Consider the following 56,216-nt stretch of genomic DNA (forward strand, 5'->3'; position numbering starts at 1 on the left):
TCACCAACCACACGAAACGAGAACCCACCACCATGCGCACCTTCCTCATTATTCTCTGGGGCGTTGATGCGTTTGGTGCTCCCGTAGTGACGGTTGAGTCTTATGACCGTTTGGGTCGTCTGGTTCGTCAGCGCCGTGAGTTTGGTGCTCAGATTCCGGAGTCTTTCCGCACCGCGTACATGGACGAGACTGGCGGCTATGAGCTGTCCTACGATTACGATGCTGATGGTCTGCGTACTGAGTTTGTGCACCCTCTGGGTTCGAGCGCTTATGTGTATGATGCTGCTGGCCGCATGGTCAAGCAGACTGACATTACCGCGTACCGTCTGGATGGAACCGCCGTTACCTCTGAGTCTCGCGTGGAGTCTTCTTTCGAGTACAACGCGGTAGATGCGCTGGTGCGTGCGCAGGTGTCTGATTTGGCGGGTACTTGGGTTCGTGAGTTTGGTTACCGTGGTGCGCACATGACCTCTGTGACCGAGCAGCCCGCTGAGGCAGACTCTTCTGAGGCTCTGCACACTGAGATTATTCGTGATGATTTGGGTCGTATTAGCGGTGTGGATTCGCCTGCTGGTCTGGTCATGTACACCTACACTGACGCGCAGATGCTCTCTTCTGCCGTTCGCGGTACTGAGACTCTGCGTTGGACCTATGATGCTGCTGGCGCGCTGGTGTGTGTTGAGTACTTTGATAGCGCCCAGCCGCAGAATGCTTGGGTGAAGGTGCTGGTCACTGATGAGGGTGCCCGCGTTCGCGCAGTATGCCTCTACGGTGTGCAGGATGAGGCGAAGGCCGACTCCCAGTCGGCTGAGTTTGCCTCTGCTGTTGAGGATGCTCAGGCGTGGCTTCCGCAGTGCCCGGATTCCGTGGAGGTTGAGGGCGTTACCCTGGTGCCGGTTTCGACGAGTGTGTTCTCGTATGACGGTAATGATTCGCGTCTTCTGCAGGTTTCTTCGGATGGTTCTGGTTCGTCGTTGACCTATGGTGCGGCTGGGTTTGTGAGCTCGGTGGCGTCGTGGGGTTCTGCTGAGGATTCGGCTGTGTCCTTCTCCCTGTTGTGTGCTTCTACTGATGGTCGTGTGCTTGCTGCCGGTGGTGCGTCTGCTGGTGTACCCGAGTTTGGTGTACCCTCAACCGGTACTGGTGCCGGTGCTGGTGTTGGTTCTGTGGCTGGTTTTGCTGCTTCGGTGATGCACCCGCTGGTGTGGGATGAGAATTCGTTTGTTCCGCGTGTGCTGGGTGTGGGCGGCTCGTCGTTGCCTTCTGTGGGTTCGTTGGTGCCTGGTGCTGGTTCTGGTGCCGGTCTGTTGGATCCGTATGGTTGGGCTTCTTTGGGTGTTGCTGCGCCTGCTGTGCCTTCTGCTCAGGGTGCTTCTGCTGGTGCTACGCCGGTGTTGCCGGATTCGCTGGTTGGTGTTTCTACCGCTTCGGGTGTGGTACTGGGCTCTACCGGTTTTGAGGTGTTGGGTGCCCGCGTGGTGGATTCGCGTGTGGCTCGCTTTACTGCGCCTGATCCTTTGGCTGCGCCGGTGGGTGCTGGTTGGGGTGCTGACCCGTTCTCGCTGGTGGGTGGTAACCCGGTTTCTTTGGTGGATCCGTGGGGTTTGTCGCCGGTATCAATTGAGGAGTTTGAGAAGCAAGCGAGACCTTCTGGTATCGCTGGTTGGGTTAGGAACAACTGGGAGTACGTGGCTGGCGGTGCGATGGTTATTGCCGGTGTTGTAGTTGGTGCTATTGGTACTGGCTTGGGACCTCTGGGTGGTGCCGCATTCGGTGCGGCATCAGGTGCATTGATGGGTGCTGGCATGTCAGTAATCGAGCAGAAAGCTTCCGGCGGAAAGGTTGACTGGTCGAAGGCTGTTAATGAAGCTTGGAAGGGAGCTGTTGCTGGCGCCATAACAGGTTTGGTAACCGGCGGTTTGGGCAATTTAAAGAGACTAGCCGATGGGGTGACGAAGGTCACTCAAGCAGTTGAGAAGGTATCAAAGGCAAAACAGGCCATCTCTGCAATGGCCGGAAAGGTAACCGCCCCAATTGCGGAGGTTACTGCTCCGATTAGGTCTACACTTACCCCTTATGCTCGCAAGTTTGGACAGGAGCTGACCGAAGATAAAATTCTAGAAGATATGGTGAAAGATGGTGTCTCTGGTGGTATAAACAACACAGTTTCATATTATCTGGATGATAATGTGAAGGATAAAAATCCAATGACCGCTTTAGGGATGTTCACCTCTGGCACTTTTGCGTCTACTTTAGGTGCCATGACTGGTGGATTAGTAAAAGCTGGATTTGGAGTCCCCGGATACTATGATTCGAAACGCAGTCCCTTTAAGAATTTGGCGCTGCCAGTTGAAACAGCACCATCGCCATACCAGGTTTCTCTGAATCTGAATTCCTTGAATAAGTCTGATAGTATCCTTGATAATATTGTTCGCGGGTCTACTAATATCCTGCGTGAACCTGTAAATATCATGCGTGATACTCTTATTGATGCTGGCGCTGGAATGGTTAAAAATACATATCAGTATTACTATGATGCAAGCGTGCAGGGTAAGTTAACATCAGGAGAAGAACTTCAAGAAAAGCTTAAAAAAGGATTCGTCAATGACCTATATAAGGGCGCATTGAAGGGAAGTTTAAAGATGAGTCCAGAAGAAGCAAAAAGCGCTCGATTCGATATAATTAACACGGCAAAAAAGACGGGATCTCATGCAAAATCTGGCATTTCAAACGCTTTTGAAAAATCCGGAGAGTTCTTCGATAAGATTGATTTAAATAAATGGGATATTTAATAATTTTCTCTTTTGTTAAAGAATTATGGTAAGGGTATTCAATGGGTGCTAATTATGGCCTTCGTCAAAAAATAATGATGCTCATTCTGCTAATGATTGCTGTATATATGCTTGTCATTCTCCCTCAACAATCACGCGATGACAGTGATGGCATTACTGCCACCTGTACCGTGACCAAGGCCTATTGGGTGCCGCGTGGAGGAATTGTAAGTGGCATGACTGACAACACGCCAAAAGGTCTTTTTGAGACGGAAGAATGCGGCACTCTCACAATGTATGTACCGCCGGAAGGTCGCAAGATTCCCGAGTATGTTGAGACCGTCAAGCCTGGCAAAAAATACCTGTTCCACGTATTAAATTCATCCGACAAAAAGGATCGGGATTTTACTACGACCCGCTTTGAAGAAATCAAGGAATAAGGAATACAAAACCAATAAATAGTCCTATATAATAAAAGCCCTTGGGCTGAGAGATGATCTCTCAGCCCAAGGGCTTTCTTCGTACCAGCGGCTGCTGGCCTAGAGTGCTACCGTTAGCGGGTGATAATCGCGAAATCGCTACTGGACAAGTTCGTGAAATTACCAATCTGCGCGTTCAGGCGGCACTTAGACGTCACCGACAGCGCCGTCACCACCCGCTGATCCTCAGACACCAACACATGCCCCGAACAACCATCCGAAAAACTAATCAACTGAGCATCCGGAGAAATCGCCTGAACCAGCGTCGAAAACTCACCCGTACGCGGCAAAACCATCAACGGATTCAACTCATCCGCACCACTCGGCCACACCGGAACCACAGTCACCGGCAAAACACTCTGATTCACCACACGAGAAGGAACCCGCAACTCAATCGAACGCAAACGCTGAATCGGGTACGCCGTCGAACGAACCTCCCGATCAGAAATAGCCTTCGACGTCTCAGAATCAATACGGTTCAGCCATTCCTCAAAAGCACGCGAATCCTTAAACTCAGCAGACACATTCGCCCGAACCTGCACCACGCCATTAGCCGGGATACTCACCCCAGACAGATTCCACGAACACGGAACATCCACCGCAGTCACACTCGACTGATTCTTCGCCACGCCAGAAGACGCCTGACCGGCATCCCACGTCACCGAAGCACACGAACCACCCTCAACACCGGGAAGCACCTGCAAAATATCGCCCCGAAGAGCCGACTTCTGCGAGGAAAACTCAAACGTCAGGCGGGCACTCTTATCCCGCGGGTTATACGTACCCTCAATACGGGTACCCAAACCACTCGGCAAAGACGCCGAACTACGGCTCGACGCAGACCATGACTCGGCCGTCTTAGGTGAACCCTTACCGCCGTTCAAACCCACAAAGACGAGCACACCCACAAGGATCAGAGAACCCAGGATAGCGCCCCACACCAGCGGGCGGCGCAAGGGCGAACGGGCAGGCTCCTCTTCCTCAACGACCTCATCAGGCACATATGCCGGTTGCTCCACCACAAAAGGAGCCCGGATAACCGTCTCATTCTGCGCCTGACCCAGCGACGGCATGCCCGCACCATACAGCTCCGTGACATTTTGCCCAGGCACCGCAGAAACAGCAGGCTCAGCGCCATGAACCACCGTAGGCGTATAGCCCACAGCACCCGAAGACACCTCAACCCATCGAGGAAGCACCACATCAGTAGCGAAACCCTCAGCCAAAAGACGCAACTTAGCGGCAGCCTCAGCCGCCCCAGGACGCTGAGCCGGGTTCTCCGCCAACATCCCGTGAAGCACCTCAGCCACCTCAGCCGGAATCTGCGGCGACAACTGCACCGCACCACCACGCACCGGAAGAGGACGCGCCGCCACCACCCGCCGGTGAATGGTCGCCCAGTCTTCACCCGGGCCTTGCGTCGAGTTAACTTTTTAGCCACCTAACCCATAGACCATCAAAGTACTCGACAATTCAACTTGTCAGAGCTTTCAAGCACATAGAGTATCCTTGGGAAAGGTACGCCACCTGCAGGTGGTGCGCTTCCGGATATTCACCAACCACATACGAAATGAGGACTTTCATGTCTGAAAACACCCCGCAGCCGGCTGCACCGCAGCAGCCGCAGTTCACCCAGCAGGCACCCGCCGTACAGCCTGCATACGGCGCACCCGTCGAGGCACCGAAAAAGAAGTGGGTGGCAGTAACCGCGTTGGTTCTGGGCATTATTTCCGCTCTGACCGGCATCTTTGTTATTGGTTCGTTCCTGACCATCCCGACCATTGTTTTCGCGGTGATTGCTCTGGTCATGGTCAAGAATGGCACCGGCAAGGGTAAGGGCATGGCGATTGCCGCTCTCGTGCTGGTTTTGGTGGCGTACATTGCTACGTTTGCTTTCTTCCAGATTCGTGCGGCGAACCTTGAGAAGTCTAACCGAGAGGCTCGTGAGGTTATCCAGAAGTGTGAAAACAACGAACCTGGCTACTACATCATCGAGAAGGACGGCAAGCGTTACTGCAACGCTGGCGGCTGGGTCTACGAGATGGATAAGTAAACCGGTTCGTCTGGTCTAGTAACCGATGATGCGATGGGTGGGGCGTTCGTGCGTGCGGCGATGACCGTGCCTGCGAGCGCCCCTCAGCCATATCTTCTGGAGGCACCGCCGCCTAGTTTGGGTGGGGTGCGTGCTCTTCCTATTCACCAACCACACGAAACGAGAACCCACCATGCGCACTTTCCTGATTATCTTCTGGGGTATCTTCGCTGCGTTCACGACAGTGGCGACTTTTTACGTCCTCATCAATTACGAGGTGCAGCGTTGGAAAGATAAACAACGGCAACGTGAGGGTATTTATATTCGACGAGTTACTCGGCTCGAAGCTTTATGCCTGATATTTGTTCCCGTCCCGTCCGCACTAATGGCTTTCTTTCATATTTATATTGAAGAAGAATTCGGCACAGGCAATGAAATACTCTACCTATGCTTGTCACTTGCACTCCTTCCGCTGTTGCGGTACGTGCATGTTGCCTACGTGAAGACCTCCGCCGACGGCATCGAGCAGCGCATCTGGTTCTCCAACCCGACCCGCTACCCTTTCACCGCGATCAACCGTGTCGTGTTCTACAAAGCAGCAAAATATGAAGACGAGGACATGGTGGGGTTCTACGCTAAGTCAGGCACCCAGATTGCGCTGTTTAGCCCGTTGCCTCATAAAAATTACCGGCTTCTGGCGATTGTGCGTTTCAGGATTGAGAACGAGCGTTGGCCTGAGATGGACAACCCAGATGATGTGGCTCAGGTGGACCGTTTGGATTGTGCTGGGAAGACGATGCGCTACTTTGAGAATTTGGGGAAGGTTACTGGCCTTGCCGACGTCTACATGTAACCAACCACCACACTAGGACATTTCATGCTCAGAAAATTTCTTGCCGAAACCGTCACTAATGGCTCTATCGGACTCGACCGCCCCAAAGGCTATATTCCTCTGGGGCAGCGGCAGAAAAAGCCGCTGCTGGCTGTTGTTTGTCTGGATTTTTTCACGCTTTTTGTGTGTTTTTTGGTTCCCCTCTGGATTTCAAAGACGCTTGAAGATTTTATATTTTTCCTCATCTTTGGAAGTATCGTAGGGTCCTGTTTTTGGCTTATGTCCATCCATGTCCACTCTTTCTATATCCAGCAGAATGAGACTTCCGTGAAATGGCGGAACTGGCGATTCAAAACCCGCGAGTTCGACTACAGCAGCATCACCAAAATACACATGCAGGTCAACGGCAAGGGCGGGCACCTACTCATCAGCAGTAGCCAGATGGGGCGCTACCGTCTGGGTTTCAGCCCCGTCTTCTTTGACGCCACCTACATTTACCACATGATTCTCTTCCGCGAGCGCTACGGAATCTGGCCGCCCAAGTACATCCCTGAGCTCTTCGTAGAGTTCGGTGATTACGAGGACATGGACGCCCTGATTAAGGTCCTCTGTTACGCCCGCACGTACGAGATTGGTTCCCCGGAGGCTGGGGAGTACCGACAGATCCCGGAGCACCTGCAGCGCATCCTCGACCGCGCCGCGGCAGAGTCCAAATAGTTGAAAGGGAAATAGCATGAACGCTATCTCTGAAACCTTCAGAATCCTATGGCTAATCTTCCTGTGGTTCTGCTTTAGCTTCATAGCTCTTGCATCTCTAGTGATGGCCGTTATTGGGGTATGGCCTTGGGGTGCGCTGTTCTTCGTTTTAAGCCCTCTGAATCTTGCTTACATAGATATGATTAACGCTGAAAATATTGGCTATAAAGCGACCGGAGGCCTCTTCCACCGCTTCTTTATTTTCGTTTACTCCATCAACGCGGTGGGCTTGATTGTTCTGACGGTTCTGACGGCTTTCGGTGTACTCCAGGGGGACCCGGCTCCGTGGACCCCTGAGACGAACTTTGCTTCCTGGTACATGGTTGGCGGGCTAATCATCGTCGCCTTCCTCATCTACCGCATCGAGCCTAATGATGAGATTCCTGACCTGCTGCGCATGGAGCAGATGAATAGGCGCTCAACCCGTGTGGGCGTTGTGTCGGCGGCTATTTTCACGGTTCTGTGCCTCGTGGTTCCTCTGACTAGTTTCATGACTGCAGGCTATGATCCGGTGGCTCTGGCGGTTGCGCTTTTCCTGGCCCCTGGGTTCCTGCGTGTTGTGCGTGAGGGCCTCTTCTACCTGCAGGGCACCCGCTTTGAGGAGGGATCTGAGGGGTACCGTACCCTGCGTGCCGTGTGTATTGGCGTGGCTGGTTTGGCTGGGTGTATTGCGCTCGGGTATGTGGGCTATTCGCTGGTTCGTCTGGAGTTGCTGCCTGCGCTGTTCTTTGCTGCCTCGGTAGCGATGAATGGGTGGTCGGTGAAGAAGTACATCACCGTGGGTATCACCATTCCCGAGGAGGAAGACGAGGATTCCTCTTCCAATGCCGCTGTTCAGGAGGCGGAGTAAAACATGCTAGATACCATCTTTAGTATCTTCTGGGGAATTATTTTGGTGCTGTCCTTTGCTTCTATCCCCTACATTATTATTAGGTACGAGATTAATCGACGCCAAGATAAGAAAAAGGAAGCACAGGGAATTTTTAATAAGATTGATTTAAAGAAGTGGGACATTTAATGAGATTACCTTTTTCCACTAAGTTATAAATAGGGGAGCCGATGGAAATTAATTATGCTCGCCGCCAAATAATAGGGTTGACCCTTTTGATAATGCTTGCTGTATACATGTTTTTGTTGTTCCTCAACATTTACGTGATGACAGTGATGGCATTACCGCAACCTGTACCGTGACTAAGGCATATTCGGTACCGCGCGGAGGAACAGTAAGCGGCATGAACGATATTAGGCCAACAGGAATTTTCGAGACAGAAGAATGCGGCACTCTCAAAATGATTACTCCTCCGGAAGGTCGCAAGATTCCCGAGTATGTTGAGACCGTCAAGCCTGGCAAAAAATATCTATTCCATGTCGCAAACTCATCACCTAAAAAAGAACGGGATTTTGATATAACCCGCTTTGAAGAAATCAAAGAATAACAACCTCATAAATTAAAAATAAAGCCCCCGCAGCCGAGAGTCATCCTCTCAGCCGCGGGGGCTTCACCGTATCAGCGTGTCCTCACGCGGCGAGCGTTAGGAGGCGCGGCGGCGAGAACGCAACACCATCGCAGTGCCGGCACCAAGCACCAGTGCGCCACCCACAGCCACAGACACCGCACCGAAACCAGTACGCGCCAGGCCGCCCTGCTGGGAGCTGCCAGAAGAAGCAGACACACCGGACTGGCCCAGGGAGCCGCTACCGGTACCACCGCCGGAAACACCACCCGGGTACACGCCGCCAGCAGAACCATCAGCAGAATCAGAGCCCTGTGCATTCACACCACCGGTAGCAGCAGAAGCACCAGCCTGACCGGACTGACCAGACTGCGCGGCACCGGACTGGCCAGCCTGACCGGAACCAGCATTACCGCCAGCACCACCCGGGGTTGCCGAATCAACACGGCGCACACCGCTAAAGTCATCCGACGCAGCGTTCGGGTCCTTCGGCACGGCAGTCTCAAACGAGCACGCATCCGACGCCTTCTTACCCACAGCAACCGCAAGCTGCTGCACCGGGCTATTCACCTCAGTACCATCAGCCAGGGTCGCAGAATAGTGCACGTCAAACATGTACTGGCCGGGCTCAGAGAACACCCAGTTCGCGTGTGCGTGCGTCGCGTAATCAATGTCGATCGTGGTCTTGCCGGTCGTCGAGTCCAGCAGCACATCCGCACCATTCAGCGACTCAGTGAACATGCCGAAGCGTGCACCCTCAGGCATGACCTTCGGCACCACGTGCAGGCGCACGGGGCCGCGCAGCTGCGAGTAGTCAATGTCCTGCGTGTTGTAGCCGGGCCAGGGCAGGCCGCTCTGCTGGGTCTGCGGCAGGCCGTAGAAGGCGGTGCCGACCGGGCCCATGAAGTTCAGCTTCTCGTCAGCCATACGTTCGGTGCGAACACGGCGGGCGTTCTCGCTGACAGTCCACACGACCGAATCGAGCGGGCGCACGGTCGAATCAGCGTCAATGATGCCGCTGTCGTCACGCAGACCCACGGACAGCTGGCGGTCCTTCAGGGTCGCCTGAATGTCCAGGTGGCCGTGCGAAATCTTGGTGCGGCCGTCAATCTGACCGGGCACGCACTGGTGACCCGGGGTTCCGGGGGTGGACGGCTGCGCAGACGGTGCCGGGCTAGTCGGAGCAGGGGCGCTCGGGGTCGGGTTCGCGGGCGCGGGGCTAGACGGTGCCGGAGTGGAGGGCGCCGGAGCAGGTACGCTCGGTTCTGCGGAGGCGGTCGGCACCGCAGGCACGGTCGGAACCTCGCTGGGGGACACCGACGGAACGGTGCTGGGCTCAGCGGTCGGAGCCTCGCTGGGTGCCTCGGAGGGAGCCTCGCTCGGCTCAGCAGAAGGCTCGGCAGAGGGCGCGACGGTAGGCTCAGCGCTCGGCGACGGATTCACCGGAGCAGGCTTCGGCGCATCGCTAATGGGTGCGCTATCGGGAGCCAACGCACCGTGCGCGGTGTACTTGGTGCCCGGCTCGTAGTTCGCCGCAACCTCAGTGGTGGAGGCGGAAGCGTTCATATCCGGGTGGGTCAGCATCTTCACGCGCAGAGCCGTGCCCTTGTAGAACGACTCGTCACGGAAGGTAAAACGCGCCACGCCATCCTCAACGGAGCCTTCCAGGTCGAGGTACGGGTAGACCGGGTCATCCTGGGCGTAGAAGCCGCCACGCATGAAGCCGCGCACCTTCGGGTCCTTGAAGCGGACCTCAACGGTGCTGAAACCGTTGCCGTTCGGGGTGACGGTCACGTCGTAGTCCATGCTGGTCGGCGTGTACTGCTGGGTGCTGAGTACGGTGTTCGCCTGATCCGGGATTTCTTCGGGCCAGGAGCCGTTACCGTCGTCGCTGTACACGCTCTCAGCCTTACCGGGCTCGTAGGTGAGCTTGTGCGAGATCCAGCGGGACGCCTCCGCGCTGTTCGCGTCGGAGGTGTCGGGGGTGAAGACCGCCTGCAGCTGGGAGCCCTCGCTACCGAGCATTTCAGACCAGGTGGCGGTACCATTCACGACCGGCAGGTCGGTCAGGAAGTAGCCGTTGTTGTACAGGGTCAGGGTGCCCTTGAGGTTCTTGTTCGCGGCGGTGAAGATGATGTCGCTGAGCTTGTCGTCGGCGTCCTTGTTCTTAGCCGGGTCAGCGTCCAGGCGGTGCGGTGCCACGGACAGCACGTACTTTGCGGCGTCCAGGTCACCAACGGGCGCCGCATTGTAGCGGTCGACCGTGGGCACGGCGGTGGGGGTGCCGTCACCGAGCACGGGCTGCATGCCGCCAACCTGCCAGACCAGCTTCGACGGCTTGGAGCTGATGATGCGGCCGTCGGTGGAGCGCGCCACGGTGCGGTAGGTGACCACGTAGCGGCCGGGGCGGGTGAAGGTCGTGGTGTTGTGGGTGTGGCTACCCTTGTCGAGCAGCCAGGAGTGCCAGCCGGTGGAGCTGCTGGAGAGCATGCGGTACACGTCGGCGGGGGCGTCGTCCGGGTTGTAGCGGAAGAGCTCCATACGGCCGGGGCCCTCAACGGAGAGAATGTCGGTAGCGAACACGCCGTCACGGAAACGCTCGGTGGGCACCTTCGTGGATGCGCCCAGGCCAGCCCAGATGGGGTCCTGGTTACCGTAGGTCAGGTGCGGTGCCATGTAGAGGGTCTGGCCGGGTTCGCCGAGGAACGCCAGGGAGGGCGAGTCGCCCAGGGTCATGGTGTACTGCGACTTGCCGTCCCTGGTGCTGTAGCCCTTGCCGACCCAGTTGACGGTCTTGTCCAGTTCGTAGGTGTCTGCGCCGGTCTTGTAGGGGTTCGCCTCGTTCATGAGGACGAAGGTGCCGTTCTGCTCGTCCCAGTATGCCTTGGGGGCGTCAACGTGGCCCTTGGTGGTGACGATTTTGCCGTCGTCGGGGCCTGCTGCGGCGGGCAGGGAGGGGGCAGCGCCGGCGAGCGCGAGCAGCGCTGCGGCGGAGAGGAATGCGGCTGCGCGGCGGAGGGCGGGCTTGCCGCCGGGGATGAAGAGTGCGGGGGTGTGTGTGGTGACCCGTCGTTGGGTCTGCTTCTGAGAGCTCATGACAACCTTTCTCATTTTTCTATTTCCTAGGGTAGCTCTTTTGCAAATAATTGTCATTTAGAACCTAAGTGAGTATAGTGATTCTCAGAAACACGTGTGCGCCGAGGCGCGCCCAAAAACGCACACCACGTACATCCACAAAGAGAAAAACACGGCAGAGCGCACCCCGGACGCAGGGGAGAAACCGGCAACAGGCCGCCGGACCCAGCACCGGGCAAGCCCCGAAAGCATCGGGCAACGCGCCAGCCAACGAGCAGTCATCCAAGGAGCCACCATGCAAGGACGCACCAAACCCCTGAGCCTACTCAGCGCAACCACCCTCGGATGCACCCTCGCACTCGGGGCGCCCCTCGCCCTCCCCCAGGTCGGCACCTTCACCGCCGCACAGGCGCAGGAAAACCAGACCGGCGCCCAGGCAGGCACCGAGTCGCGCGGTTACGTCAACTACGAAGGCGACTACGTCATCGCGGGCGTACACACCGAAATACTCAACGCCTTCCTCGACGGCAGCCAGTTCACCCTCGGCACCCTTGCAGACACCGGCCCCGGCCAGCAGGGACGATTCAACCCCGCCCGCACCGTCTTCCACCTGCCCGACGTCGAGGATGCACACACCAAGGTCGTAGCAGGCTACGACTACATTGCCCCCGAAGGCACCGACATCTTCTACATTCCCTCCACCCGCACCCGCGGCCTGCTCTACCCCGGCCTCGGTGCGGAAGGAATCCGCCCCGGCGCGCTCAAGGACAACACCATCAACCTTGAACTCGTGCGCAGCAGCGTACCCGAAGGCGGCCGCGCCGAAGTCTTCACCGAATCCGGCCGCGACAACCCGCGCGTCTTCAGCACCAACGACAAGCTCGCACCGCACACCATCACCTCTGGCGGCCACGAGCACCTCAGCTGGGCATTCACCCGCGAAGGCATCTACCAGCTGACGTTCCGCGCCACCGCAACCCTTGCCGACGGCACCCAGGTCAGCTCCGAGGCAACCTACACCATCGCCGTGGGCACTAACGCTGAGGAAGGCTTCAAGCTCCTGAACGCGCAGAACGCCGCAAAGGAAGCAACCAAGGACGCCACGAGCGAGGCGACCACTACCCCCGAGGCGACTTCCACCGCCACCGAGAGCGCCACCAGCAGCCCCAGCGCATCTACCTCCGCAAGTGCTGAGGCGAGTGCTTCTGCTGAGGCGAGCGCATCCACCGGTATTCGCCGCGTGGATGGATCTGTGAACGGTCAGAACGCCGCGCAGGTGACCGACCCGAACGGTGCAAAAGCGGCGGCGAATGGTGAGCAGGCATCCCAGGGTGGATCCGGTGTAACCGCTATCAGCGGCACCGACAACACCAATAACGGCTCCGACAAGGGCGAAAGCAAGAGTGGCGGCGATAATGGCAGCTCTCGCAGCGTGAAGGGCTCCAACGCCCAGAACGTCACCGCGCCCGGTAACGGCGGCGGCATTACCGGTAACGGTGTGCTGTCCTCCGGCCTGCCCGGCAGCATGAACCAGCAGTGCATCGCCACCGAGGTTCCCGCCGAAGACGCCAAGGGCTCTAAGGACGCTCAGAAGGACAACAAGCAGAGCAACCAGGCAGCCCAGGCACCGACCAGCATCCCCACCCTCGCTGTAGTCAACACCGCCGAGCACAGCGGCCGTGAAGAAGTCACCCACGGTCACTTTGACGTAGGTCCCGTGCTCAACGGCGGCAACCTCACCAGCAGTGTGAAGGACGACCGCACCAGCCCCGCCCGCCACGTCTCCCCCGGCGCACTCGAGTTCGTGCTCAATGACGCCGCGAAGATCAACCTGCCCGCAGGCATGGAGAACATCGCCCCGGCGGGCACCCCCGTGCACATGATCGGCGCAACCCAGCAGCAGGGCGTGCCCTGGCTCGGCTGGAGCACCCAGGACCCCGAACTGCTCAAGCAGCTCGACGGCCCCGTCACCATGAGCCTCAACGGTTTTGAGGGACCCGGCACCATGTCTACTTTCCTCTCCGGCAACTTCGGTTCCGCCGGTCAGCAGGTCTTCGATTCACGTAGCGGCGGCTCCTTCCAGGTGCCCGCAAACACCCACCAGCACAGCAACTGGGTGTTCACCGCTGAGGGACGCTACACCGTGACCATCGGCTGGACTGCACGCCTGAAGAACGGTCAGCAGGTCAGCAGCGAATCGGTTCTGCACTTCACCGTCGGCAACCCCGATAACGCCCCGGCAAGCAACAACGCGCAGGGTGCGGCAGACACCAAGCAGGACGGCGGCAACGCTAACAGCGCTAACGGCGCCAACAACGGCGGCGAGAAGAGCACCGCCAAGAACCCCGTCAACGGCACCGTAGACGAAGCCACCGGCATCGTTACCAAGCCCGACGGATCCAAGGTGCGCATCGTCGGTAAGACCGCCTCCGGTGAGGATTGCGCCCTGACCAGTCAGGAACTCGCGAACGCGCAGAAGGCAGCCGCTGCAGGTAAGCTGCCGAACACCGGTGTGGTCATCGACCCGTTCATGGTCAGCACTTCCATTCTGGCGCTGGCACTCGGTGCCATGATTCTGCGTTCGGCACGCCGAAAGGACCGCAGCGGTGACACCGCATAGCGGGCATACCGGCAAGGGGTCACACGCCTATAGTCGACGCGCCGCCCTCACCCTCGCCTCCCGCATTGCGGCAGGTGCCGGGGTGGGGGCTGGTGCCTTCGCGCTGAGCGGATGCGCCAGCACCGAGAACGCCTCCTCCGACCGGATGCGCGTGGTCGCCACGACCCCGATTCTGGCGGATTTGGCGCAGCAGATTGCCGGCGACCGCGCCAGCGTGCACTCCCTCGTGCCCGCCGGTGCCGACCCACACTCGTACGAGCCGAGCCTGCGCGATATCCGCGATGTCGCCTACGCCCGTTGCGCCCTGACGAACGGCCTGCTGCTGGAGCAGCGTAAGCTCTCCAAAATGGTTGAGGCGAACCTGCCCGCCGGGGTCGTGTCCGTGGCTGTTGCGGAGAAAATCGAGCAGTACGGCGGCAAGCTGGAAGCCATTGTTGAGGATGCCTCCCTGGACTCCATCTGGCTGGGTTTGCGCGTTGAGGAGGGCGGGCAGAACGAGTCTGCCCCCGCCGATTCTTCGGAGGCCGGCATGCGCTTTGAGGTGCAGAGCGTGCGGGCGCGCACCGCCACCGATTCGTCGAATGCGCAGTTGGCGGCGTTTATTACGCAGACCTTCGGCGCGGTGGAGATGCTGTGCGATTCGCATGCGCGCGGCGTGAACCTCACCCGTGAGGGGGACACCGCGATCCGCACCGGCAATATGGGTTCGCTGGAGCTTCCGTTGCAGGCGCATACGCACCTGTCGTGGGCGTTTAGTGATGCCGGCGAGTACGCCATTGAGCTGAGCGCCACCGCGGTCAATGCGCCGGAGTCGGTGCGTTCTTCGCGCGGCACCCTGTACTGCGCGGTCGGTCGTGACCCGCAACAGCTGGTGGACCGTCTGGCGAAGGAACAGAACGTTTCTGTCTCGGACATCAAGGTTCTTTCTGCAGGTCACGCCGATATTACGGCACGTACCGGCGACGGCAGGCTCGTGCTTCGCGCGGATTCCTCCCAGGGCGCCGTAGAGTACGAACTGAACCGCACCGTGGTCGCGGTCCCCTCCCGCACCCTGCAGGAGGTGCCCGCCGGCGGTAGCTACCGTTTCCTGCGTTCGGGTGCTTCGGAGCATCGCGGTCAGGTGTATCTGCTGGCTCAGGCGGTTCTGGGCAAGCACGTGCACGGCGAAATCGACCCGCATATTTGGCATTCGGTGCCGAACGCGAAGGCGAGCGTGCAGGTCATTCGTGACGCACTCATCTCCGCCGACCCGGAGGGTGCGAGCGAGTACGCGACCCGCACCGAGCAGGTCATGAAGGAGCTTGATGCCCTGGACGCTCAGCTGCGTCAGGTGTACGGGGGTCTGCCGGAGTCGGCACGCAACCTGGTCACCACGCACGACGGCTACCGCTACCTGGCGAGCACCTACGGGCTGCACATTGCCGGTTTTGTGAGTGCCAGCGCCAGCGGCGAGCCGAGTATTCAGCAGCGTCAGCGTCTGCGCCGCACGGTCGAGGATCTGAAGGTTCCGGCGATTTATCTGGATAAGTCCACGGCGATGCGTTCACCGGTGCTCACGGAGCTGGCTCGGGAGGCTCAGGTGCGTACTGGGGTGCTCTATTCGGACACCCTGGATGCGCAGGCTCCTCACTACGCGCAGATGATGTTGGCGAATGCTCACACGATTGCACTGTGCTCTGGCAATGGCTCTGGCGGCGATTCTTCGGGTGCTAGTTGCTCGGAGGCAAGCACCTCATAACCCGGTTCTAAGCTACCCACAAGCTCATATAGCCGTATCAGCATATAGATAATCTTTCACACACCGTTTCGGTCATGATCCAAGGAAGTCCTCATGATGAACTCAACCACCCCCTCCCGCCCCTCGCGTAGCCGCGCCCTGCCCGCCCTGGCTCTGGGCGCCAGCCTCATGCTCGCACCCCTGGGTGTGGCACACGCGGAGACCACCCCGGCAACCGCTGAGAGCGCCTCGGCTCAGCCGAGCGACAGCAACCTCAGCCGCGGCGAGCGTGCCCTCACCCAGACCCTGTCGGCGGAGCAGCCGGTCGCATCCGGCCGTACCGAAATTTCCGCCGGTCACGTGGATATGGGTCCTCGTTTCAACAACGGCAAGTTTGAGCTCATGCTCCACGACGACCACGGCGAAACCCCCGTCTGGCGCAGCCTGGACGAGGTCATCTACCGCGGTAGCGACCAGGCGATCCTTGAGGTGCCGAACGACCCGCGCTACTCCTTCGTGGGTGCGCCCGCCGGCTCTAAGGTGTACGTCATTCCGCAGACCGAAACTAAGGGCGTGATTTGGCCGGGTTGGAACACTCAGGATCCGCAGCTGGTGTCCAAGCTGAACCGCGGCGTGAACCTGACCCTGGAGCAGGTGAGCGGCCCCGGCACGTTCAGCCTGTACCTGGAGAACGGCAACTTCTCGGCACCGCAGGTGCTGTGGTCCTCGACCAAGAGTGAGCCGCAGAAGCTGTGGGTGGAGAAGAACACTCACACCCACGCGAACTGGGTGTTCACCGCTCCCGGCGAGTACCTGCTGAAGGTTACCGCGAGCGCTGAGCTGTCTGACGGTTCGACCGTGTCTGATACCCGCTACCTGAAGTTTGCGGTGGGTGATTCCGCGAGCGCTGATGCCCTGTACGCGATGGAGGCGCAGGCGCGCGGTTCCTCGGGTTCGGCTTCTGCTACTTCTCAGGCCGCCGGTACCCAGGCGTCCGGTACTCAGGCGTCCGGTTCTTCTTCTGCCGCCGCAGCGAGCGATCAGAGCGGTTTCCGTGCTGAGTTCACGATTTCCTGGAGTCCTATTGTCGCTGGCATCGTGGTCGTGGTGGGCGTGGGCGCATTCATCGTCTCCCGGCGTCGCCGCTCCTCCGCGCAGCGTGAGGCTCTGGATGAAGTGCGCGGTGACCGTTCGTGAGCGCATCGGTAACAGCAGGTACTGAGCCTGTCCTAGAGATTTCAAACCTGTACGCCGGCTACGCGCGCCGTTCCATCCTCAAGGATCTGTCCCTGACCCTGGAGCGCGGCGAGTTTGCGGGTCTGATTGGTGCTAATGGTGCCGGTAAGACCACACTGCTGCGCACCATTTTGGGTCTGATTCGCCCGGCGTCCGGTCAGGTTCGGGTGCTGGGTGAGTCGCCGCGTGTGGCGCGTGCGCATATTGGTTATGTGCCGCAGAAGCACCAGTTCCAGTGGGATTTTCCGCTGACCGTTAAGGACACGGTGATGACCGGTCGCGTGCGTGAGATTGGGTTCTTCCGCCGCCCGGCGAAGAAGGATTGGGTTCAGGTTTTTTCGGCGATGGAACGCACCGATGTTCTGCACCTGCAGGACGCTTCCATTGCGGAGCTTTCGGGTGGCCAGCGTCAGCGAGTGCTACTTGCACGCGCCCTGGCGGCGAACCCCTCCCTGCTACTGCTGGATGAGCCGTTTACGGGCGTGGATGCCCCCACCCAGACCACTCTGACTCGCCTGTACCGTGAGTTGGCGGGCGAGGGCATCACGATTCTGATGTCTACGCATGACATGCTGGCGGCGCGTGAGTCCTGCTCGCGTCTGTGCGGTGTGCGCGGCAATATTCACCTGGATGGTCCGGCGGACTCCTTTAGCCTGGAGCAGCTGCATACGTGGTTGCACGGTCACGATATTGAGGAGGCACAGGGCCACGCCCGCACGGGCTTCACCTGTGCCGGTGGTGCGTTGGATGAGTACGGCCACGAGCTGCCGGATTCCTGCGCTTCTGATCATTCTCTCTCCCCCGCCCATACTGCTTCTACCGGGGGTGCCCGTTGATTACTCCTATCGATTTTCTGGCCGATCTGTTCAACCCGTCCCTGGCCTTCCTTCCGCGCGCCCTGGCTGCGGTGCTGCTAGCCTCGGTGGTGACGGGTGTGGTGGGTTGCCACGTGATGATGCGCGGCATGGTCTTCATCGGCGATGCGGTGGCGCACTCGGTGTTCCCGGGCCTTGCGGTGGCGTTCGTGCTGGGCGGCAACCTGATGGTGGGCGGCCTGACCGCGGGCGTGGTAACGGCTATTCTGGTGGCTATTTTCAGCCAGAATCAGCGGCTGCGCGAGGATTCGGTCATCGGCATTTTCTTCGCCGCCTCTTTTGCGCTGGGCATTGTGATTATTTCCTTGGCGCCGGGCTATTCGGGGTCGGTGCAGGATTTCTTGTTCGGCTCGATTGTGGGTGTTTCGAATGAGGACATCACCAACGCCGCAATCATGGGCGCCGTGATTCTGCTGGTGCTGTGGCTGTTCCACCGGCAGATTGTGACGGTCAGCCTGGACCGCGAGAGTGCCCGCGCGATGGGCCTGCCGGTGCTTGCCCTGGATATTGTGCTGTACGTTCTGGTGACCATTTCTGTGGTGCTGGGCCTACAGACCCTCGGTAACGTGCTGGTGCTGGCGCTTCTGGTGATTCCGGCGTCGGCAGCGCGCCTGGCGTGCCGCCGACTGGGGTCGATGATGGTGTTCTCGCCGGTGTTCGGCGGTATCTGTTCGATTGTTGGCCTGTACCTGTCCTGGGCGTTTAACCTGCCGACCGGTGGCACGATTGTGCTGTCGATGGTGGCGGCTTTTGTGCTGGTCTGGGCCGTGACGGCGGTTCGTTCTCGAGCGCGCGCCCAGCTCAAGCAGAGCTCGGAGGCAGCGGCTTAAGCCTTCAAGAGGCCCCATGCTTAAGCCTTAAGAACCAAAGAGAACACTCCGTGTAATAAAGACGCTTAATTTAACACTCCCTGTTTAATGAAAGTACAACCTATCAAACACTTCTTATAGGTTGATATCGGCAGTGATAACGTCATCGCTACCCCTTACATGAACTTCAACGGAGGAGTCAGCATGAAAGCGTATGTTTACCACGGCCCCGACCAGAAGGGCGCCTGGGAAGAAGTGCCGAACCCCACCATCCTCGAGCCCACGGACGTCATCGCACGCGTGGACACCACCACCATCTGCGGTACCGACCTGCACATCCTCAAGGGCGACTGCCCCGAGGTGGAGCACGGGCGCATCCTCGGCCACGAGGCTGTCGGCACCATCACCGAGGTGGGCTCCGCGGTAACCGATTTGAAGGTCGGCGACCGCATCATCATTCCGGCCGTGACCAACTGCGGTAAGTGCTCGTACTGTAAGGCGAACCAGCCTTCGCACTGCCAGACCGTCGGCGGCGTCGGCTGGATTTTCGGTTACATGATTGACGGCACCCAGGCTGAGTACGTGCGTGTTCCCTACGCAGAGACCTCGGTTCACCTGGTTCCGGAGGGTCTGACCGATGAGGACGTCCTCTTCCTCACCGACGCGCTACCCACCGGATTTGAGATGGGTATTCTCAACGGCAACACCAAGCCCGGCGATACCGTCGCCGTGATTGGTGCGGGCCCGGTGGGCCTGGGCGCGATTATGACCGCTAACCTCTGCGGTGCCGGCCGCGTCATCACCGTCGACTTCGACGGGAACCGCATGAACAAGGCACTGGAGCTGGGCGCAACCGATAAGGTCAACGCGGGCGACCCGGACTTCATCGAGAAGATTAAGGCCCTCTCCCCCGACGGCCTGGGCGTAGACGTCGCTATCGAGGCCGTGGGCGTTCCGCTGACCTTCGAGACCTGCACCAAGATTGTTCGCCCCTACGGCAACATCGCGAACGCCGGCGTGCACGGCAAGCCCGTTGAGCTGCCGCTGAACACCATGTGGATTTCTAACGTGAACATCAACATGGGCCTGGTCAACTGCAACACCGTGGGCAACCTGCTGAACATGGTTCGCTCCGGCCGCCTGAACGCCAAGGCCATGGCGACGCACCATTTCTCCTTCGACCAGTTCGAGGAGGCCTACGACGTCTTCGGGCACGCAACCGAGCACAACGCGGTCAAGGTTGTTATCGCTCGCGAGGACGCCCCCACGCCTCGATAGGCACGCATACCGTCAAGGTCCCGGAACTCCTGTGTTGAGTGTGGGGTTCCGGTGGGATGGTTCATGACACCGTGAACGTCCCTCGATGCGCCCCCGGGTGAGAAAGGGTAGGACTCACCCGGGGAGCGGATCCCCCGTCCGCGGTAGCGGACGGCTCGAAAGACGTGATGCGCCCGCCGGCTACCCGGCGAGATGGCCGGTACGATGCACGACGAGCGCATCGATAGGCTCTTCTGGAACGCGCGGTACCTCCGATTTCGCGCGCACCCGAAGAGAATAAAGAAAAGGGTCGTACGCTTACGGTTCAACGGCGAACTCGTAGGCTGCGACCCTTTTCTCATGCCCGGATTCCGGCGCTGCGGGGATTTTCTGTACTCCGGGGTTTTTCTGTGTTCCGGGCGGGCTATTTAGTTTTTGGGCTTCTCAGCGCCGGGTTCCTCACTGGCGGCATCGTGCGAGATGCGGGTGAACGCCTCCGTGGGGTCGTCTGCCCCGGATACGGCAACTGCTGCGGCGGAGGGTTCGGTGGCACTTCCGGTGACGGGCTCGGTGGGTGCATCAGCCGGATCCTCGGCAGGCGCTTCAACGGGCACCTCCGCAACGATGGGCTCCTCCGAGATAGACGCCTCCGGAGCCTTCTGCATATCCTCCTGCTTATCCTGAGCCGGAGTCTCTACGGGCTGCCCAGAAACACCCTGCTCAGTAGCTACCGGCTCACCGTGCGCGGAATCCTTCTGCTCATCCTTGTGCGCGTCCTTATGTTCGAGCGTGTAGATGATGCGTGGTTCCAGACGCTCGAAGCCAATCTTGGAACGCACCCAGTTCACGAAGCGGTCGATGCGGTCCTCCGCCTCGGTAGTTTCAACAACCCGGTAGTTACGCGGCAGCATCACGCTATCGCTGAGCACACGCGGGTACTCGTCGATCTCCTGGATACCCGCCATGTACATATTTTCGCGGAACTGGTGGGCGAACTCCTGCTGACCAAGGAACAGCTGGTCGGCGTAGGTTTTAGCCGCCAGGCGCTCGCTGTAGGCGTGGGCCGAGTCGCGGGAGTTCTTCTTGGACCCGTAAATATCCCAGAAGTAGAAGTACACGTTGTTCGCGATAATGGCCGAGATGATGCGGTTCTGCAGGATGACGAGGGCGCCCACGGCGGCCGCGCCCAGGATGAGGAGTATCACGGCCAGCGGGGAGAGCGCAAAGTCAGACAGGTCACCACGGTGGTTCGTAAAGAGGCCAATCAGGTAGGCGATGGTGACCACGATGATGGGCACACCGATGAAAATCACGGCCAGCGGAACCCAAATGTACAGCAGGGCACGCAGAATCAGGCGGTAGTAGCTAATCGAGTCGCCCATCTGGATGGGGGTGGGCTTGACCGAGGAGTGGGCGCGCTTCATGAGCAGGCTGAAGATACGGTTGCTATCGATGCCGACCTTACGCAGCTTCGATTCTAGGGAGGCGCGCTTGAGGAAGACCCGGTAATTCTCCAGGACGACGCGCTGATCGGAGGTCAGCTCATCGGCGGGCGGCAGGGCGCTAATTTCCATGCCGGCTTCGGTGAGGAGCTTGCTCCACAGTTCCAGTCGCGCCAGCTCGGAGGGCTTTGCCGCCGCCTGCGCCTGATAGTTCTTATAGGAGATGAAGATGGTGCTGGCACCGATCAGCAGGGTGATGAAGGGTGCAATCCAGTCTTTGAGTCCCATTCCGGCCTTTCTCGTTGAACGCGTATACCGGGGTTTCGGTCGCCCCGAGTTCCGCGCGCACGCGGACCGGGCGTTGCCTCGGGTGCAATATCTTCCGGGTTCTACCGTACCACCCGCACCTGTGACCGGCTGTGCGCGGGCTGGAAAATCCGCATGACTGGTCGGCGGTTCGCGCGGCGCCCCCGGGGCGGCACCTCCGGGTAACGCAACGCCGCCCGCGCCGGCTTCCGAAGAAGGCCGGGGCGGGCGGCGGACCCATGACGAACGGGGGCGATATTAGTGTTCTGCGTTTAGTGTTCTGCGGGCTTCATTTCGCGCGGTGCCTTGCGGATCATGAAGTAGCTAATGACGGCCATAACACCCATGAGCACGGCGCTGAATGCGGAGCTCAGCACCACGCCGGAGTCGAAGGCAGCGAATGCGGAGGAGAGCAGCTGGTTCGCCTGCTCGCCACCCACCTGGCTTGCGACCGTCACGGCACCGCCGAGGGTTTCGTGGGCGTGGTCGGCGAGAGTCTCATCCAGGCCGTCGGGTACAACCACATTTGCGCGGTAGACGGCGGTGAGCATGCCACCAATGATGACGGTGCCGAGCACCGTACCTGTCTCGTAGGAGGTCTCCGAGATCGCGGATGCCGCACCAGCCTTACGCGGCGGCACGCTGGAGAGCATCAGGTCGTTCGAAATGGTCTGCGCAATACCGATGCCGGTACCGAGCACGATGAAGATCAGGATAATGACCACGTCGCTGTGCGCACCCAGGAAGGCGAGCACCGCGAACGCGGCAGCGTGGAGCGCCAGACCGAAAGACACCACCTGCGCCGGGTGGAAATGCACCGCCACGCGCGCAATCACCAGACCGGCGATAATGATCGCCAGGGTACCGGGAATCAGCAGCATACCGGCGTACATGGGCGGCAGACCGGAGACCAACTGCAGGTGCTGGGAGGCGAAGTAGATGAAGCCAACGTCCACCATCATGGAGATGAGGTTTGCGGTAATCGCGCCGGTGAACACGGTGTTGCGGAAGAGGCGCACATCCAGCATGGGCTGAATATCGTTCTTCTCGCGGTTGAGCTGACGCAGCACGAACAGGACAATGAAGCACAGGCCGGCAAGGATGGTGCTGATAGCCACCGCATCGAACCCGGTTTCGGAGGTGTGAGTCAGACCGAAGGTAATGCCGGTCATGCCGGTCATAATCAGCAGGATGCTCAGCGGATCCACCGGGCTGGGGTTCGGGTCCTTCGACTCGGGAACCATAATCGGGGCGAGAATCAGCAGAGGAATCAGAATCGGCACAGCGAGCAGGAACACCGAACCCCAGTCGAAGTGCTCCAGCAGGAAACCACCCACAATCGGGCCCAGCGCCGCACCCGCCGAGAAGCCCGAAGCCCACACGGCAATAGCGATGCGGCGCTCGGTCGCATCCACAAAGATATTGCGAATAATCGACAGGGTTGCCGGCATGAGCATGGCGCCAAAAATGCCAAGCAGGGCGCGGGCAACCACGAGCATCAGCGCGGAGGGCGCGAATGCCGCGAGCGCAGAGATTGCCGCGAAGCCGGTCGAGCCGATGAGCAGCAGCTTGCGGCGACCGATGCGGTCACCGATAGCGCCCATGGGCACGAGCAGGGCGGAGAGCACCAGGGAGTAGGAGTCAACGATCCACAGCTGCTCCGCGGAGGAGGGGCTCAGCGCCTTAGCGATTGCGGGCACCGCGAAGGCAAGCACTGTGTTGTCGATGGAGACCAGGAGCACCGGGAGCATGAGCACACCGAGTGCCGCCCAGCGCTTGGTCTTCTGGTCGGGGGCGTGAATGGGCAGAGCCGTGGTGTGCGGATTGTGATTCGTCATGGGTTGTTTTCGTGCGTCTATAAGGTGTCGGCTGATGCGGCGGACGCGGCGGCATCAGCTCGGCCTGTCTTTTGGGCTAGGTCTTTTAGTGAGGTTTTAGGGGTCCGGACGGGGCCATAAAAGAAGATTAACTATACCAACTGGACGGTATAGTTTCAAGCGGTTAGACTGGTACCCATGACCACCCCAACCACCGCAAACAGCGCGCCAACAACTCCCGCGAACACATCCTCGACACCTACGTCGACCTGCTGATTCGCTCGGGAGAACGCGCCGCAACCCTCGACGCCGTCGCCACCGCCGCCAAGGTTTCCAAGGGCGGGCTACTCTACCACTTCGCCTCCAAGAAGGCGCTACTTGAGGCGCTCGCAGAACGCACCCTCACCCTGGCTAAAGAGGACTTCGCGGCAATGGAGCAGGCGCCCGAGGGCGCAAGCGCCTACTACATCAATTCCTCCACGCCGGATAACACCCCGTTCGACCGTGCCCTCATTGCTCTCAGCCGCCTGGCGCAGAGCAATAATGAGCTCGCCCAGCAGACCATGGCACGCGTGCAGGAGGGCTGGCATGCGCTCGTCCTCGCGGAGATTGGTGACGAGCAGATTGCCCGCGCCGTGCTGCTTTTGGGTGACGGCATGTACTACAACGCGGCGTTCTGGGGCGACTCCGCCAGTCCACAGAGGGCAGCCGCCATCACGGCAGACCGTGCAGCGCTGGAGCGCGCCCTGCAGGTTCTCAAGGCTGCGGCTCACTAAATCTACACAAGCCGCTCGATGCAGCGGTTAAAGCCACAAGCTAAAACCGCCGCCTCAGACCGTATTCTTCAGCGCCGGCGAGCACCCAGGACTTAAACTGGAAGAGTACGTAACCGCTCTTCAACCAAGGAGTTCCAATGATTTTCATTGCTGTCAAGTTCCCCGTCAAGCCCGAATACGCTGACCAGTGGATCGAGAAGACCCGCGCTTTCACCGAGGCAACCCGCGCCGAGGAAGGCAACAAGTTCTTCGAGTGGTCCCGCAGCGTTGAGGACCCGAATGAGTTCGTTCTGCTCGAGGCTTTCAACGACGACGCAGCTGGCTCGCACGTGAACTCTGACCACTTCCAGCAGGCCATGAAGGACATGCGTCCGCTGCTAACTGCAACCCCGAAGATTATTTCTCGCCTGATCGACGGCGACGACTGGGAAGCAATGGGCGAGCTGCAGATCGACTAATCTGCACCCCCGACATGCACCCTAGAATTGCATAGTTAGACGTTGCATAAGTAGACGCTGGAGCGCCTCTCCTGCCTGTTCTATTGGGCAGGCAGGAGAGGCGCTTTGGCGTGTCCGGTACCTGAACTTTTCCCCTTGACACGACGCGGATGGTACCGGTTTTCGACTCAGCGGGTGCCTTGCGTGCATTTTTACCCTATTAACCCCTTAAAATGGGTAGAGTATGCACACCTATCGATACCCATTCGCACAGGAGGCCTGAATGAGCATCGCATCCCAGCCTCTTCCCGGCGCAGTCGCCACTGAAGAGCACAACGACGTGGACCACACCTCTGTATCTCTCGCTGTCTCAACCGTGATTCTAGCTTTGCGTCCCAAGGAAAACGAGACCCACCCGACCCTGTGGCTGCCGCTGGTTCGCCGCCTCCGCGAGCCCTATAAGGGTCAGTGGGCGCTTCCTGGCGGTCCACTCAACCCGAACCTTTCTCTGGAAGAGGCTGCCGCTTCGACCCTGAAGCGCGCCACCAACCTCCAGCCCGGCTATCTGGAGCAGCTCTACGCATTCGGTGACGTTCTGCGCACTCCCGAGGCGCGCGCCGCCCGCGTTGTGGGTGAACCCGACCCGGCGCCCGGCGCTGATCACGAGCGCGTGGTTTCTGTGGTGTACTGGGCATCGATTCCCGCCACCGAGGTTGCGAACACTCGCGTGCACGAGAACATCCGCTGGTTCCCGGTGGATGAGCTGCCCGAGCTCGCCTTCGACCACAACGAAATCATTGAGTACGCGCTCTACCGCCTGCAGAACAAGGTGGAGTACTCGCGTATTGCGCACTCTTTCTTGGGTGAGGAATTCACCCTGGCGCAGCTGCGTGAGGTGTACGAGGCAATTCTGGGCCGCACCCTGGATCCGGCGAACTTCCGCCGCCAGATTGCGGCATCGAAGTCGATTATTGACACCGGCCGCCGCGTGGAGGGCACCCGTCACCGCCCGCCGCGCCTGTACCGTTACAACGACGCTCAGGCGTACGCGGATGCGGGCCCGCTGGGTATGTACCGTGAGCGCCACGAGGCGTAATAGCGTTTCGCGCGTTGTACGCGCGCAGATTTAATGCCTAAGATCTAATGCTTCAAAGGAGGGGCGGCACCGAATGGTGTCGCCCCTCCTTTTGCGTTCTCTAGGGGATATCGGTACTTGTCAGAAGGTTTTGCGGGAGGATGTTTGACTCAGCACCCGCACGCTCCCTATACTTGAACCATCAGCTCTCTATCCGCGCTACCCCACCGTGGGGGTAGCTGGCGGAGCTGAACGTATCGTTTGACCGAAGCCACCCAAGGCGCGACCGGGGCGGTATTCGGAATCTAGGAGGCATCAAAGAAATGACCCACCGAGCATAAGCCCGGACTCAGAAGAATTTTTTGCGCGCTCACGCAGCAGCTTTATAGGCACAGCCATATAGTCGCTTTATCCTGCGTATTTCTGTCAGCGCGCATACACCCGGGCATAGGTCTATCCACCGTTACGCTCGGGTTTTTTCGCGCCCTTTTCGGGGCGAGCCTCTTACTGCCGCGCACTCAGCGCAGGTAGCCAAACCGCCGGCACACTGCCACAACGCACTACCGTCGGGCCTTGAGGGTACCCGAGCATCCATGACTCGCGTCTATGATTCAAGGAGCTCGTATGACACACGCACTTCAGCCGCAGGCAATCTTTCCCCGTTCCGCTTCTTCCCGCGATGCCCGTTCACATGCCGCTTCCCATGCGGCGGCGCACGTTAGCATCGCCCACCTACACTTTGCGCACCCGAGCCAGCCCCCACTGTTTGTGGACCTTTCGGCAGTATTTTCTGCGCCACTCACCGGGCTTATCGGCGATAACGGCGCCGGAAAAACTACCCTCTTCAGACTTATTCATGGCGACATAAACCCTAGTCAAGGCACAATCAGCACCCCACCGCACATAGCGTACCTACCGCAAGATTTAGGGTTGAGTGGGCATCAGCATCTTGCCGATATTTTTGGAATTACAAAAATACTGCAGGCGCTTGATGCGCTGGAATCGGGCGAATATTCCCCCAGCCTTTACGACACCATAGGCGACGCCTGGGATATTGAAGAACGCACCCTCGTAGCCCTTGCCGAACATGGTTTTGGTCCTGCCCTCACTACGACCGATACACAGGCCCGTCGCAACCTTCTGATGCGTCCCCTTAGCACCTTTTCAGGTGGTCAGACGGTCACAGCCGCACTCACCGCGCTTCTGTATTCAGACCCAGAGTTCATTCTGCTGGATGAGCCCACAAATAATCTGGATTCTTCGGCGAAGAATCGGCTTTATACGGCTCTTGAAACCCTCACCTGCCCGGCGCTCATTATCAGCCACGACCGCGATCTGCTGGAGCACGTGAACGTGATTGCCGAGCTTCACGCCGACCGCCAGGGGCTGGCGCATCTGCGCCTTTTCGAGGGTAACTACAGCACCTACCGGCAGGCGCTGGACACCGAGCAGCAGGCGGCTCAGCGTCGCGTAACCGAGGCGAAGAACCGGGTGCGTTCTGCGCACCGTGAGTGGGTGCATGCGCAGGAGATTATCTCGAAGAACATGGCGCAGGTGTGGAAAGATGACCAGCCGGATACGATTCTTGCCCTCGCCAAGGACGCCTCACGGCAGGCGGCGGTGAAGCTTCGCGGTCTGCGCATCGGCAAGCAGGAGCAGGCTCAGGAGGCGTATCAGAAGGCTCAGGAGCAGGTGCGGGCACAGGAGAAAATCTATGCAGAGCTGAGCCAGCAGCCCCTGCCCGCGGGACGTAAGGTGCTGGAGCTGAGCAGGGTTGATAGCCACCCAGTTTCACGTGAAACATTTGCCGTTCAGCAACCCACCAAGGTTGATTCTCTGCATTTTTCGCCCGCAGAGGCTGATAGCGAGAGCCAACAGGGAACCCCTGCGGAGCACCCCGAACACCTGATTCTCAGCGGCCCCGAGCATCTGCGCATCACCGGTGCGAACGGCAGCGGCAAGACCACCCTCCTTGAGGCAATTGCCCACGCAAAAGACCCGGAGTACCGCTCCCCCGTGCAGCCCGCCTACCGGGTCGACTATTGCCTCGAGGGGGCGTACATTCCGCAGCGCATCACCCTCGACCCGCAGCTCACCCTCCTACAGAGCGTGCAGCGGGCAAACCCCGGAGTGAGCGAGCAGCATCTGCGTGACCAGTTGGCGCGCCTGCTTTTCCGCCGCGAGAGCGTGCACCATAAGACCGGTGAGCTCTCCGGTGGTGAGCGTTTCCGCGCGGCGGTGGCGCAGGTGCTTCTGGCCGACCCGGTGCCGCAACTTCTCATGCTGGATGAGCCGACGAATAACCTCGATATTTCTTCGGTGGATTGGCTGGTGCAGGCACTCGAAGCCTACACCGGTGCGCTCATCGTGGTGAGCCATGATGAGGATTTCTGCCGCCGCATCCGCATTGACCGCACGATGGCGCTCTAACTAGGGTTCCGTCTAAGGTTCCGAACCCAACCCCGCGGGTGCTACCCGGGGCTTAACGAACGGGTGCCCGGCACCTCCGAATATTGGAGGCGCCGGGCACCCGTTTCAGTTACCTCACCGCGGCTACGTCACCGCGCTGACGAAAACTTAGATTAGAGGACCAGGCCCTTGGTCTGGGACACTGCGCGCTCGAAGCGAGCCTGAACGTCAGCCCAGTTCACAATGTTCCAGAATGCCTTGACGTACTCGCCCTTGACGTTCTGGTAGTCCAGGTAGAATGCGTGCTCCCACATGTCCAGCTGCAGAACGGGAATCAGTGCAACGGAGATGTTGCCCTGCTGGTCGTAAAGCTGCTCGATGATGAGGCGCTTGCCAACGGTGTCCCATGCGAGGATTGCCCAGCCGGAGCCCTGAATGGTCAGTGCAACGTTGGTGAAGTGCTCACGGAACTTGTCGAAGGAGCCGAAGAACTCGTCGATTGCCGCTGCCAGCTCGCCGGTGGGCTTGTCGCCGCCCTCGGGGGACAGGTTGTTCCAGAAGATGGAGTGGTTGGTGTGGCCACCCAGGTTGAACGCCAGGTCCTTGGAGAGCTTGGAGACGTTGCCGTACGCACCGTTCTCGCGTGCCTCTTCGAGCTGCTCAAGAGCTGCGTTAGCACCTGCAACGTATGCTGCGTGGTGCTTGTCGTGGTGCAGCTCCATGATCTTTGCGGAGATGTGGGGCTCGAGCGCCGCGTAGTCGTAGGGAAGCTCGGGGAGAGTGTACTTTTCAGCCATGATGATGCCTTTCATTAGAAAACTTGGCTCGTATTAAAGATTACCAGCGTAGCGTTTACTTTACTTTTCACGAGTTGGGAGGCGTCACATGTGCGCACCAACCCGCACGAGCCTGTGGATTTTAGGCGGAGACTTTTCCCCACACCTGTGGATAACCCTGTATATCAACAGGCTTTTCAGGCTCGGCACCCTATTCTGCCTTGAAATAACAGGGTATGCACTCATGTGAATAACAGTGCTGTAAGTTCTCCACACTGTGGATAACCCCTGTGGATAACACCTCTTTTTGGGGATGTGCGGGGGAAAAACTGCAGAATTTTCGCCCTCACTCGGGGCATTTTTCCTTCTACTAGCCAAAATTTTGGACGCCAACAGGGGCGCTGAGCGGTCTTATACACCTCTTTTACGCCGGAGGCGGTGGATTAAGTGCACAGGGTTATCCACAGGTGTGGAAAATCTGGCGTTCCGCGAATTTAAAGGTGAAAAGGTCTTCTGTTTAAGAACTTGCCCTCGGTTTTAACGGCTGTGAAAGCCTGTAATTACAAGAATTTTTCTGCAGAGCTCTTAAATTGTGCCCGTGGCGAGCCTCGATTCCGCTCCACCAAATCACACGAGCGTAAGTTCTCCACACTGTGGATAACCCCTGTGGATAACACTCCTGGCACGATACGGCACGACAATACCGCAGGTACGCAGTGTAGCCAGGCGGCGTAGCCACACTTGTATAGCTACATAACAGCACAGGTGTTTGCGCCTCCTCGTATGCTCCTCCCCCGGCTCGTACAGCGCTCTTGCTGATGCCGATATGAGGGTAAAGAAAAAGAGCACCCGACCATTGGATGCTCTTAGAGTGAGTTGATAGAAATTTGAGTTAAAAAGATACGGTACGGAATGCAGCCCAACCACGAACTGCACCCGCACCGCACATCCGTCGGTAGAAATACGAGTTACTCGTACACCGACGACAATCACCGATAAATAGAGAGTCGAACCTATCGAAGCGAGCTTCCGGTCTCGCCTCGGAGGCTTCCTTCGACCCCGTTATGTAATTAGTGTACACGGTTTCATTACGGTTGCAAAGCCAAAACCGAGATTTTTTTAAAATTTTTGTTACCGTTTCGTTATTTTTCGACCTCGGAACACTCTTTGCCGGCCCGAGAATTTTCTTCCACCACCCAAAAAACCCTGATATTCCGCGGAAGTTGGCATTATGCACGGAGGTGCTTCTTGGTATGGTCTCGTCTATACTTGTACCAGAAATCTTTTTAAATATGTCGCATATCACTTGCTTACCCTGGGTATTTGCAGTCACCGCGTGCAAAAAGATACCCCTAGCACCCCTCAAAAAATTAGCACCAAAGTGTCAACCATTACTTGACCGTACCAATTTTGAGTCACCTAGTCAGACCTTTCGCTACAATGGGTGCCAACACGCCACTTCTCTCTTTATTTAAGAGAGCTCCATATCCGATAAAAGAGGAACCAATCTCGTGTCCATACCAACCACGTCTGCGCAGCAGCCGGAGAATGCCTCGCACAGCGAATCCACCCAGTGGCTCTCCCCGCAAGAGCGAGAAGGCTGGCTCTTTATCAGCTCCATCATCTTCAGCCTCACCCGCAAGCTAGAGAATCAGCTACAGACCGAGGCTGGCATTAGCTTTGTTGAATACATGGTGCTCGCAATGCTCTCCGAGTCCAAGGATCATTCCCTGACCATGACCGAGCTGGCAATCACTACGAACACTCTTCCCGCACGCCTCTCACGAGTCGTAGCGCGTTTGGAGAAGGATGGATACGTCCGCCGTTCCCTCAGTGCTGAAGACCGCCGTGTGAGCATCTGCCACCTGCTCCCCGCAGGCGAGCAGAAGATCCAGGAAGTCGCACCCAGCCATGTTGGCGAAGTACGCCGCCAAATTTTCGATCACCTCACCCCCGAGCAGGTTGAGCAGCTTGCCGAGATCGGTAAGGCTGTTCTGGGTGATACTCCTTCAAACGTCATCTCGATTGATGCACTGCAGCGTGGGGAATACCCCGCACACTAACCTCCTCCACCCCACAGAGGGATGAGAGTTGAGAGAACCAGAGATAAGGCACATTCCCCACCGGGAACGTGCCTTATCTCTTTAAAGGTGCGCGCAGAACAACCTTTACGGAGGCGGTTGGGGGCGCATCGGGGTTCTGGCCACACCAGTTTCGCCGCATTTTCGAGAGATTTTTAAGATTTTTTTTGCGCCCTCTAGCCCCGTGCGCGGGCACCCAACATGGTGTCTCTATGTTTACCTTGAACCGTAGGGTTTGTGGTTTTTAAACCCGCTGTCTATCCCCGTTAAACCGCGAAATCTCAAGGAAACACACCCAATACCACTCAATCCAAAGAGAGTATTCAGGGCATCCACACTAAGGGTTATGGCGACAATATGTCAGGGGTACCTCATCTACCCCACCGATTAGCCTTTTCTCTCTGTACACGCCCCAGAGCACCCCGTACGATAAATATCAACAGGTTGCACCGCGCCATCCGGCGCCCAAGAGCAATCACCATATAAGGAGAAACCATATGTCTAAGTCTTTCTACGACCTTCTGAACGAGCAGATCGGCCACGAGTTCGCTGCATCTCACCAGTACCTGTCCATGGCTATCTGGCTCGACGGTGAGGATCTGCCCCAGCTGGCTAAGTTCTTCTACCGCCAGTCCCTCGAAGAGCGCGAGCACGCACTCATGATGGTTCAGTACAAGCTGGACCGTGGCCACAAGGTTGAGATTCCCTCCGTTCCCGCTGTCAAGAACGACTTCGAGAACGTTCAGGAAATCGTCGACATGTCCCTGGCACAGGAGAAGGTCGTCACCGGTCAGATCGAGGCACTGTTCTCCGCAGCACGCGCTGAGAACTACGCACTGGGCGAGCAGTTCATCCTCTGGTTCCTGAAGGAGCAGGTCGAGGAAGTCGCCACCATGGAAACCCTCGTGACCGTCGTAAAGCGCGCCAACGGCAACCTCTTCGACCTGGAGAACTACGTTGCACGCGAGCTGGCAGACGACCACGGCCAGGAGTCCGGCGCACCCGCAATCGCTGGTTCCTAATCTCTCGTTTGACGGCTAGGCACCTAGTCGACCACGCAGAATATTAAAACGTTCCGCCCTTCCCACGCACCGTGGGGAGGGCGGAACGTTTATGCATATAAACCACGAAAAATCATTGCAGCGCACCGTCCAGGAGCTAAAAGCCGCCAGCGGGTACTCGAATACTCATACAGCGCAGAGTAAACTTAAAAGCCTTAGACGCCGCAGAATACCGCGGCAGAAAGAGGAGAGAATGACTCACACCAACCCAGATACCCTCAGCCGCGGCTCCTATAGCAACTCACGCCGCGTAGCCGATATTCTGCGTGCAGAAACCGTCGGCGGTACCGTGCTTCTGATCGCAACGGTGCTGGCAGTAGTACTCGCCAACACCCCCGCATCCACCTTCTACTTTGGTCTGCGAGACACCGTTGTTGGCCCGGTCATCCCCGGCTTCAACCACCTGCAGATGAGCATCGGCACCTGGGCAGCAGACGGTCTGCTCGTAGTCTTCTTCTTCCTCACCGGTCTGGAGCTGAAGAAAGAATTCGTGATCGGTGACCTCAAGTCGCCGTCCACCGCTATTGTGCCGATTGCGGCTGCTTTCGGTGGCGTTGCGGTGCCCGCAATTATCTACACAGCCTTTAACCTCGGTAACCCCACCGCTCTGCACGGTTGGGCTATCCCCACCGCAACCGATATCGCGTTCGCGGTGTCTGTTCTCGCCGCCGTGGGTACTTTCCTCCCCTCGGCGATGCGCGTCTTCCTGCTGACCCTGGCTGTGGTCGACGACCTGATCGCAATCTGCATTATCGCAATCTTCTACACCAATAACTTCCATGGCGAGTACCTGCTCTTCGCGCTCATTCCCCTCGCTCTTTTCGCGTTCATTGCCTACCGCGGTGAGACTATGTTGCATCTGAAGCCGCTGGCTGCCTGGCTGCTGCTTCTGCCCCTGGGTATTATCACCTGGGCGCTCTTCCTTGAGTCCGGTATTCACGCGACCATTTCCGGTGTGGTTCTGGGCTTCCTGGTGCCGGTGAAGATGTCCGCTCGCTCTGAGGCGGCGCAGGCTGAGCACGGTCTTGCGGAGGTGCTGGAGCACCGCTTCCGTCCCCTCTCTACCGGCATCTGCGTGCCCATCTTCGCGTTCTTCAGCGCGGGTGTGGCTGTGGGCGGTTTTGAAGGCCTCGGACGCGCCCTCACCGACTCCGTGGCGGTCGGCATTATGGTTGCGCTAGTTGCCGGTAAGACCATCGGTATTTTCGGCACCACCTGGCTCGTGACCCGCTTCAAGAACGCTAACCTCGACCCGGATATCGCCTGGATTGACGTGGTCGGTCTGGCTGCAACCGGTGGTATCGGTTTCACCGTGTCCCTGCTGGTGGCTGAGCTCTCCTTCCCGCACGGTTCCCCGCACACCGAAGACGCAAAGATTGCGATTCTCGTCGGCTCTGTTCTGGCTGCCATTGTGGGTGCGGCTATCCTGTCTCGCCGCAACAAGCACTACCGCGCCCTAGCCGAGAAGGAAACCGTGGATGCTGACGACAATGGCATCCCCGATGTCTTCGAGGGCACCTACCGTGACCCGAAGGCTGAAGCCTAGCCAGATTCTTTAGGTCCAATACCTTCTCTACACCCCGATTCCTCGCTGATCATGATGTCTCACCGCACTACCTCACGTCGCCGTACAGCACGAGCAGGGCAGGCGCCTGCGCCTCCCTCAAGGTATGCAGAGATATCAGCACGCGTGGTTATCGGGGTGTATTCTTTTGCCGCGCTTCTGACCACGTTTGCGTGGGTTATCTCTCCTCTGCGGCGCGGTCGCGGCTTCACCTGGTGGGAAGTCACCGCTGACCTGCTGAATATTCCCTCCACGCATACTCTGCCCAGCGCCATTACGATGATTGTGCTGGTTTCCGGACTGATTGTGCGCAAGCGCGCTGCCCTCATTGCAGCCATCGTTTTCCAGGTGCTGGGCGCACTGATTGCGACCCATAGCGCTTTCACGCTGGCGTTCCCCGCGGGGATTATGCCGAAGGACCGTATTTTCTCCTCGACGGTCGATACTCTCTCCATCGTGTTTGCGTGTGTGCTGGTGCCGTTCCTTTTCTCGATTCGTTCAGCGTTCCCGGCGCGCATTGGTCGCCTCTCGTGGGTGGGTGCGGCATTGACGGCTGTTGGCGGTATCCTGCTGACTACCCTGGTGCTCTGGTACCTCTGCCACATTGGTGTGTGGGAGCCGTTGCGTTTCATCACCCCGTGGGAGCTACTCATGCACGGCATGGGTATTGAGCGTACGCATCCTGGTGTTTGGGCTGCCGATGTGGTGGCTTTCTTAGCGTCGTTTGGTTACGGTGCTTCGCTGGTTGCGGCGCTGTACCTGTTGGCGCGCGGCTACCGTGCCCCGGACGCCTGGACCGGTGAGAAGGAGCTGAAGATTCGCGCTCTGCTGCAGCAGTATGGCGCCAATGATTCACTCTCCTATTTTTCGACGCGCCGCGATAAGCAGGTGATTTTCTCTCCGGATCAGAGGGCGGCGATTACGTACCGTTCGGTGGGTTCGGTGTGCTTGGCGTCGAGTGACCCGGTGGGTGACCCCGATTCGTGGGATGCCGCGATCGAGCAGTGGATGCTACAGGCACGTAGTTACGGTTGGGTTCCTGCGGCGCTGAGCGTGAGTGAGGCGGGTGCGCGCGCCTATAACCGGGCGGGTCTGTCGATTATTCAGATGGGTGAGGAGGCGGTCCTTGAGGCGGATCGTTTCACGCTCAATGACACGTCGATGTTGCCGGTGCGTCAGGCGGTTCAGCGTGTGCGCCGCGGCGGGTATACAGTGCAGATCCGCCGTTTTTCAGAGTTGAACGAGCAGCAGCGTCAGCAGGTTGCGGAGAATATTTCTGCGTGGCGTCATGGGCGTGTGGAGCGCGGTTTTTCGATGGCTCTGAATCGTGTGAATGATCCGGCGGATTCTTCCTCTCTGCTGGTTTCGACTCATGACGAGGCAGGTCGAATGGTGGCTCTGCTGTCGTTCGTACCGTGGGGCCCCACCGGGCTGTCTCTAGATGTTATGCGCCGCTCCCCTGATGCCCCTAATGGTGTGGTGGAGTTTATGGTGGCGTCGCTCATGGAGCAGGCGGCGGCGCTGGGTGTACGTCGGGTGTCGCTGAATTTTGCGATGTTTGGCCATATTTTTGAGGCTGCGGATCAGGTGGGTGCGTCGGCGTGGAACCGTTTCGCATCCCGTTCTTTGGGTGTGCTGGATCGTTTTCTGCAGTTGCGCCGCCTGTATCGTTTCAATCTGAAGTTTGCCCCGCTGTGGGTTCCTCGTTATGTGGCGACGGAGCCGACGTTGGCGATGGTGAATGTTGTGTTTGCTGCGGGCATGGCGGAGGGTTTCTTGCCAAATCTGTCGGCGCGCCGTTTGCAGGATCAGGAGCAGCATCTTTCTGCAGGTGAGTTGGAGGCTCTTCACCAGATGCAGCTCGCTACTGTGGAAGAGCTTCCTGAGGTGTCGCGTAGCGATCAGACTCAGCATCGTCTGCGCCATCTGGAAGCACTGCGTGCGGCGGGTATGGAGCCGTATCCGCTGGGCGGTGAAAAGGCTGGTACTGCTGCCTCTGTGCTGGGTGTCAAGGATGCTCTGCGTATATTCTCTTCTGAAAATATTCCAGATTCGGAATTCATGGTTTCGGGGCGTGTTCGCGCGCTTCGCAACCACGGTGGAGTTCTCTTTGTGACTCTTATTGAAGGTGACAAAACCCTGCAGGTCATCATGGAACGCAGCCTGGTGGGTGAGCGTCTGCTGAACCTCGCTGCACACGCCCTGGATACCGGCGACATCATCACTGTGCGGGGCACCTACGGGGCGAGCCGTAACGGCACTGAATCACTGATTGCTTCCTCCTGGCACATGGCGTCGAAGAGTCTGCACCCCATCCCCTTCGACTCCTTTACTGACCCGGAGGCGCGTCTGCGTCGCCGTTCCACGGACCTATTGGTGCATCCGGATCAGATGCAGAATCTGCGTCTGCGCACCGCGGTCATTAAGGCGTTGCGTGCCCGCCTAGATGCGGAGGGTTTCCTTGAGGTGGAGACCCCGATTCTGCATACGGTGCACGGTGGCGCGAGCGCGCGTCCATTCCGCACGTATATCAACGCCTATGGTGAGGATTTGACGCTGCGTATTGCGCCGGAGCTGTACCTGAAGCGTCTGGTGGTGGGCGGTAGCGGTCCGGTGTATGAGTTGGGTCGTGATTTCCGTAATGAGGGTGCTGATGCGACCCATAACCCGGAGTTTACGGTGCTTGAGGCGTATCGTCCGTATGCGGATTATGTGCAGATGCGGCAGTTGACGGAGCGTCTGATTAAGGATGCCGCCCGGGCGGTTTTTGGTTCGGTGTCTTTGCCGCTGGGGCATAAGGCTTCGAGCGAGCGCACGGTGTCTGATGTGTCGGGTCCGTGGCGTGTGGTGTCGGTGTGTGATGCCCTGTCGGAGGCGCTGGGTCGCCGAGTGGATGTGCAGACGGATTTTGAGGAGCTGCTGGCTTTGGCGCAGCAGCACGGTGTGCGTGTTCATGAGGGTATGGGTCCGGGTGCCATCGTTGAGGAGCTGTATGGTGAGCTGGTTGAGGCACATACGGTGGAGCCGACGTTCTATACGGATTTCCCTGCCGAGACGAGTCCGCTTGCGGCACCGCATCGTAGTGTTCCAGGTTTGGCGGAGCGTTGGGATTTGGTGATCAACGGCATGGAGATGGGCTGTGCTTATTCTGAGTTGGCTGATCCGCTGGTGCAGCGTGAGCGTTTGACGGAGCAGTCATTGAAGGCGGCTTCGGGTGATCTGGAGGCGATGGAGGTGGACGAGGATTTCCTGTACGCCTTGGAGACGGGTATGCCGCCGACGGGTGGTTTGGGTCTGGGTGTGGACCGTTTGGTGATGCTGTTGGCTCAGACGCAGATTCGTGGGGTGTTGTCGTTCCCGTTTGTGAAGCCTGAGCGTTCATAGCCCGGCCGACACCCCCGTTTATTCGCTAAGCCCGGTGCGAGGTTTTGTACCTTGTGCCGGGCTTTTTGTGCCCGCCCCACTAGTATTGGTGGAACCCTCACGGAGCCTATATTTACTCTGCCCATATATTAAGTATTCGTTACATTTTGCGTTTGACCCTTTTTTAAGTTGCTCCGTGAGGGTTGCGCGTCCCACAATGGGGTGACTAATCATGCGGAGCGTATATTGGCTCCGCTGCGCGGCGTGAGTCCGCACCACCCAGCAATGTAGCCCACACGCTGTCCGTCTTCCGGGTTTGAGCGTGCGGGCTTTTTGCTTTCAAGATTGGAGTGCCGAGTGGATTTTCTTCTGAATATCATCGGGGACATTAATACGCATACTGCGGGGCTGACTTCCACCGTGGATGCCGTGCAGAACTGGATGTGGAGTAATTTCCTCTACTACGCTCTGATCGCGGCTGGTCTGTACATTACGATCCGTACTCGCGGTGTGCAGTGGCGTTCCATTAAGGAAATGGTCCGTGTCCTGGGTGACCCGGTTGCTCGTGAGGCTGACGGTAAGAAGAGCATTTCTTCGTTCCGTGCGTTTACTGTTTCGGCTGCTTCTCGTGTGGGTACCGGTACTGTTGCGGGTGTTGCTTTGGCTATTGCTATGGGCGGCCCGGGTGCTGTGTTCTGGATGTGGGTTATTGCTGCTGTTGGTGCGGCTTCTGCTTTCGCGGAGTCCCTTCTGGGTCAGCTGTACAAGGAGCGCGGTAAGGATTCCTACATTGGTGGTCCGGCGTACTACATGAAGCGCGGTCTGAATGCTCCGTGGATGGGTTACATCTTCGTGGCGTTCATTGTGATCACTTACGCGTTTGTGTTTGTCGCAGTTCAGACGAATGCTGTGGTGGATGCTGCGGCGAACTCGTTCAGCATTGATGTTTCGGGTACTAACTCGATGGGCTTCCGCATCACTATTGGTCTGATTATGGTGGCGCTGACTGCGGCTATTATTTTCGGTGGTATTCGCGCGATTTCTTCGGTGACTGAGTGGCTGGTGCCGATTATGGCGGTGCTGTATCTGTTGCTGGGTCTGCTGGTTGTTCTGCTGAACATCACTGAGGTCCCGAACATGCTGCTGATGATTTTCCAAGGTGCTTTCGGCATTAAGGAGTTCGTGACCGGCGGTACCATGGGCGCCGTGATTTGGGGTATGAAGCGTGGCCTGCTGACTAATGAGGCAGGTATGGGTACTGCTCCGAACGCTGGCGCGACCGCTACTATTTCTCACCCGGCTAAGCAGGGTTACGTGCAGACTCTGGGTGTTTACTTTGACACCATGATGGCGTGTACTGTGACTGCGTTTATTGTTCTGCTGTCGAACCCGACCTATGGTGATCGTTCTCGTGGTGCGTCGCTGACTCAGTCGGCGCTGGCTATGCAGCTCGGTGACTGGGCGGTTCACTTCTTGACGATTGCGATTTTCATGTTTGCGTTCTCGACTGTGATTGGTAACTACTACTACGGTGAGTCGAATATGCGTTTCGTGACTGAGCGTAAGCTGCCGATGACTATTTTCCGCGTGCTGGTTCTGATGTTCGTGTTCTTCGGCGCGATTTCTTCGCTGGATCTGGTGTGGACTACCGCGGATATGCTGAATGCCGGCATGGTGATTGTGAACTTGACGGCTGTGCTGCTGCTGACCCCAAAGGTGGTTGCGGTCTTGAAGAATTACGAGGCTCAGCGTAAGGCTGGTTTGGAACCGATTTTCAAGGCTTCGGATATGCCGGAGATTAAGAATCTGGCGGCGTGGGATGGTACCGATGCGGTGACTACCCGCGAGTTCTGGGCTGAGTATGATGCGAAGACTGCTGAGCGTCGTGCTGCGAAGAAGGCTAAGAAGGCTAGCCGCTAGTTTGTGAGCTACACGCAGGTTTCTGTGTAAGGCTTTGTGGAGGGTCCGTCCTGCTGTGTGCGGGGCGGACCCTTTTACACGCCCGAGGGGCGTGCGGATGGCGTGCCTGCCAGCGCACGTTCTGGGTGCGTCCTAATGCATATCCCGGGGCGTGTCCGGGGTCTGTATGCTTAGGGAGGATGTTAGGAGGACTTATGGCTTGGAATGCTGTATTGGAGCTGGTGGTCACCATCGTGTTTCTGGCTGGTATTGTACTGGCACTGCTGTGCTTGGTGACGATTCATCGGAATCCGTATTTTTCTGAGGTGCAGAAGTTGAAGTGGCTTCTGCTGGTGTTGTGCTTGCCGTATGTGGGTCCGGTGACGTGGTTGTTGCGTGCGCGTCTGGAACGCATTGATCGGGAGCGTACTGAGCAGGAACGCGGAGCGCAGGCTTCTGCGGCTGCTTCCGATACTGCAACTTCCGAGGGGGGTGGCTGGTAACGGCTCGGAGGCTCTTCCTGAGCCCCCACCACCACCTCCACATAACACAAGTAACGAAGGTCACACCATCTCAATTGGACAGCACCGCATGCAGTCCGTATAGTTTTATGTGTTGCCTGCGGTGATACACCGTAAGACACATGCGCGAGTGGCGGAATAGGCAGACGCGCACGGTTCAGGTCCGTGTGCCCGTGAGGGCGTGGGGGTTCAACTCCCCCCTCGCGCACCAACGATCCCCGGTTCGAAAGAACCGGGGATTTTTTCATATCCATAACCATTTCCCCGCTAAATGACGGGGTTCCAGAGCGATGACGAGTGCATCACCTAAAATAGAATCGGGTGTGTTCATTCACAGGACACACAGCTAACGCACAGACACGCTCGTTAAACTGAGCCTTTCGGATAAAGACCGTTTACGCGGTCTGTTGCTCGGAATGGTCGTTGAGAAGGAGGCGGCATGAAGTTTTTCGACAAGCTGGGCAAGCTGGAGCAAGGCATCGGTCGCACTGTCGGCCTTTCCAAGGGCTTCGGCACCTTTGCGAAGGCGGATGTCGCTAACCGCGTCCGCATCATGATGGATGACGAGTCCTACGTGGACGGCAGCGGTCGCACCATGGCTCCTAATGTCTACACTCTGCGTTTCGCGCCGGTCGATTTCCCGCGCGTGCGCGAGTGGGGCAACCCGTTCGCTGTTGAGCTGTGCGATTTGGCGATTTCGCACGCCCGCGCGCAGGGTTACACCCTCATTGGCGCGGTTCGCGTGACCTTCAATGTTCTTGATTCTCTCTCTGAGGGCGAGTTTGAGGTTGTTGCGACTTTCGAGCCGTTCTCTGTGCCGGAGGCTCCGGCGTCCCCGTCTTTGCGTGGTGCTACTAACTATGCGCCGGTGCGTCCGCCGCGCGAGTCTTCTTTGCCGACCCGCATTACGAAGCCGGCTGCTCAGCCGGCGCAGCCCGCACCGAGCCCTGCGCCTCAGCAGGTTCCTGCGGCGCGCCCGAACATGCCTGTAGCACCCCCGGCAACGGCTGCACCCCGTTTCTTCTTGGAGATTGAGGGCCGCATGCACCCGGTGAGCCACCTGCCGTTTGTGCTGGGTCGCGGTTCTGATGCTGATCTTCGCCTGGACGATAAGGGCGTTTCTCGCCGTCACCTGCAGCTTTCGATGCAGGGTGGTGCGGTGGTCGCCTCCGATATGGGTTCTACCAACGGCACGTTGATTAACGGTGCGCCTCTGCGTGCGCCGGTGGTGCTGGCGAACGGTTCGCTGCTTCGCATGGGTAATACCCGCATCATCTTCCATAGTTCGACCGGAGGTGTCCGTTAATGGCGTCTGAATTGACCGTTACTATCCTTCGTTACGCTTTTCTGGCTCTGATTTGGTTCTTTGTTTTCCTGGTGGTTTCGGCGGCTCGCCGTGACCTGGGTTTGGGCAAGAACTATCGTGCGGCACCGGTTGATGCGGTTCCGGAGGCTACCCATATTGCGCCTCCGCCGACTCGCCCTTCGCAGCTTGTGATTACTGCCGGTGCGCAGGCTGGCGCCATGATGCAGCTGGGCGACCAGCCGATTACTATTGGCCGCGCTAATGACATTGAGGTGTCCCTGCAGGATGATTACGCCTCGGGCCGCCATGCGCGTCTGTTCCCTCAGGGTTCCCGTTGGTTCCTGGAGGATTTGAATTCTACTAATGGTACGTTCGTCAATGGCGAGCGTCTGACTCGTGCGACCCCGATTGAGCCCGGTGATGATTTCCGCGTTGGCGGTACCACCATGCAGTTGAGGGGCTAGTGTATGAAGATTGCTTTTCGTTTTGAGGCCCGCTCTGATACGGGTCTGAAACGCTCGAAGAATGATGACTCCGGCTACGGTGGTCGTTTCCTTGCGGTCGTTGCTGACGGCATGGGCGGTCACGTGGGCGGCGATGTCGCGTCGGCTACGACGGTTCTGAATCTGACTCCGCTTGATCACCCTGATTTTGAGGATGGTACCGGCAGCGTTTACCTGGCTGATGAGATTCAGAGCGCGAACCTGATTATTAATGAGCTGGCGGCAAATGATCCGCAGCTGGCGGGTATGGGTACGACCTGTACTGCCCTGCTGATTGACGGTGACTGCATTGAGTTCGCCCATATTGGTGACTCGCGTGCGTATCGTCTGCGTCCGGGTGCTGATGGCGAGTTTGAGCAGATTTCTACTGACCATACGTTTGTGCAGCGCCTGCTCAATGAGGGTCGTATTACCCCGCAGGAGGCGGAGAACCACCCGCATAAGAACGTGATTATGCGCGTTCTGGGTGATGTTGACGCGTCCCCTGAGCTGGAGTTGAAGACTCTGGACGCTGTTCCCGGCGAGCGCTGGGTGCTCTCTTCGGATGGTTTGGATGCTGTGGTGTCCCTGTCGGAGATTGAGCAGGTCATGCGTTCTACCGATGACCTGTCTGAGATTGCTGACACTCTGATTGCGATGACCTTGGAGCGTGGCGCTCCGGACAATGTCACGGTTGTGTCTCTGCAGGTGATTGACCGTGAGGTTCTGCCGGTGGATGAGCCGGTGGGTCCTTCGAGCCTGCCTGAGTCTGCTCTGCCTGATTCGATTGTGGCGGAGCAGGAGGTCAGCACGAACACTCAGAAGCTTCCCGAGGTTGCTGCCACGGCTGAAGCTGCTGAGGCTTTTTTGGGTGCGCACCATGATGAGGACTCTGAGGAGCATCATCGTCGGTCGTTGCGCCGTTTCCGTCGTGCTCGTGACTTCTCTGGCACCCTGTTGCACAGCGGTTCTGGGGCGGTTCGTCACCATATCGGTACGTACGATAACGCCGTGGATGCGGCTCTTACGAACGCTGCGATTTTGCGTAGCGAGTTGGGTTCCCGCCCGCATCAGCTGGTTGGTGCCGCTTCGGTGGCTACTGAGACCGGCATGATTCCGGCGGTGACTTCTCGTACCCTGGAGCATCGTGCGACGGTGGCTCAGCGTGTGCCGTTGAAGGTTGAGTCTGATGAGGCGGCCCTGCCGGCTGAGCTGGAGGAGCTGATTGCTGAGGACACTGAGGAGCGTTCGCGTCCGAGGTCGTGGCCGATTCGCCTGTTTATTACTCTGCTGGTTGCGGCTGTTTTGACGTTGGCTGCGTGGACCGGTCTGCGTTATGTAGAGCGTAGCTACTATGTGGGTGAGAGTGACGGCACGGTTGCGGTGTACAACGGTATTCCGCATGCGTTGGGCCCGATTCGCCTTTCTCACGTGGTGGAGAATACCGATATTCCTACGAGTGAGCTGAGCGATCATACGCGTTCTTTGTTGCGTAATGCGATTACGGCGAAGGACCTGGATGATGCGCACCAGATTGTGTCTCGTTTGAAGACTCAGGCGGATCAGACGCGTGAGAAGGCTGAGCAGGCTGCAGCGTCTGCCTCGGCTTCCGCTTCCGCTTCCCCGAGCTCTGCGGCACCCAGTGAGGCTCCGAGCTCTGAAGCACCGGGCTCTGATTCGGCATCCCCGGCTCCTGAGCAGGCTTCTTCGGAGGCTCCTGCTGCGGTAGGCGGTGAGAATAATGGCTAAGTTCTCGTTCCGTCGTGAGTCGGATGCGCCTCGTGCACGCCGTTTCACGGAGCTTTTCCTGCTGGTTTTGGCGGTGGGTATCAGCTCGTTCGGCATGTATCTGATTGATCCGGAGCATGCTTTTGATACGTCGAAGAGCCAGTGGTTGCCGTGCACGGTGGTGCTGGGTGCCGGTGCTCTTCTGATTCACCTAGTCATGCAGTTCCGCGCACGTTATGCTGATCCGTTTATTCTGCCGCTGGTGGTGGCGCTGAACGGTATTGGTTTGACCATGATTTATCGTCTGGACCCGCAGATTGCGGCGCCGGTGGGTGATGGTCAGCTGATGTGGACCGGCGTGTCTATGGTGCTGTGCGCGATTATCGTGTTCGTGCTCAGGGATTACCGTCTGCTACGTAAGGTCACGTACACCTCGCTGGTGTTGTCGATGATTCTGCTCATCATGCCGCTGGTTCCGGGTCTGGGTATGGAGCTTAATGGTGCTCGTATTTGGATTCATATCGGTAACCGCACGTTCCAGCCGGGTGAGGTCGCGAAGATTACTTTGGCGATTTTCTTCGCCGGCTATTTGGCGACGCACCGTGACCTGATTCTGGTGGCTGGCCGCCGTATTGGTCCGATTAATCTGCCGCGTCTGCGTGATTTGGCGCCGGTGTTCTTGGCGTGGATTGTGAGCCTGGGTGTTCTGGTGTTCCAGAAGGACCTTGGTTCGGCAATCATGTTCTTTGGTCTGTTCATGGCGATGCTGTACCTGTCGACCGGTCGTATTTCGTGGCTGGTGGTTGCGGGTATCGGTATGGCTGTGGGTGGCTATTTCGCGTACCACTATGTCTCGCACGTGCACGCCCGTATTTATGCGTGGGTGCATGCTTTTGATCCGGAGATTTACCAGGCGTCTCCTGGCGGTTCGGGTCAGATTCTGCAGGGCGTTTTCGGCCTGGCTTATGGCGGTCTTTTTGGCCGCGGTTGGGGTCAGGGCCGCGCGAACCTCGTCCCGTACGCTAACTCGGACATGATTATTTCCTCGTTGGGTGAGGAGCTGGGCCTGGTTGGTCTGGGCGCGATCCTGATGATGTTCATGCTCCTGGTTTCGCGCGGTTACCGTGCGGCGTTGGGTACTCGTGATGGTTTCGGTAAGCTGCTGGCTGCTGGCCTGTCTACGGTCATGGTTCTGCAGCTGTTCGTGGTGATTGGTGGCGTGACTCGCTTGATTCCGCTGACTGGTCTGACGACTCCTTTCATGTCTGCCGGTGGCTCCTCGTTGGTGGCTAACTGGATTATTGTGGCGCTGTGGCTGTCGATTTCTCATAGTGCCCGCGCACCTCACCTGGTGGCTGGTTATGATGCTCCGCAGGGTATTGACCATGCGGACACTAGCTACGAGCCGGAGGGTGCTACTAGCGTTCTGGCGCGTATTACGGCTAAGGATTCTGGAGGTGAGAAGAATGGATAGGGCTATTCGCCGCATGTGGATGTCTGCCGCGTGCGTGTTTGTCCTGCTGATGGGTACCCTCAGCTATATTCAGTTCTTCGATTCGAAGACGCTGATGAATAATCAGTGGAATTCTCGAGCGCTCTACGACAATTACGGTTCGGCACGTGGTTCGATTGTGGTTGATGGTACGGAGATTGCTTCGTCGGTGAAGTCTGATGATGAGTACAACTACCAGCGTGTGTATAACCACCCGCTTAAGTATGCGGCTCTGACCGGTTATTTCTCCACGATTTATGGCGCGACCGGTTTGGAAGCTGCTATGGATAAGGAGCTTGCCGGCACGAGCGATAGCCAGTTCTACGACCGTGTGGCGCAGCTGTTCAGTGGTTCTTCTGCGCAGGGCGCTAGCGTGGAGCTGACGATTAATTCGAAGCTTCAGGATATTGCCTATAACGCGTTGCAGGGCCGTAAGGGTGCTGTGGTGGCGTTGAACCCGAAGACTGGTGAGATTCTGGCGATGGCTTCTTCGCCGTCCTATGATCCGAATCTTCTGTCGTCTCATACGAGCTCTTCGGTGTTGGCAAATTACCAGGCTCTGACTTCTGATGAGGACAGCCCCCTGTTTAACCGTGCGATTGCGGGTAACACCTATTCGCCGGGTTCGACCTTCAAGATTATTGATGCGGTGGCGGCGCTGGAGTCCGGCAAGTACAACGCATCTTCGGTCATTGCGAACCCCGCGCAGTTGCCGCTGCCGGGCACGAACATCAGCCTGCCGAACTATACGGGCGGTCAGTGTTCGACCCGCACTCAGGTGACGATTGAGTGGGCTTTGGCTCAGTCCTGTAATACGCCGTTTGCGCAGATTGCGATGGATTTGGGTCAGGAGCGTATCGCGAAGACCGCTGAGAATTTTGGTTACGGCCAGGATTTGAAGATTCCGTTGACGGTTTCTAAGTCGTCTTTCCCGTCGAATCTGACGCAGAGCCAGCTGGCCCAGTCGGCGATTGGTCAGTACGACGTGAAGACCACTCCGCTGCAGGTGGCGATGACTTCTGCAGCGATTGCAAATGGCGGCGTGCAGATGAAGCCGAACCTGATTCGTTCGGTGAAGACCAGCAACCTGAGCACTTTGCAGGAGTTCTCTCCTGAGAAGCTGCGTACGTCCACTAGCCCTGAAATTGCTAACCAGGTGAAGCAGTGGATGGTGAATGCGGTTGATAATGGTATTGCACGTAATGCTGGTGTCTCCGGTGTGAAGGTGGCGGGTAAGACCGGTACCGCGGAGACCACGGCAGGTTTGAATAATTCTTGGTTTACCGGTTTCGCGCCGGCTGATGATCCTCAGATTGCGATTGCTGTGGTTTATGAGGATATTGACGTGGCGACCGGTGCCCAGTTGGCAACCAGTACTAGTAAGCAACTCTTTGAGGCGGTGTTGAACAAGTGAGGCCTGCGGCTGATATCACTTTGGGCGGGCGCTACACCCTAACCGAACGTATCGCGATTGGCGGTATGGGCGAGGTGTGGAAAGCTCGCGACAAGGTGCTTGGACGCATCGTTGCGGTCAAGATCCTCAAAGAGGAGTACACCGGTGACCCGGGCTTCTTGGAGCGTTTCCGCGCTGAGGCCCGTAATACGGCGCTGCTGAACCACCCCGGCGTAGCGAACGTTTTCGACTACGGCGAGGAGGACAACTCCGCGTACCTGGTCATGGAGCTGGTGCCGGGTAATCCGCTCTCGAGCATTATCGAGCACGAGACTACCTTGCCGCCCGATCGTATTCTGAACTTCATTGCTCAGACCGCTCGCGCGTTGGCTGCGGCTCATTCGCAGGGTCTGGTGCATCGTGACGTGAAGCCGGGTAACCTGATCATCACTCCGGATGACCGTGTGAAGGTGACCGATTTCGGTATTGCTCGTCTGGCTAACCAGGTGCCGTTGACGGCTACCGGCCAGGTGATGGGCACTGCCCAGTATTTGGCGCCGGAACAGGCAACCGGTCAGGCGGCTACCGCGTCTTCGGATATGTACTCGTTGGGCATTATTGGTTATGAGTGCTTGGTGGGTCGTCGTCCGTTTACGGGTGAGTCGCAGATTGCGATTGCTTTGGCTCAGGTGAATGATCCGCCGCCGCCGCTTCCGGAGACCATCCCGGCTCCTGCTCGTGCGCTCATCATGTGCTTGTTGGCGAAGGACCCGGCTCAGCGTCCTAAGGATGCGACCGCTCTGGCTTCTGCGGTGGATGCGATTCGTCGCCGCGATCTGAAGGCAGCGGTGAAGGCTGTTCCTCCGCTGGCGCAGTTCTTGGCTGAGGAGAATGCTGACGACGGTACTGTCGCGATGACCGCTATGGATGTTGCGGCTGAGCCGATTAGTGCTTCTGCTACTCCGCGTTTTGGTTCTGGTGGTCGTTTCTCGCCGGAGCCGACGACGGCGCCTATTCCTCGTACGGGTGCGCAGACCATGCGTCCAGCTTCGGGTCGTGTGAAGGCTGCTGTTGCCCCTCCGGCTAAGCGTGGATCGAACGTGTGGATGTGGGTTGCTCTGCTTCTGGCAATCGTGCTGATTGCTGGCGGTATTTGGACGGTCCTCTCCTCCAATAGTGGTGGCGGTTCGACTGATCCGGTTCCGAGCGCTTCTTCGTCTGTTGTTCCGACGAACACGGGTACCGTTTCGACGGTGGAGCCGACTGAGTCTGCTTCTGCCCGTGCTGCAAAGCAGAAGGTGACCATCAACGCGATTAACTATGAGGGTCGTGAACTGCAGGATGCGGTGAACGAGCTGAAGAACCTTGGCTTGTCCCCCAAGACTGAGGGTGTTGAGTCTACTCAGCCGGAGAACACGGTGATTTCGGTTTCTCCGACGGGTACTTTGGAGCAGGGTAATAGCGTGACTGTTCGCTATTCCACCGGTCCGAAGTCGGTGACTTTGCCGTCGAACCTTGAGGGTAAGAACGTTGATGAGGCGTCGAAGGCTGTTGCCGCTCTGGGTGTGAATGTTTCTCTGCATTATGAGAATTCGGACACGGCGGCCCCCGGTACGGTGCTTCGTACTACCCCCTCATCTGGCACCAAGGTCACGGTTGGTAGTAATGTAGACATGTATGTGGCCTCTTCCAGTTCGGGTAGGGGTTCGAGTGCGAGCGCTTCTGCTGCACCGTCTGCGTCGGCTTCTGCTTCCGCTTCTGCGTCGGCGCGTTAGCCCCTACATTTTGATTTAGTTTTAGTCTTAGTGATCCAGGAGAACTTATGGACCTGTCGGTTCCCGACACGGTTGATAACCGTTACAAGGTACTCGAGGTAATCGGTACCGGTGCGATGGCAACCGTTTATGCTGCTGAGGATACTCGCCTCGGCCGCAAGGTTGCGCTTAAGATTCTGCGCCCGGAGCAGGCCCAGGACGATACGTTCCGCGCACGCTTTAAGCGTGAGGCGGAGGCTGTGGCGTCTCTGAACAATCCTGCGATTGTTGCTGTCTATGACACCGGTTCGTATAACCCTTCGCAGGATGGTGGGGAGTCTGCTTCTTCGGAAGAGGGCACCGCTATTCCTTATATCGTGATGGAGTACGTGGAGGGTCATACTCTGCGTTCCATTCTGTCCCGTGGCGGTCATCTGCCGGTCCGTGATGCTTTGGGTTATTCCGAGCAGCTGCTGGGTGCTTTGCAGTACAGCCACTCGATGGGCATCATTCACCGCGATATTAAGCCGGCGAATATTATGGTGCTGGAGCGTACCAGCGAGGATATCGCTAAGGGTCAGCCGGGCCAGATCAAGGTCATGGATTTCGGTATTTCCCGTGCCATTGAGGAAGCTGGCGAGGCGCTGACCAAGGCTAATGTGGTGATGGGTAGCGCACGCTACATGTCCCCTGAGCAAGTGAGCGGCAAGGAAGTTGACGCCCGTAGCGACCTGTACTCTGCTGCTTGCGTAATTTACGAGATGATTGCTGGTCGTTCTCCGTTTGACGCTGAGTCGAATGTTGATCTGGCGGCTAAGCATCTTTCGGATGCCCCTGAGCCTCCGAGCAAGTTCACCCCGCTTGAGGTTCCTGCTGGTCTGGATGCTGTGATTCTGAAGGGTCTGGCGAAGAACCCGGATGAGCGTTATCAGAGTGCTGCTGAGTTCGCTCAGGCTCTGGCGTCGGTTGTTCGCCCGGGTGAAGAGACCGTGGTTCAGGATGCAGCGATGACTACTGCTTTTGTTCCTTCGGCGACTACTGCTTCCCTGGGTGAGGATTACGCCCCGTACACCACCTCGATTACTGAGGCTTCGGTGGAAGACGGCGGCCTCAACGGCTTCTTCGAGTATGAAGACGATGAGGAACTGTATGACGAGGAGGAGTACGCAGAGTACGATGAGTCTTCGCCGCGTAAGCGTGCGTGGGTTCGTTTCCTTGTGGGTACTCTGATTGTGGCTCTGCTGGTTTTCAGTGTCGGCTCGGTTCTGTACTACCAGAACAAGCTCAATGAGGTTCCGCAGGTTCAGGTTCCGGCTGTGGTGAATGTTTCCCGCGATGATGCCGATAACCAGCTGCGTAACCGAGGCTTCGTGGTGGAGTACCGTCAGGGCTACTCGGACAACATCAAGAAGGGCGACGTTATCAACGTTGAGCCGGGTGTCGGTTCTACGGTTAATAAGGGCTCGACCGTGGTTGTGACTGTTTCGAGCGGTCCGGAGAAGGTCAAGTTGCCGGATAACCTGCAGGGTCAGAGTGAGGCGTATGTCCGTAACGCTCTGAAGGACCTGGGTCTGGTGGATGGCCGCGTCTCCACTGTGGAGAGCGCTTCCGTTCCTGCCGGTATGGTTGTGGAGCTGTCCCCGGAGAAGGGCTCGACCGACGATAAGGGCGCTCAGACCGTTGAGGCTGGTAGCACCGTGAACATTGTCCTGTCCTCCGGTAAGGTAAAGGTCCCCTCGCTGGTGGGTCTGACCAAGGATCAGGCGATTGCTGCTCTGACCGCTCAGGATGTTCTGCTGAACACCAACATTGAGACTGTTCAGACTAACGAGCGTCCTGCGGGCACTGTGCTTTCGCAGAGCTCTGCGGCGGGTACTCTGGTGGCTCAGAACAGCACTGTGACGATCCGTGTGGCTGCTACTCCGACTCAGACGACCGCTCCGACTACTGCGGCTACTCAGCCTGCGGCGGCGACCGGTAACCAGAACGCTACCACTGGTAACCAGAACCAGCAGCGTTCTACCGCTACGGCTACTCCGGCACCGGCTGCGTCCGCTACTGCGGGTACCCGTACGATTCAGGGTACTAACGCGAATACCAATGCGAACAACGCTAATAATGCAAACGCTAACGCCCGCTAAGGGGTTCTAGCGGTTAGCAAAAGGGGCGGCGCTCCACACCGTTGGGTGTGGGGTGCCGCCCCTTTTCGCGTATCTGGGCTTGTTCGTGTATCTGGGTTTGCTCGTAGCTAGGGGTCCAGATATAGCTATCGCCTCCAGTTTCCCTGTAGCGTGTCTGCTACGGGGCTTCTGGAGGCGATATAAGCCGTTGAGGGCTTCTTAGGCTAGAAGTACTAGGCCATGAGGGGCGAGAGGCTCTTAGCGCGCTCTGCGGCTCCCTGCAGGCCGGTTTCTTCGAGCCAGTTGCCAAGCATGAGGTATCCGCTTTCGGTCAGGACCGATTCGGGGTGGAACTGCACGCCGTGCATGGGGGCCTCGCGGTGGCGCAGGCCCATGATGATGCCATTGTCGGTGGTGGAGGTGGTTTCCAGGACCTCGGGCATGGTTTCGGGTACAACCGCCAGGGAGTGGTAGCGGGTCGCGGTGAAGGGGCAGGGCACGTCCTTGAACACGGAGACGTTCTCGTGCACGAGGCGGGAGGTCTTGCCGTGCATCAGCTCGGGGGCGTGGGTGACGGTGCCGCCGAATGCCTCCGCGATGGCCTGGTGGCCGAGGCAGACACCCAGTAGCGGCTTCTTCGCTTCGGCTGCCCAGCGGATGGTGTCAATGATGACGCCTGCCTCTGCGGGGGCACCGGGGCCGGGAGAGACAAGCACGCCATCGTGTTCTTCGGCGAGCTTGATGACTTCGGCGAGCTCGTATTCGTCGTTACGGATGACGGTGGTTTCAGCGCCGAGCTGCTGGATGTAGCCGACGAGGGTGAAGACGAAGCTGTCGTAGTTGTCGATAACAAGGATGCGGGTCATGGCACGTCCTTAGCGCTAATGGTTGATGGTGACGTTCAGGTTGAAGGGGCCGTACTCTGCGAAGTGGGGGAAGACGAATTCCATGAGCAGGTAGACTACGGCGAGTATCAGCACGATGGCGATGATGATGCGAACCCACAGGGGGCCGGGGAGGTGGCGGAAAATCCATGCGTACATCTTGCTTTTCCTCTCTGGTTTAGGATCCTGCTACGGAGGCGGCAATTTCTGCGGGCGCTCCGGCTGCGGCGGGCCGCCAGGATTCGAGGCGGGCGTGGACAATGTATCGTTCGGTGTCGCCGTAGCGCGGGTGGCAGGTAGTGAGCGTCAGGAGGCGCTCAGTGGGTGCTACGCCGGGCTGTCCGGGGACGGGTTCGATGACTTCTACCTGGTCGGGCTGCACGATTTCGTGGCTGTAGACGGTGTAGGTGTAGTAGCCGTCTTTGGTACGCACGTAGATGTGGTCGCCTTCGGTGAGCAGGTCGATGTCGTTGAGGACTTTACCGCGGGTTTGGCGGTGGCCTGCGAGGGAGAAGTTGCCGACCTGTCCGGGCATGGCGCTTCCTTCGTAGTGGCCGAGTCCGAGGGAGTCGAGCACGTCGGAGCTGGTTCCCTGGGTGGCGGGGCGCTGGTAGTCGGATCCGAACTTGGGGATGTAGACGATGCCGAAGACTTCACCGTGGCCGGGTTCGCTCAGACCGGCGGGAGGGGTGTTGGGGTCCCAGTCGGGGAGGGGTTCGGCGGGGTTGGAGTCGAATTCCTGGACGAGGGTGCTGACGGCTTGGGATTGGGTGCGGTCGGCGTCGATGTTGGTCCACCAGAGCTGCCATGCGACGAAGAGCAACAGCAGGAGGCCCACGGTGATAAGGAGTTCGCCTGTAATCTGGATGATCCAGTGCAGCACGGTGCGGGGGCGGCGCTCTGCGGTGGGTGCCGTTCCTTGGCTCATGCGTTCTCCTTTGTCCTTTGGGTTGTGTATGTTCTTGGGCGCCGGGTGGCGTTCCTTATCTTTCAACGCACGGAGAAGGTGAAATCATCCCGTAAGTCTGCAAAGATAGGTGTGAACATATATTTTTAGGTTACCCATACAACAATAAGCGGAGGAAGTATGTCGACCAACTCGGCTAAGGCATCGTCCAAGAAGAAGTCTCAGAAGTCTGCTAAGTCTGAGGTGGAGGATGCAAGCGAGCTGCGTCTGCGTGAGATTGCTCGTGAGATGGAGAGCGGCACGCAGCTGAAGGAGCAGACTCCGTTGTGGTACCGAGTGATTATGTTCTCGCTGCTGGCGGTGGGCATTCTGTGGATTATTGTTTTCTACATTACGCAGGGCCTGTTCCCGATTCCTGATTTGGGTATGTGGAATGTGAGTGTTGGTGTGGGCGCCATGATGGTGAGCATGCTGATGATGACTCGTTGGCGCTAGAGTTTTAGGCGTTATGACTTAGGCGTTAGAGCTTATAGAGAGGCGGCCGTCCCGTGTGGGGCGGCCGCCTCTGTATGTGTGGTGGGGTGTTATAGGGTTTTATTACCCGGTTCTTATATTCTTATATAAGAATATAGTCTAGTCAGACATATATTTTTAACAATTTGGTTAATTTCAGAATCTTGAATCAATGAACCCTTTAGTAGATTAGGTCGCCTCGTGCCGCTTCGTGGACGCGGCGGGTTACGGTCTCCATAACGGGCGAGTTGATGTTCCAGCGCTGCCAGTAGAGGGGGAATTCTACCGGGGTTGCGGCGAGCTTCACGAGGTGCCCGCTTTCGAGCTCTTCGGCGCATTGCGCCTCAGGAATGAGACCCCAGGCAATACCGGAGCTGACGGCTCGCGCATAGTCCGGAGATGAGGGAATGTAGATGGTGGGGCTTTGGGTGAAGGTTTCTTCAGCCTCTAGACCTACCTCTTTTTCGATGAGGGCTCGCGCCACATCCTGCACAAAGTCTTTACGGTCATATTCGACGACGGGGGCACGATTGAGCTCTTCGCGACTCATGATCTTGGGCCAGCCGGGCAGGTACCGCTGCACGAAGTCGGGGGTGGCAACGCACCAGTAGCGTGCCACACCGAGGGTTTCGACGGAGCAGCCGGGGATTTTTTCGGGTTTGGAGGTGATGACTGCCATGACTTCTCCGGATCGGAGCATAGCGGAGGAGTGGAATTCGCCTTCTCGTCGCAGGTCACAGAAGATGCTGTCTTCGCGGCTGAGGATTCCTACGGCGTCGAGGAACCAGGTAGCGAGTGAGTCGGCGTTGACGGCAACGGAGACGCTCTGGAAGCCGCCGGCGCCCATGAGTTCGCGTTCCATTTCTTGCTGCAGGAATTCGCTTTGTCGGGCGATGCGCAGTACGCTTTGTCCGGCGTCGGTGGGGGTGACGGGGTTGCTTCGGCGTACCAGGACTTTTCCGGCAATCTGTTCCATGGCTTTGATGCGCTGGGAGATGGCGGAGGGGCTCACTCGCAGGATATCTGCTGCCGCGTCGAAGGTGCCGTATTCAATGACGGTGGCGAAGGTGGTGAGCTGGTCGGTACTGAAACGTGTCATAAGAATATCTTACGCAGTGTGAAAATATTTAGATAGATTTAGGGTCCTTTTTCCCGTATTCTCGTCTCTGGCACTTCACACTTCAGCTAACGCAGGCTTTATCCCTGCGTCGCGAGCTTTTGCCTGGCAAGCTGGTAGTAAGAGAGCCGCTACCCACCACTACGTACGCGGGCTCATGCCCAGTTTGATCAACATAGAAAGTTTCACGATGTCCGCATCCCTGTCCCTGCTGTTTCTGGGTGCTACCACCACGATTTCTTTGGTGGCGGCTATTGGCGCCCAGGGAACTTTTGTGCTGCGTCAGGGTATTTTGGGTCGGCACATTACCCCGATTATTATTTTCTGCATTCTGTCGGATGCTCTGATGATTGGCTTGGGCGTTGTGGGTCTGGGTGCCCTGTTGGATGCGGCGCCGTGGTTTATTGAGGTGTTCCGTTATGTGGGTGCGGCGTTTTTGGCGTGGTTCGGCTACGAGTCGGCGAAGCGTGTTTTCATCCCGCATGCGGTTGTCGTTGAGGAGGGTACCGAGGATGCGCAGTCTTTGAAGGCGGCCCTGCTGACCACGGCGGCGGTCACCTACCTCAACCCGCTGGCATGGTTGGACACAACGATTTTCCTCGGTTCTCTGGCTAATACGCAGGGCGATCCGGGCCGTTGGTGGTATTACCTGGGATGCTGCTGCGGTAGCGTGCTGTGGTTCCTCATGATTGGCTACGGCTCACGAATTTTACGTCCGCTCTTTGCCCGCCCGGAGGCCTGGCGTGTACTTGATGCGGCGGTGGCCCTACTCATGGTGTATCTGGTATTCAACCTGCTGACAGTGAACCTGTCGACCCACTAGCTTCTACCCCTACCTAACCTCTTTACGCCTTGTCAGGCTCTTTTTGCACTCTCTCCTCCTCGCTGAGGGGTATGAGTACTTCGTTCTTGGGCATGGTAAGCAGGCCCAGGTAGATATCGCGAATAACCAGGATGTGCTTAATTCGCGCAATCATGGGCTTGAGGAAGCTTCGGGCGTATTTTTCGTCGCTACTGGTGGTTGCGACAAAGCTGAGTCCGGAGAACACGGCAACGATCATGGACACCTTGATGACCACGGCGTTGATGTTGGTGTCTACGCCGAGGATTTTGAGGTGTTCGGGTTTGACGGTCATCCACGATTCAATGGTGGTATCGCTAATGGCGATGGACGAGAAGCCCATGAAGAATCCGAAGACGAGCAGCATGAAGAGGGTCGCCTGAATAATCTGCCCGATCATGGGGATGATGATGAGGTTGCTCCAGGGCGCGATTTTGAGGGGTCGGTGTTCGAGGATTTTCTTCTCTTCGACCCAGTCTTGGGCAGTGTTCCAGATTCCGCCTTCGAGGGCTGCGGCATACTCGTAGTCGTTGTCGCTAAAGCGTGCGATGTCGTCGCCTCTGGAGCGCCCCAGCAGGCGCGCTGTGCGTTCCAGGGAGGTTGTGACGACCACGAACACGGCGAGGAGCCCCATGAGCCCCAGAACAGCCCAGGTGCGCGGGAAGCTGAGCCCGTTGGCGAGCTTCCAGAGGTCTGCATTCACGAAGATGAAGAGCACGGACACCATGAGTACGGGTAGTACTTTCGCGATCATGGGCGGCAGGGAGGCGAGCTGGTGGATGGCGTGCTTGAGGGACCAGCCGAGTACGGTATCTACGCCCAAGAAGATGGCGAGGTAGATTCCGATAACAATCAGGGGGAAGACCTGTCCGCCGTCATAGACGAAGTCTATGCCTTCAAGGGTGCTTGCTTCGAAGACGCCGGTGGTGAAGAGCATTCCGGCAAAAAGTAGGGTAAGAATACCCGTGGTGATTTGAACCCACTGCGGGGTACGGACCATCAGCATGTGAGCAAGAGCGATGAACGCACCGGAGATAATCGGCATAACGAGGAAAATCCCGCCGAGTACGAGCACTGGGAGTACTTCGTTGCTGAGGGCGCTATCGCTTGTGAGAGCTTTGATGTAGTTCGGTAGGGAACCCTTCACGTCCTCTACGACGAAGAGGAGAATGTCGCGCAGGAAGATATAGCAGATATGCATGATGCCAGCCCACAGGATCCACGGCACGGAGCGTGGGAACGCATCGAGAGCACGTTGACGGGCAGGAATAATGAGGGGCACGCCCTGTTTACGGAACCAGATATTGCTCTGCTTTAGCATGTCAGCCCTGGTGTAATGGTGAGGTTGCGCCTCTTCTGCTGTGGCTTTAGTACGCAGCCGCGCCCAGATGGGGCGTGCGTCCTTCTGCTGCGGGGTGTTCTGGTCCTGTGTGCTCATGACATACCACTCTACAGGGGTTGAGAACCTCTTTTATCCGAAGGCCCCTATAGCTCTTCTCGCTGGAGTTCAGTTCCAATGAAACGACTGTAGGCACCCATAAGTAGGGCTGCTGCTGCTTCCTGTTCAGCGTAGATGCCCAGTTCCTCGTCTTCACGACCAGTGTAGGTGCCGCTACTGATTTCGAGCAGGGATAACGGTCCTTCTGCGGTCTCCGGTGCCAGGGCATCCAGGATGAAGCTCAGGCTTTCTTCTGATTCTTCAGCTACTCCCAGGAGGCGTCCCAAGTGTGTACCCGGGTAGGGTGCGATGGTGAGGACGTCTTCGTTCTCGCATTGGATAATGCGTGCGACAGGAATGATATCCCCGGCTGCGGTCTCTTCGAGCAGTAGCTCAGTGGAGAGGTCGATATGGCTTTCCTCGCTCTGTAGGAGCTGCCTGGGCCACCAGAGGTGAATGTATTCGGTCAGTGCCGCCCAGGTTTCGTGAGGCTCCAGTGTGCTCTCTACGTAGAGGGCTGCCGTTCGTTCTTCACCGTTGTGTTGGTGCTGCTGATCGACGGGCTCTGGTGCGTGGGAAAACATGGGGTAGTGCATGGTTCTACTCTATCCCAGTGTGTCTGTGAAGAGCATTCTTCCTTGTAGTCAGAGCCATAGACAAGGGTCTGAGGGTACAAAAAAAGGGGGCAGACCCATGCGGGTCTGCCCCCTTTCTAACTTTAGCTGTTAAAGCAAAAGAGCCCGCGCAAGCGGGCTCTTTTTATTGCCTATTGGATTGTTATCCAAAAACCATACAGTGAAC

43 protein-coding genes, 1 tRNA gene and 1 pseudogene are annotated in these 56,216 nt (G+C 58.1%); 34 read left to right on the forward strand and 11 right to left on the reverse strand.

The annotated features are described in order from the left end of the window. Positions 1-86 precede the first annotated feature (86 nt). Together HMPREF2971_RS00165 and HMPREF2971_RS00170 are read left to right on the forward strand one after the other, a co-directional pair. On the forward strand, positions 87-2,792 hold the full coding sequence (locus HMPREF2971_RS00165) for a hypothetical protein (RefSeq protein ID WP_246825002.1): 2,706 nt from the start codon (positions 87-89) through the stop codon (positions 2,790-2,792). Positions 2,793-2,833: 41 nt separating this feature from the next. Further along, positions 2,834-3,211: a hypothetical protein gene (locus HMPREF2971_RS00170; RefSeq protein WP_052265085.1), complete on the forward strand. Its 378-nt coding sequence runs from the start codon at positions 2,834-2,836 to the stop codon at positions 3,209-3,211. Positions 3,212-3,324: 113 nt separating this feature from the next. On the opposite strand, the gene HMPREF2971_RS00175 is transcribed toward HMPREF2971_RS00170, so the two are convergent. Then, complete coding sequence (locus HMPREF2971_RS00175; protein WP_246825003.1) at positions 3,325-4,590, reverse strand: serine/threonine-protein kinase; 1,266 nt, start codon at positions 4,588-4,590, stop codon at positions 3,325-3,327. Positions 4,591-4,832: 242 nt separating this feature from the next. On the opposite strand from HMPREF2971_RS00175, the gene HMPREF2971_RS00180 reads away from it, so the two are divergent. The 5 genes from HMPREF2971_RS00180 to HMPREF2971_RS00200 all read left to right on the forward strand — a co-directional run bounded on the left by HMPREF2971_RS00180 (position 4,833) and on the right by HMPREF2971_RS00200 (position 8,306). Continuing rightward, positions 4,833-5,303: a DUF4190 domain-containing protein gene (locus tag HMPREF2971_RS00180; RefSeq protein ID WP_070690471.1), complete on the forward strand. Its 471-nt coding sequence runs from the start codon at positions 4,833-4,835 to the stop codon at positions 5,301-5,303. 172 nt (positions 5,304-5,475) lie between these two features. Further along, positions 5,476-6,135, forward strand: coding sequence for a hypothetical protein (locus tag HMPREF2971_RS00185; protein WP_070690473.1), 660 nt, complete (start codon positions 5,476-5,478; stop codon positions 6,133-6,135). A gap of 306 nt (positions 6,136-6,441) precedes the next feature. Continuing rightward, a complete protein-coding gene (locus HMPREF2971_RS09160; RefSeq protein WP_141755840.1) occupies positions 6,442-6,831 on the forward strand; it encodes a hypothetical protein in 390 nt (129 codons plus the stop codon). A 178-nt stretch (positions 6,832-7,009) separates the two neighbouring features. Next, positions 7,010-7,720 carry a hypothetical protein gene (locus HMPREF2971_RS00195; RefSeq protein ID WP_070505461.1) on the forward strand — a complete coding sequence of 237 codons (711 nt, stop codon included), beginning with the start codon at positions 7,010-7,012 and terminating at the stop codon, positions 7,718-7,720. 382 nt (positions 7,721-8,102) lie between these two features. Beyond that, positions 8,103-8,306 carry a hypothetical protein gene (locus HMPREF2971_RS00200; protein WP_070690481.1) on the forward strand — a complete coding sequence of 68 codons (204 nt, stop codon included), beginning with the start codon at positions 8,103-8,105 and terminating at the stop codon, positions 8,304-8,306. Positions 8,307-8,402: 96 nt separating this feature from the next. Here HMPREF2971_RS00200 and HMPREF2971_RS00205 read toward each other — a convergent pair whose 3' ends face one another. Then, positions 8,403-11,420, reverse strand: coding sequence for a choice-of-anchor M domain-containing protein (locus HMPREF2971_RS00205; protein WP_070690483.1), 3,018 nt, complete (start codon positions 11,418-11,420; stop codon positions 8,403-8,405). A 274-nt stretch (positions 11,421-11,694) separates the two neighbouring features. On the opposite strand from HMPREF2971_RS00205, the gene HMPREF2971_RS00210 reads away from it, so the two are divergent. The 6 genes from HMPREF2971_RS00210 (at position 11,695) to HMPREF2971_RS00235 (ending at position 19,934) form a co-directional block, all read left to right on the forward strand. Further along, positions 11,695-14,019, forward strand: coding sequence for a TIGR03773 family transporter-associated surface protein (locus HMPREF2971_RS00210; protein ID WP_070690486.1), 2,325 nt, complete (start codon positions 11,695-11,697; stop codon positions 14,017-14,019). Beyond that, positions 14,006-15,757 carry an anchored repeat ABC transporter, substrate-binding protein gene (locus HMPREF2971_RS00215; protein ID WP_070690489.1) on the forward strand — a complete coding sequence of 584 codons (1,752 nt, stop codon included), beginning with the start codon at positions 14,006-14,008 and terminating at the stop codon, positions 15,755-15,757. Before HMPREF2971_RS00210 ends, HMPREF2971_RS00215 begins: the two co-directional genes overlap by 14 nt. A gap of 93 nt (positions 15,758-15,850) precedes the next feature. Next, positions 15,851-16,933 (forward strand): TIGR03773 family transporter-associated surface protein, encoded by a 1,083-nt coding sequence (locus tag HMPREF2971_RS00220; RefSeq protein WP_070690492.1) that lies wholly within the window; start codon positions 15,851-15,853, stop codon positions 16,931-16,933. Next, positions 16,930-17,808 carry a metal ABC transporter ATP-binding protein gene (locus HMPREF2971_RS00225; RefSeq protein ID WP_070505477.1) on the forward strand — a complete coding sequence of 293 codons (879 nt, stop codon included), beginning with the start codon at positions 16,930-16,932 and terminating at the stop codon, positions 17,806-17,808. Before HMPREF2971_RS00220 ends, HMPREF2971_RS00225 begins: the two co-directional genes overlap by 4 nt. Beyond that, positions 17,805-18,677 carry an anchored repeat-type ABC transporter permease subunit gene (locus HMPREF2971_RS00230; RefSeq protein ID WP_070690495.1) on the forward strand — a complete coding sequence of 291 codons (873 nt, stop codon included), beginning with the start codon at positions 17,805-17,807 and terminating at the stop codon, positions 18,675-18,677. Before HMPREF2971_RS00225 ends, HMPREF2971_RS00230 begins: the two co-directional genes overlap by 4 nt. Positions 18,678-18,860: 183 nt before the next feature. Further along, a complete protein-coding gene (locus HMPREF2971_RS00235) occupies positions 18,861-19,934 on the forward strand; it encodes an alcohol dehydrogenase catalytic domain-containing protein (RefSeq protein WP_070690499.1) in 1,074 nt (357 codons plus the stop codon). Between the two features lie 407 nt (positions 19,935-20,341). Here HMPREF2971_RS00235 and HMPREF2971_RS00245 read toward each other — a convergent pair whose 3' ends face one another. Both HMPREF2971_RS00245 and HMPREF2971_RS00250 read right to left on the reverse strand, forming a co-directional pair. Continuing rightward, a complete protein-coding gene (locus HMPREF2971_RS00245; protein ID WP_070690504.1) occupies positions 20,342-21,643 on the reverse strand; it encodes an NADH dehydrogenase in 1,302 nt (433 codons plus the stop codon). A gap of 290 nt (positions 21,644-21,933) precedes the next feature. Continuing rightward, entirely contained in the window at positions 21,934-23,499 is a 1,566-nt protein-coding gene (locus tag HMPREF2971_RS00250; RefSeq protein ID WP_070690508.1) for an MFS transporter, read from the reverse strand. Positions 23,500-23,726: 227 nt separating this feature from the next. Here HMPREF2971_RS00250 and HMPREF2971_RS09455 point away from each other — a divergent pair. The 5 genes and pseudogenes from HMPREF2971_RS09455 to HMPREF2971_RS00270 all read left to right on the forward strand — a co-directional run. Next, a pseudogene (locus HMPREF2971_RS09455) lies at positions 23,727-23,855 on the forward strand (TetR/AcrR family transcriptional regulator); the annotation flags it as partial. Positions 23,856-23,909: 54 nt separating this feature from the next. Next, entirely contained in the window at positions 23,910-24,254 is a 345-nt protein-coding gene (locus HMPREF2971_RS00255; RefSeq protein ID WP_246825004.1) for a hypothetical protein, read from the forward strand. Positions 24,255-24,391: 137 nt separating this feature from the next. After that, positions 24,392-24,712, forward strand: coding sequence for a putative quinol monooxygenase (locus HMPREF2971_RS00260; RefSeq protein WP_070690515.1), 321 nt, complete (start codon positions 24,392-24,394; stop codon positions 24,710-24,712). A 262-nt stretch (positions 24,713-24,974) separates the two neighbouring features. Next, a complete protein-coding gene (locus tag HMPREF2971_RS00265) occupies positions 24,975-25,787 on the forward strand; it encodes an NUDIX hydrolase (protein WP_070593869.1) in 813 nt (270 codons plus the stop codon). Positions 25,788-26,390: 603 nt separating this feature from the next. Continuing rightward, positions 26,391-28,196 carry an ATP-binding cassette domain-containing protein gene (locus tag HMPREF2971_RS00270; RefSeq protein ID WP_070690518.1) on the forward strand — a complete coding sequence of 602 codons (1,806 nt, stop codon included), beginning with the start codon at positions 26,391-26,393 and terminating at the stop codon, positions 28,194-28,196. 152 nt (positions 28,197-28,348) lie between these two features. Here HMPREF2971_RS00270 and HMPREF2971_RS00275 read toward each other — a convergent pair whose 3' ends face one another. Next, entirely contained in the window at positions 28,349-28,972 is a 624-nt protein-coding gene (locus tag HMPREF2971_RS00275) for a superoxide dismutase (RefSeq protein ID WP_005507370.1), read from the reverse strand. 1,490 nt (positions 28,973-30,462) lie between these two features. Between HMPREF2971_RS00275 and HMPREF2971_RS00280 the strand changes: the two genes are divergently transcribed. The 14 genes from HMPREF2971_RS00280 to pknB all read left to right on the forward strand — a co-directional run bounded on the left by HMPREF2971_RS00280 (position 30,463) and on the right by pknB (position 49,736). Continuing rightward, positions 30,463-31,014: a MarR family winged helix-turn-helix transcriptional regulator gene (locus HMPREF2971_RS00280; protein ID WP_080975570.1), complete on the forward strand. Its 552-nt coding sequence runs from the start codon at positions 30,463-30,465 to the stop codon at positions 31,012-31,014. 515 nt (positions 31,015-31,529) lie between these two features. After that, positions 31,530-32,054 (forward strand): ferritin, encoded by a 525-nt coding sequence (locus tag HMPREF2971_RS00285; protein WP_049363751.1) that lies wholly within the window; start codon positions 31,530-31,532, stop codon positions 32,052-32,054. A gap of 232 nt (positions 32,055-32,286) precedes the next feature. Continuing rightward, the gene (gene nhaA, locus HMPREF2971_RS00290; RefSeq protein ID WP_049360713.1) at positions 32,287-33,639 is read left to right on the forward strand and encodes a Na+/H+ antiporter NhaA; all 1,353 of its coding nucleotides are present in this window, start codon (positions 32,287-32,289) and stop codon (positions 33,637-33,639) included. Between the two features lie 144 nt (positions 33,640-33,783). After that, positions 33,784-37,041 (forward strand): bifunctional lysylphosphatidylglycerol synthetase/lysine--tRNA ligase LysX, encoded by a 3,258-nt coding sequence (gene lysX / locus HMPREF2971_RS00295; RefSeq protein ID WP_070690520.1) that lies wholly within the window; start codon positions 33,784-33,786, stop codon positions 37,039-37,041. Positions 37,042-37,377: 336 nt separating this feature from the next. Next, positions 37,378-38,940, forward strand: coding sequence for an alanine/glycine:cation symporter family protein (locus tag HMPREF2971_RS00300; protein WP_070690524.1), 1,563 nt, complete (start codon positions 37,378-37,380; stop codon positions 38,938-38,940). A 194-nt stretch (positions 38,941-39,134) separates the two neighbouring features. Next, entirely contained in the window at positions 39,135-39,422 is a 288-nt protein-coding gene (locus HMPREF2971_RS00305; protein ID WP_070690527.1) for a PLDc N-terminal domain-containing protein, read from the forward strand. A gap of 142 nt (positions 39,423-39,564) precedes the next feature. After that, positions 39,565-39,651 (forward strand) — tRNA-Leu (locus tag HMPREF2971_RS00310). Positions 39,652-39,879: 228 nt separating this feature from the next. Continuing rightward, complete coding sequence (locus tag HMPREF2971_RS00315) at positions 39,880-40,746, forward strand: FhaA domain-containing protein (protein WP_070690530.1); 867 nt, start codon at positions 39,880-39,882, stop codon at positions 40,744-40,746. After that, a complete protein-coding gene (locus tag HMPREF2971_RS00320; RefSeq protein WP_049357192.1) occupies positions 40,746-41,210 on the forward strand; it encodes an FHA domain-containing protein FhaB/FipA in 465 nt (154 codons plus the stop codon). Before HMPREF2971_RS00315 ends, HMPREF2971_RS00320 begins: the two co-directional genes overlap by 1 nt. A gap of 3 nt (positions 41,211-41,213) precedes the next feature. Beyond that, the gene (locus HMPREF2971_RS00325) at positions 41,214-42,977 is read left to right on the forward strand and encodes a PP2C family protein-serine/threonine phosphatase (protein ID WP_049341960.1); all 1,764 of its coding nucleotides are present in this window, start codon (positions 41,214-41,216) and stop codon (positions 42,975-42,977) included. Then, a complete protein-coding gene (locus HMPREF2971_RS00330; RefSeq protein WP_005507381.1) occupies positions 42,970-44,430 on the forward strand; it encodes an FtsW/RodA/SpoVE family cell cycle protein in 1,461 nt (486 codons plus the stop codon). Before HMPREF2971_RS00325 ends, HMPREF2971_RS00330 begins: the two co-directional genes overlap by 8 nt. After that, the gene (locus tag HMPREF2971_RS00335) at positions 44,423-45,862 is read left to right on the forward strand and encodes a peptidoglycan D,D-transpeptidase FtsI family protein (protein WP_049345751.1); all 1,440 of its coding nucleotides are present in this window, start codon (positions 44,423-44,425) and stop codon (positions 45,860-45,862) included. Before HMPREF2971_RS00330 ends, HMPREF2971_RS00335 begins: the two co-directional genes overlap by 8 nt. Beyond that, a complete protein-coding gene (locus tag HMPREF2971_RS00340; protein ID WP_070505496.1) occupies positions 45,859-47,616 on the forward strand; it encodes a protein kinase domain-containing protein in 1,758 nt (585 codons plus the stop codon). The genes HMPREF2971_RS00335 and HMPREF2971_RS00340 overlap by 4 nt, the downstream gene beginning before the upstream one ends. Before the next feature lie 47 nt (positions 47,617-47,663). Further along, positions 47,664-49,736 (forward strand): Stk1 family PASTA domain-containing Ser/Thr kinase, encoded by a 2,073-nt coding sequence (gene pknB / locus HMPREF2971_RS00345; RefSeq protein ID WP_049355347.1) that lies wholly within the window; start codon positions 47,664-47,666, stop codon positions 49,734-49,736. A 212-nt stretch (positions 49,737-49,948) separates the two neighbouring features. Here the strand turns inward: pknB and HMPREF2971_RS00350 are convergent, their stop codons facing one another. The 3 genes from HMPREF2971_RS00350 to HMPREF2971_RS00355 are packed head-to-tail and all read right to left on the reverse strand — an operon-like array spanning position 49,949 to position 51,527. Next, positions 49,949-50,581 (reverse strand): aminodeoxychorismate/anthranilate synthase component II, encoded by a 633-nt coding sequence (locus HMPREF2971_RS00350; RefSeq protein ID WP_012904364.1) that lies wholly within the window; start codon positions 50,579-50,581, stop codon positions 49,949-49,951. 15 nt (positions 50,582-50,596) lie between these two features. Beyond that, positions 50,597-50,758, reverse strand: a complete 162-nt coding sequence (locus tag HMPREF2971_RS09275; RefSeq protein WP_005507386.1) for a hypothetical protein — start codon at positions 50,756-50,758, stop codon at positions 50,597-50,599. 19 nt (positions 50,759-50,777) lie between these two features. Continuing rightward, on the reverse strand, positions 50,778-51,527 hold the full coding sequence (locus tag HMPREF2971_RS00355) for a class E sortase (protein WP_044150898.1): 750 nt from the start codon (positions 51,525-51,527) through the stop codon (positions 50,778-50,780). Positions 51,528-51,686: 159 nt separating this feature from the next. Here HMPREF2971_RS00355 and HMPREF2971_RS00360 point away from each other — a divergent pair, with 159 nt between their 5' ends. Continuing rightward, positions 51,687-52,001 carry a cell division protein CrgA gene (locus HMPREF2971_RS00360; protein ID WP_005507388.1) on the forward strand — a complete coding sequence of 105 codons (315 nt, stop codon included), beginning with the start codon at positions 51,687-51,689 and terminating at the stop codon, positions 51,999-52,001. Between the two features lie 199 nt (positions 52,002-52,200). Here HMPREF2971_RS00360 and HMPREF2971_RS00365 read toward each other — a convergent pair whose 3' ends face one another. Then, the gene (locus HMPREF2971_RS00365) at positions 52,201-53,118 is read right to left on the reverse strand and encodes a LysR family transcriptional regulator ArgP (RefSeq protein WP_012904366.1); all 918 of its coding nucleotides are present in this window, start codon (positions 53,116-53,118) and stop codon (positions 52,201-52,203) included. A 208-nt stretch (positions 53,119-53,326) separates the two neighbouring features. On the opposite strand from HMPREF2971_RS00365, the gene HMPREF2971_RS00370 reads away from it, so the two are divergent. Next, positions 53,327-53,959: a LysE/ArgO family amino acid transporter gene (locus tag HMPREF2971_RS00370; protein ID WP_044150899.1), complete on the forward strand. Its 633-nt coding sequence runs from the start codon at positions 53,327-53,329 to the stop codon at positions 53,957-53,959. A gap of 22 nt (positions 53,960-53,981) precedes the next feature. Here the strand turns inward: HMPREF2971_RS00370 and HMPREF2971_RS00375 are convergent, their stop codons facing one another. Together HMPREF2971_RS00375 and HMPREF2971_RS00380 are read right to left on the reverse strand one after the other, a co-directional pair. Further along, positions 53,982-55,415, reverse strand: a complete 1,434-nt coding sequence (locus tag HMPREF2971_RS00375; RefSeq protein ID WP_070690533.1) for a D-mannonate dehydratase — start codon at positions 55,413-55,415, stop codon at positions 53,982-53,984. Positions 55,416-55,462: 47 nt separating this feature from the next. Next, entirely contained in the window at positions 55,463-55,999 is a 537-nt protein-coding gene (locus tag HMPREF2971_RS00380; protein WP_231840270.1) for a GTPase, read from the reverse strand. Positions 56,000-56,216 lie beyond the last annotated feature (217 nt).

This window comes from Rothia sp. HMSC066G07 (assembly GCF_001814485.1).
Classification (GTDB): Bacteria; Actinomycetota; Actinomycetes; order Actinomycetales; family Micrococcaceae; genus Rothia.

Excerpts from the sequence above, each read along its gene's own strand:
- HMPREF2971_RS00255 (WP_246825004.1), top strand. The coding sequence starts at position 23,910 with ATGGAGCAGGCGCCCGAGGGCGCAAGCGCCTACTACATCAATTCCTCC.
- nhaA (WP_049360713.1), top strand. The coding sequence starts at position 32,287 with ATGACTCACACCAACCCAGATACCCTCAGCCGCGGCTCCTATAGCAAC.
- pknB (WP_049355347.1), top strand. The coding sequence starts at position 47,664 with ATGGACCTGTCGGTTCCCGACACGGTTGATAACCGTTACAAGGTACTC.
- HMPREF2971_RS00305 (WP_070690527.1), top strand. The coding sequence starts at position 39,135 with ATGGCTTGGAATGCTGTATTGGAGCTGGTGGTCACCATCGTGTTTCTG.
- HMPREF2971_RS00220 (WP_070690492.1), top strand. The coding sequence starts at position 15,851 with ATGATGAACTCAACCACCCCCTCCCGCCCCTCGCGTAGCCGCGCCCTG.
- HMPREF2971_RS00260 (WP_070690515.1), top strand. The coding sequence starts at position 24,392 with ATGATTTTCATTGCTGTCAAGTTCCCCGTCAAGCCCGAATACGCTGAC.
- HMPREF2971_RS00365 (WP_012904366.1), bottom strand. The coding sequence starts at position 53,118 with ATGACACGTTTCAGTACCGACCAGCTCACCACCTTCGCCACCGTCATT.
- HMPREF2971_RS00200 (WP_070690481.1), top strand. The coding sequence starts at position 8,103 with ATGAACGATATTAGGCCAACAGGAATTTTCGAGACAGAAGAATGCGGC.
- HMPREF2971_RS00245 (WP_070690504.1), bottom strand. The coding sequence starts at position 21,643 with ATGGGACTCAAAGACTGGATTGCACCCTTCATCACCCTGCTGATCGGT.
- HMPREF2971_RS00330 (WP_005507381.1), top strand. The coding sequence starts at position 42,970 with ATGGCTAAGTTCTCGTTCCGTCGTGAGTCGGATGCGCCTCGTGCACGC.
- HMPREF2971_RS00380 (WP_231840270.1), bottom strand. The coding sequence starts at position 55,999 with ATGTTTTCCCACGCACCAGAGCCCGTCGATCAGCAGCACCAACACAAC.
- HMPREF2971_RS00235 (WP_070690499.1), top strand. The coding sequence starts at position 18,861 with ATGAAAGCGTATGTTTACCACGGCCCCGACCAGAAGGGCGCCTGGGAA.
- HMPREF2971_RS00270 (WP_070690518.1), top strand. The coding sequence starts at position 26,391 with ATGACACACGCACTTCAGCCGCAGGCAATCTTTCCCCGTTCCGCTTCT.
- HMPREF2971_RS00370 (WP_044150899.1), top strand. The coding sequence starts at position 53,327 with ATGTCCGCATCCCTGTCCCTGCTGTTTCTGGGTGCTACCACCACGATT.
- HMPREF2971_RS00350 (WP_012904364.1), bottom strand. The coding sequence starts at position 50,581 with ATGACCCGCATCCTTGTTATCGACAACTACGACAGCTTCGTCTTCACC.
- HMPREF2971_RS00360 (WP_005507388.1), top strand. The coding sequence starts at position 51,687 with ATGTCGACCAACTCGGCTAAGGCATCGTCCAAGAAGAAGTCTCAGAAG.
- HMPREF2971_RS00315 (WP_070690530.1), top strand. The coding sequence starts at position 39,880 with ATGAAGTTTTTCGACAAGCTGGGCAAGCTGGAGCAAGGCATCGGTCGC.
- HMPREF2971_RS00375 (WP_070690533.1), bottom strand. The coding sequence starts at position 55,415 with ATGAGCACACAGGACCAGAACACCCCGCAGCAGAAGGACGCACGCCCC.
- HMPREF2971_RS00210 (WP_070690486.1), top strand. The coding sequence starts at position 11,695 with ATGCAAGGACGCACCAAACCCCTGAGCCTACTCAGCGCAACCACCCTC.
- HMPREF2971_RS00285 (WP_049363751.1), top strand. The coding sequence starts at position 31,530 with ATGTCTAAGTCTTTCTACGACCTTCTGAACGAGCAGATCGGCCACGAG.
- HMPREF2971_RS00325 (WP_049341960.1), top strand. The coding sequence starts at position 41,214 with ATGAAGATTGCTTTTCGTTTTGAGGCCCGCTCTGATACGGGTCTGAAA.
- HMPREF2971_RS00180 (WP_070690471.1), top strand. The coding sequence starts at position 4,833 with ATGTCTGAAAACACCCCGCAGCCGGCTGCACCGCAGCAGCCGCAGTTC.
- HMPREF2971_RS00265 (WP_070593869.1), top strand. The coding sequence starts at position 24,975 with ATGAGCATCGCATCCCAGCCTCTTCCCGGCGCAGTCGCCACTGAAGAG.
- HMPREF2971_RS00195 (WP_070505461.1), top strand. The coding sequence starts at position 7,010 with ATGATTAACGCTGAAAATATTGGCTATAAAGCGACCGGAGGCCTCTTC.
- HMPREF2971_RS00275 (WP_005507370.1), bottom strand. The coding sequence starts at position 28,972 with ATGGCTGAAAAGTACACTCTCCCCGAGCTTCCCTACGACTACGCGGCG.
- HMPREF2971_RS00185 (WP_070690473.1), top strand. The coding sequence starts at position 5,476 with ATGCGCACTTTCCTGATTATCTTCTGGGGTATCTTCGCTGCGTTCACG.
- HMPREF2971_RS00205 (WP_070690483.1), bottom strand. The coding sequence starts at position 11,420 with ATGAGCTCTCAGAAGCAGACCCAACGACGGGTCACCACACACACCCCC.
- HMPREF2971_RS00320 (WP_049357192.1), top strand. The coding sequence starts at position 40,746 with ATGGCGTCTGAATTGACCGTTACTATCCTTCGTTACGCTTTTCTGGCT.
- HMPREF2971_RS09275 (WP_005507386.1), bottom strand. The coding sequence starts at position 50,758 with ATGTACGCATGGATTTTCCGCCACCTCCCCGGCCCCCTGTGGGTTCGC.
- HMPREF2971_RS00355 (WP_044150898.1), bottom strand. The coding sequence starts at position 51,527 with ATGAGCCAAGGAACGGCACCCACCGCAGAGCGCCGCCCCCGCACCGTG.
- HMPREF2971_RS00335 (WP_049345751.1), top strand. The coding sequence starts at position 44,423 with ATGGATAGGGCTATTCGCCGCATGTGGATGTCTGCCGCGTGCGTGTTT.
- HMPREF2971_RS00170 (WP_052265085.1), top strand. The coding sequence starts at position 2,834 with ATGGGTGCTAATTATGGCCTTCGTCAAAAAATAATGATGCTCATTCTG.
- HMPREF2971_RS00250 (WP_070690508.1), bottom strand. The coding sequence starts at position 23,499 with ATGACGAATCACAATCCGCACACCACGGCTCTGCCCATTCACGCCCCC.